Below are 56,500 nucleotides of genomic sequence, written 5' to 3'. Positions count from 1 at the left end.
AAATATTTCTCGATACCATAATCGCTTTCCAGCATTCCTTCGATGATCGACTGATAATGGGCGACGCCCCGCGTCACGAATTTCAGCAGATAGTCATAGCCACCGCTGACAAGGTGACATTCGACGATCTCGTCAAGCTTGCGGATGCGCGTTTCGAAGCGCGAGAAATCCCCCGCCCGATGCTCCGTCAAGGTGACTTCGGTAAAGACGGTCAGGAACTCGCCCAGCTTGTGCAGGTTGATATGCGCGCCATAGCCGGTGATGTAGCCCGCTTTTTCCAGTCGCTTGACGCGGGTAAGGCAGGGGCTGGGCGACAGGCCCACCGCGTCGGCCAGCTCAACATTGGTGATGCGGCCGGATTGCTGAAGCTGCGTCAGGATCTTGAGGTCGATCCGGTCCAGTCTTGGCCCCCCGAACATATGCTTGGCTCTCCCTTATTTGACCGCGGCGCGAATATCCGACTCTTCCAGCAGGTCGTCGAGTGTTTTCCGGACGCGGGTAAAGATCTCGTCCATCTCCTCGTCCGACGCGCAGAGAGCCGGCGCGAGCCCGATGATGGTATCGGGGAAGGACCGGAAGATGACGCCGTTTCGGTAGCCCTGGGCGAACAACCGGTCGGGGATGTTGAGGTGGGGATCGAAGCGATCCTTGGCCTTCTTGTCGGCGACCAGTTCGATCGCGCCGAGCAAGCCGCGCCCGCGCGTGTCGCCCACCAGCGGATGGTCGGCAAGGGCGTCGAGGCCCGCGGCAAAGCGCGAGCTAACGCTCTGCCCATTGGCGAGAATGCCGCCGTCGGTATAGAGCCGCAGCACTTCCAGGCCGACCGCCGCGCTCACCGGATGCCCCGAATAGGTCATGCCGTGGCCGATGGCGAGTTCCGGGGACGCGCCGGCGGCGATGCCCTGATAGATCTTGTCCGACATGAGCAGTGCGCCCATCGGGACATAGCCGGCAGTCAGTCCCTTCGCCAGGGTCATGAGGTCGGGCGAAACGCCTTCCGCCTCGCAGGCGAACAGCGGGCCGGTCCGGCCGAATCCGGTGATGACTTCGTCGGCCACGAACAGAATGTCCAGTTCGCTGCAGGCGTCGCGCAGTGCCTTTAGCCAGCCCCTTGGCGGTACGATGACGCCACCTGATCCCTGGATCGGCTCGCAGAAGAAGGCCGCGACATTGTCGGCGCCCAGTTCGGCCACCTTGTCCTTAAGCTGCTGGACGGACCGGGCGATGATCGCGGCGTCATCGGTCAGGTCGCTGCGATAAGGGTAGGGCGAGGGAATATGGTGCTGCCAGGCACGGGGCAGGTCGAACAGGCGGTGGAAATTCGATAGCGCGGTCAGGCCCGCGCCTGTGGTGCTGGAGCCGTGATAGCCGCGGTCCAGAGCGATGAACTGCTTCTTGGAGGGACGGCCGGTGGCGTTGAAATAATGCACGATATAGCGAATTGCCGAATCTACGGCGTCCGAACCGCCCAGGGCGAAGTAGACATGGTCGAGCCCTTGGGGGCTAAGGTCGACCAGCTTCTGCGCAAGGCGCACGGTCGGTTCGCAACCGAAATGAAAATAGCCGGTTGCGTACGGAAGCTCGCGCATCTGCGCCGCGGCGGCTTCGACGATGCTGTCCTGACCATAACCCACATTGACGCACCACAAGCCCGCGAAGGCATCGAGCAGCCGGTTCCCGTCCACATCCGTCAGCCACATGCCCTTGCCGCTTTGCAGCAGCGTCGCACCGCGCGCCTCGTGGCCGCGGAAGGAGGTGACAGGATGAATCAGATGGTCGCGGTCGATGTCGATCAGGGACCGGTTGGAAGTCAGCGTCATCAGAAAACTCGCGGTGTTGATTTCGCGACCGAGACTATCCCGCCGTCGCGGTCGGATGCGCCAATTTGACAGGGAGGATGAAGGGCTCACGGCGTTTTGAGTAAGGGGCACGGCATTTTCTGCCGCACCGGGCGGACCGTCACGAAAGCGCGTCGGCGATCGCCTTGCCGCACTGTTCCGTACTGGCCTTGCCCTTGAGGTCGCCAGTCCGCAGCGCCGGTTCGGCGAGAACGGCCTCAATCGCCCGCATGATGGCGGCGGCGGCCTTCGTCTCGCCCAGATGCTCCAGCATCATCGCGGCCGACCAGATCTGGCCGACCGGATTGGCGATACCCTGGCCGGCGATGTCCGGCGCGGAACCATGCACCGGCTCGAACAAGGACGGCGCGGTGCGGTCCGGGTTGATATTGCCCGACGGCGCGACGCCGATGGTGCCGGTGCAGGCCGGCCCAAGGTCGGACAGGATGTCGCCGAACAGGTTGGAAGCCACCACGACGTCGAAGCGATCGGGGTTCAGCACGAACTGAGCCGTCAAGATGTCGATATGATATTTGTCGTGGGTGACGGTCGGAAAATTCTTCGCCATCTCCTCCACCCGTTCGTCCCACCAGGGCATGGTGATGGCGATGCCGTTGGACTTGGTGGCGGAGGTGACATGCTTGCGTGTCCGCGTTGCGGCCAGTTCGAAGGCATAGCGCAGCACCCGGTCGGTGCCGTGGCGCGTCATCACCGTTTCCTGTATCACGACTTCGCGGGGCGTGCCGGCGAACATCTTGCCCCCGACCGAGCTATATTCGCCTTCGGTATTTTCGCGCACGACCCAGAAATCGATATCGCCCGGCTCTCGTCCCGCCAGCGGGCAGGGAACGCCAGGCATCAGCCGCACCGGCCGCAAGTTGACATATTGGTCATATTCACGCCGGAACTGGAGCAGCGATCCCCATAGCGAGACATGGTCGGGCACCGTATCGGGCCAGCCGACCGCGCCGAAGAAGATCGCGTCGGGGTTGCCGATCCGGTCCTTCCAATTGTCGGGCATCATCTGACCGTGTCGGGCATAATAGTCGCAGCAGGCGAAATCGTGCCACTTCTGATCGATGGTAAAGCCGTAGAGGCTCGCGGCGCGTTCCAGCACGCGGACGCCTTCGGGCATGACTTCCTGACCGATGCCGTCGCCGGGTATGACGGAGATGGAATAATTGCGTGCCATGGCGGCCCTCCCACTGGCCCCTTGGGGGCAGTATTCGTGAACGGATGCGCCCGTCGGATGGGCGCGTGATGGTCGGTTCGTCTGACCGCTAGAGCTTGAGCCCGCCGACGTGGAAAGCCTTGGTCTCCAGATATTCCTCGATCCCGGCATGCGCGCCTTCGCGGCCGAGACCCGACATCTTGACGCCGCCGAACGGTGCCATTTCCATCGAGATGCCGCCCGTATTGAGTGCGACCATGCCGCTTTCCAGCCGTTCCGCGACGCGGAAGGCGCGGTGGAGATTTTCGGTATAGAAATAGCTGGCCAGCCCGTAGCTGGTGTCGTTGGCGAGCGCGATGCCCTCTTCTTCATGGGTGAAGCGGAACAGCGGCGCGACGGGGCCGAAGGTTTCCTCGTCGGCAAGGCGCATGTCCCGCGTCGCGCCGGTCAGTATCACCGGCCTTGCGAAACGCGTGCCTGTCGCGCCTTCGGGCGCCTCCGCGAAGATTCGGGCGCCGTGAGACAGAGCGTCTTCTACATGCGCCTTCACCTTGTCGGCGGCGGCGTCATTGATGAGGGGGCCGATCGTGCTGCCGGCCTGATCGCCGGGCGCGACCCTGAGTGCGGAAACCGCCTTGGCGAGACGTTCGGCAAAGGCGTCGTAAACCCCGTCCTGCACCAGGATTCGGTTGGCGCAAACGCATGTTTGCCCGGCGTTTCGGAACTTGCTGGCCATGGTCGCGGCAACCGCGGCATCCAGGTCGGCATCGTCGAACACGATCAGCGGGGCATTGCCGCCCAGTTCCAGGCTGAGCCGCTTTATGGTGTCGGCCGACTGGCGCATCAGCAGCGCGCCCACCCGGGTCGAGCCGGTGAAGGACAGTTTCCGCACGATCGGGCTGCCGGTCATGACGCCGCCGATCGCGCTGGCATTGCCCGTCAGGATGTTGAAGACCCCCGCAGGGAAGCCCGCATCCTGCGCCAGCTTCGTGAGCGCGAGCGCGGTAAAGGGCGTCAGTTCCGATGGCTTGATGACGATGGGGCAGCCCGCGGCCAGTGCCGGCGCGCATTTGCGGGTGATCATCGCCGCCGGGAAGTTCCAGGGGGTGATGGCCGCCGAAACGCCCACCGGTTCCTTCATCACCAGGATGCGGCGGTTGGTTTCGGGAGCAGGGATGATGGCGCCATCGATGCGCGGCGCTTCCTCCGCGAACCATTTGATGAAGCTGGCCGCGTAGCGGATTTCTCCTTCCGCCTCGGCCAGCGGCTTGCCCTGCTCGGCGGTCATGATGCGCGCGAGGTCGGCGATATTCTCCAACACCAGGCCATGCCAGCGGTGCAGCAAGTCGGCGCGCTCCGCAGCGGTTTTCGCCCGCCATGCCGGGTAGGCCGCCTCAGCCGCCGCGACGGCGGCCTCGGTGTCTTCGGCACCGCAGTCCGGCACGACCCCGATGATGGCGCCCGTGGCGGGGTTATCGACCGGCAGGGTCGCGCCGGACGTGGCGCCGACCCATTCGCCGCCGATAAAGGCCTGCTGGATCAGCAGGGATGGATTGTTGAGGGAGAGTGTCATCCGAGCGCCTGTGTCGTGAGGGAGAAGGCCTTGACGGTGGGGTCGGTCTTGGGCGCCGGCCCGCGGGTCATGCGAAGGACCCGGCCGACGCAGGGCAGGCCCAGTTCGTCAAGCCAGGCGGAAAGACCGCTCTCCTCCGGGACATCAAGGCGGCAGAAGATACCACTGTTCGAACCCAGCCAGTGCGAGATCAGCGCCCTTGCGCCGCCTGTGTCCGGCGCGATCGTCGGCCCCACGACATAGCCGCGTCCGAAGCGGCGGAAGAGCGCGAAGCCGACCGGCTCGTTACTGCGCGTCAGCACCACGCCCTGCGCGCCGGGCACCAACGCCTCAAGCAGCCTGTCGCGGTCCATGCCGGTCGCACGCCGCGCCAGATCGCGCAGCACGTCCATGTCCTTGGCGCCGAGCGGCCGCACTCGTTCGTCGGGGATGAGTTCCGCCATGGGCACGGCGAAGGCAGCGCCCTGATGCTGGTAGATCGGTCCGCCCGGTTCGAACCCCATCCTGCGATAGAGCGGTACGCCTTCGTCTGTAGCGTTCAGCATCACCGTCCGGTCGCTCAGGTCGGCCAGCACCGCGTCCATCAGGCGGCGGCCGATGCCCATGCCCTGCGCCTTGGGCGAGACGATCACCATGCCCAGAGTCGCGAAATCATCGCCATAGGACCAGCTCATCGCCGTGCCGATGATTTCCCCTTTACTTTCCGCTACATAGCCGGATCCAAGGCCGAGCATCATTTCCCAATCCTCGATCCGATGCGGCCATTTCTGCTCTTGGGAAAGCTCGTGGGCGGCGGGCAAATCCTCGGCGGTCATGCGCCGCAGGTCCACCATTGCTTCTATGCCTGTCGCCATGCGTCTTGCTCCCTGGCGGTAATGGCCGCCTCTGGTCATGAATCAGTGACCCGGACATTAGGGGCTGCCTACAAGCATTGGCTGCCGCCTTCGCGTTATTTTTGGAAGAATATCGCGCCGGCTTTCCTGCGCAACTGCCACAAATGCCGCGGCGCTGACCTATTTTAGCGGGAAGGCGTGCAGCAGGAGATTATGCCGTGGACGGTTTCAACCCTGATCTCATCCCCCTGGCAGAGGCCAGCAATTTCATTGGCGGCCGGCGGGTACAGGGATGCGGGAACAGGATCATGGTGCGGCGTCCTTCGGACGGCCGGGTGCAAGCGGAACTGGACTGCGTCGACGCGGGACAGCTGGCCGAAGCGGTTGAAAATGCGCACGCCGCCTACAAGACGAGTGGCTGGGCGCAGACCGATCCGCGCGGGCGGATGAAGGTGCTGCGCCGCTGGGCGGACCTAATCGAGGCGGATGTCGACGGCCTCGCCCCGCTGGAAGCGCTGGGATCGACCCGTACAATCAACGAGATCACCGCCTGGGACCTCAGCTACACCGCCGAGACGATCCGCTTCTTCGCCGAATGGGCTGATAAGGTGGGCGGCGAAGTCGCGGCGACCACGCCCGACAAGCTGGGCCTCACCATCACCGAACCCTATGGCGTGGTGGCTGCCATTAGTCCCTGGAACCTGCCGCTGGTCATGGCGGGCTGGAAGATTGCGCCAGCGATTGCGGCGGGAAACAGTGTGGTTCTCAAGCCCTCTGAAATGACACCGTTCAGTATCGTGCGCCTCGCCGAGCTGGCCATCGAAGCAGGCTTGCCCGCCGGCGTGTTCAACATCGTCCAGGGCGATGGCCGGTCGGTGGGCGATCCGCTGGTGCGGCGACCGGAAGTCGCGAAGGTGACGTTCACCGGCTCCACCCGCACCGGCGCGGCGATCATGGCCGCCTGCGCCGAGATGGGCCCCAAGCCGGTGACGCTGGAACTGGGCGGCAAGAGCCCGCAGATCGTCTTTGCCGATGCCGCGCTGGACAAGGCGGCGGCGATCGTCGCACGGGCGATCACGCTCAACGCCGGGCAGGTCTGCGTCGCCGGGTCGCGGCTGCTGGTGCAGGACAAGGTGGCGGATCAGGTGATCGACCGGGTGCTGGCCGCCTTCGCGGCGCACCGGGCGGGGCCGACCTGGCGCACCGACACGACGCTGGGGCCGATCATTTCCGAAGGCCAACTCGATCGCATGGATGGCATCGTTCAGCGCGCCGTCGCGCAGGGGGCGGAGTTGCTGGCGGGCGGTGGGCGCGCCACTGCCCCGCAGGAGGGCAGCTATTTCGCGCCGACGCTTCTTGGCAATGTCGATCAGCAGAGCGAAGTGGTGCAGGGCGAGATTTTCGGGCCGGTGCTGACGGTCCAGACCTTCAGTGACGAGGTGGAGGCCTATGCCCTTGCCAACGACAGCGATTATGGCCTTGCCGCCGGCGTTCATACCGGCGACGTGGCGCGGGCGCTGAGGGCTACCCGCTCGCTCGAGGCGGGGACGGTCTGGGTCAATCGATATGGCCGCAGCAATGACTTCATCCTGCCGACCGGTGGCTACAAACAATCGGGTATCGGCAAGGATCTGGGGAAGGAGGCCTATATGGCGAACCTGAAAACCAAGACGGCGCTGATTGAGTTCTGATCCGCTTCCTCCGTTGCCGTCGAGCGAATTCGACAGGCGCTCGATAGGAACAGAGGCGTTAGGAAAGTCAGGCGGTCATGGCGAACCGCCTGATCTGGTATGGTGCCAGCGGAATGTCCGTGCCGCCCTTCGCTATGATTTCCGCCATCGTCTCGCCCACGCCGGGCCCGATCTGGAAGCCGGATCCGGAAAAACCGAAGGCATAATAGAGGCCGCTGGTGGTCGCGCTCGGCCCCATGACGGGCTGGCTGTCCGGCAGATAGCCCTCGATCCCCGACCAGACGCGGATGATGTTGAGCTTGCCCAGCGCTGGCGCGAGGCGGCGGATATGCTTCAGCTGGCTGAGCGTGTTCTGCGGCAAGACATAGGCGCGATAGTCTTCGGGATAGGATGGCCCGCGCGTGCTGCCGCCCAGCACGATATTGCCGCGCGCGACCTGGCGGAAATAGACGGTTTCCTCCTCGACCGGCGTCATGACGCCTACCGCAGGGAGGATCGCGTAGGGCACAGGCTCGGTCACGCTCATCGTCGGCCCGCGCGGCACGATCGGCACCGGCTCGCCGAATTGCGAGGACAGCGCGTTGCCCCAGGCCCCGGCCGTGATCAGCAGTACCGGCGCGCGGAAGGTGCGGCCGTCTTCCGCCGTGACGACGAAATCCTCGCCGACTTTTTGCGCGTCGATGATCTTCGTGTTCTCGTGGATCATCGCGCCCATCCGGTCCGCCGCCCGCGCAAAGGCCGGCGCCGCGAGGCGCGGATTGGCGTGGCCGTCCATCGCGGAATAGGAGCCTGCCAGCACATCGGCGCCGAAAAAGGGAAATTTCGCCCGCAGCGCGTTGCCGGTGAGCAGTTCCAGGTCGAGGCCCTCGTGCCGCGCCTGGCCGGCATAGTCTTCCATTGCGCCCAGCAGTTCGGGCCGTTCCCGATAACAGACGCGGATGTGGCCGGACTGGAGATATTCGACGTCGGCGCCCAGCAACGCGCGCGACCTGCGCCATATGGACAGCGCGCGATTGGCCAGCGGAAGCTGGTGGATCGGCCGGCCCTGACGCCGGACATTGCCGAAGTTGGTGCCGCTTGCCTGTCGGCCGATCAGGTCGGTTTCCAGCAGCGTGACTGACAGGCCATGACCGCGCAGGAACAGCGCGGCGGAAGAACCCATCAGACCGCCGCCCACAATGATGACGTCGCTTGCCGCGCTCATTCTTCCTCTCCGATGGCGATGGGCAGCGGCTTGACCGGCGCCTGCCCGCGCAGACGGCCGACCTGTTCGACGGGAATCCTTGCCTCCGCGGCGATCAGTTCCGCCGCCGCGAGGCCGCAATAGCGCCCTTGGCAGCGGCCCATGCCGACGCGGCTGAAGGCTTTCGCGCGATTGGCCTCGACGGCCCCGGTTTCGCGCATCACGACGCGCAGGTCCCCTGCGGTGACGGCTTCGCAGCGGCAGACGATCGCCTCGTCGGGCAGGGCGACAGCCTGTCGCGCCGGCCAGGGAAAGGCCGTCGCCAGGCCGCGCGCGAACCGTGCATAGGTGCCGATCTCGCGGCGCAGCCCCGCCATCTCGCCGCCGTCGACCGGCAGGCCATGGTCGGACAGCGCGGCCAGCGCCGCCAACCGGCCGCTTGCCTCCGCCGCCCGGGCGCCAAGGATCTTTGCCCCGTCGCCCGCCAGATAGACGCCCGCCACGCTCGCTCGCCCGTCCGGATCGCGCCGGGGGAGCCATTGATGCGTGGCAGGATCGAAGACAAGCTCGCAGCGCGCCAGGTCTGCCAGCTGCGTTTCGGGCCGCAGATGATAGCCCAGCGCGACGGCGTCGCATCGAAGCGTCTGTTCGGCGCCCGAGGGAGCCCGGAACCGCACGCCGGCGACGCCATTGTCGGCATCGCCGGTGATCTCGACAGGCGTGATGCCGTGATGGACCGGGACTGCTGCCCGTGCCAGGGCACGCGTCAGCTGAATGCCGTTCCATAGCACGCCGGGCAGGGCGAGCATGTCGGGCAGCGCCTTGATCCGGGCGGCCTTGGACGATGTATCCAGAATCGCGACGACTTTCGCCCCTGCCTCCACATATTGGGACGCGACCAGGTAGAGCAGCGGCCCTGTCCCCATGAGCACAACCTCGTGGCCGATGGAGACGGCCTGAGACTTGAGCGCCACCTGCGCCCCGCCCAGGCTGTAGGTGCCGGCCTGGTGCCAGCCCTTGACCGGCATCAGCCTATCCGTAGCGCCCGTGCACAGGATCAGCGCGTCATAGGGCAGCGTTTCCTGCACAGCACCGCGCGCCGTCCAGACCTGACCGTCCGTGATGTTCCAGGCCAGCGTCTCGGGGCGATAGTCGATCTGCCCCTTCAGCGCGTCGAAACTGTCATGCAGCGCCTTCGCGCGGCCGGCTTCCGTCCCGTAGAGCTTTTCGTAGGGGCGAGTGAAATTGTCGGGCTGGCGGCGATATATCTGCCCGCCCGCTCGCCGCCCTTCATCGATCACGGTCGGCCGCAGGCCAGCCTTCGCCACCGCTTCAGCCGCGCGCACACCGGCCGGCCCGGCGCCGACGATGATTATGCGGGGTTCGGCCATGACGCCTCCGGCTGGCTGGTGAGAATGCGCTGGCCCGCCTGTGCGAGCGTGGAGCAGGCGCGCAGACGGTCGCCCGCCTCGGTCCAGACCCAGCAATCCTGGCAGGCGCCCATCAGGCAGAAACCAGCGCGCTTGCCGTCGCCGAACTCCGACTGCCGCAAGGTCCCGCCCGCGCTCAGCAGTGCGACCATCAGCGTGTCGCCCGCCAGCGCCTCAACGGGCTTGCCATCGACGTGCAGCATGACGGGAGGGCGTTCGGTTTCGGCCAATCGAACAAAGCGCGCGCTCATGCGGCTACCCCCTGAACCTGGATCAAGCTTTCTTCTCCATGATGGCACAGGATGCTGTTGCCCTTGCTCAGCCTGTGGCGCGGCGGCGGGCTGACATTGCACAGCCCGTCGATCCGCGCCGGACAGCGCGCCAGGAACCGGCAGAGATCAGGCTCATCGGCCGCCGCGCCGACCAGCGGCAGCGGGCGACCGGCTCCGCCTTCCTCCAGCCAGCCGGCCCGCATTTCCGGCACCGACCCGATCAGCAGGTCGGTATAGGGATGGAAGGGCGCGGCGCGGAAGCCGTCGCGCTTGCCCGTTTCGACCATGGTGCCCGCATAGAGGACGAGGATGTCGTCACAGATCGCGCGCACCGTGGAAATGTCGTGGCTGATGAACATGTAGGCGACGCCCAGTTCCTTGCGCAGTTCCGCCATCAGATCGAGGATCGCCGCGCCGACCACGGTATCGAGCGCCGATGTCACCTCATCGCAGAGGATCAGTTCCGGGTCCGCCGCCAGCGCGCGGGCAAGATTGATGCGCTGCTTCTGCCCGCCTGACAGTTCGCAGCAGCGCCGGTCGACCACTGTGGCGGGCAGGCGGATGAGGTCCAGCAGTTCCAGCACGCGCAGCCGCGCCGCGTTGCCCTTCAGCCCGTGATAGAAGGCCAGCGGACGCGCAATTATGTTGCCGACGCTTTGCGCGGGGTTGAGCGCGGTGTCGGCATTCTGGAACACCAGCTGGATGCGCCGGAATTGGTCTCGACTCCGCCCCCTGAGGCCGGGGGGAAGCGCTTGGCCGCCCAGCAGGACTTCACCCTGAGCCGGGGGCAGCAACCCCGCGATCACTCGCGCGATGGTGGACTTGCCCGAACCGGATTCGCCGATCACGCCCAGCGTCGCCCCGCGCTCGATGCGCAGGTTGATGTCGCGCAGCACCGGCACGCGCGGGCGGCCATCCTTGCCGATCTTGCCATAACCCGCCGTCATGTTCCGGATTTCGAGCAATGGGGCGGCGGGCATGTCGGCCCCTGCTGGCGCGGGACGGATGGCGGGCCGGGCGGCGGCCATCAGCGTGCGGGTATAATCGTCGGCGGGGCGGTGGAGGATCTGATCGGCGCTGCCTTGCTCCCGGATGCGGCCCTGGTTCAGCACAATGATCTGGTCCGCCATCTGCGCGACGACGGCCAGGTCATGCGAGACATAGATGGCGGTCGCGCCACGCTCCAGCACCACTGCCTTGAACGCGCGCAGCACTTCGATCTGGGTGGTGACGTCGAGCGCGGTGGTGGGCTCGTCGAGGATCACCAGTTCGGGATCAGTGACGAGCGCCATCGCCGCCATCAGCCGCTGCAACTGCCCGCCCGAAAGCTGGTGCGGATAGCGCGACCCGATCGTGTCCGGAAAGGGCAGGGCAAGGGCGCGGAACAGTTCGACCGCCTTCTTCTCGGCGGCGGCGCGCGGCATGAGATTGTGGATGAGCGCCGGCTCGACAACCTGGTCCATGATCGTGCGCGACGGGTTGAAAGCCGATGCCGCCGACTGGGCGATATAAGCGATGCGGTTGCCGCGCAGTTGGGCCAGGTTCCTGGCATCGAGCGAGAGGATCTGCTTGTCGCCCACGCGGATGGCGCCGCCAGAGATGGTCGCGCCCGGCCGGGCATGACCCAGCAGAGTGAGGGCAATGGTCGTCTTGCCCGAACCGGACTCCCCGATCAGCGCCAGTACTTCGCCCCGCTCGAGCGCGAAGTCGATATCGCTGACGATCGGAAAGACCTCTCCCGCCGCATTGCGGGCGGTGACGCGCAGTCCCTTGACTTCGACATGCGCGGTCATGGACGCTTCCCCTTGAGGCCATCGATCAGAAGGTTGACGCCCACCGTCAGCGTCGCGATCGCAATGGCGGGCATCAGGATCGCCGGGGCGCCTTCGCCAAGGCCCGATATATTCTCACGCACCAGCGAACCCAGGTCCGCATCGGGCGGCTGGACGCCGAGGCCGAGGAAGCTGAGGCCAGAGAGCAGCAGCACGATGAACACGAAGCGCAAGCCGAAATCGGCCAGCAGCGGGTGGATCATGTTGGGCAATATCTCTCGCACGGCGAGGTGGATACGCCCTTCGCCCCGTGCGCGGGCAACCTGGACATAGTCCATCTGTGCAAGGTTCACCGCCAGCGCGCGGGCGATCCGGTAGTTGCCCGGGACATAGGTGACGGCCGCGATGATCAGCAGCAGCGTCAGCGAGGATCCGAAGGCGGCGACCAGCACCAGCGCGAAAATCTTGGACGGGATGGAGATCAAGGTGTCCATGAAGCGCGACAGCGGCTCGTCGACCTTCGGCCCGCCCACCGATGCCGTCAGCGCGAGCGCCGTGCCGGTCGCGCTGGCCAGCAGCGCGGCAGCGGCGGCGAGCCCGACCGTGTAGCGCGCGCCTGACAGCAGGCGGCTCAACACGTCGCGGCCGAGATAGTCGCTGCCCAGCCAATGCTGCGCCGACATGCCGTCGAACACGTCATAGGCGACGAAAGCGCCAACCGGATAGGGCGCCAGCATCGGCCCAATAACCGCGACGGCCAGCCAGAAGAGCACGAAGGCGAGGCCGACCTTGGCGGATAGCGGCAGGGTTCTGGCCCAGCGGAGGGAGGAAGCTGTCATTGCGCGCGCAGCCTGGGGTTGGCGAGAATGGCGGTGACATCGGCGATGAGCATGAGGATGAGATAGGCCACGCAGAAGATCATGGCGCAGGCCTGCAACAGCGGCATGTCGCGGCTGGTGACGGCGTTCACCATCAGGCTCGCGAGGCCGGGATAGTTGAAGATGGTTTCCACGATGATCGCGCCGCCCAGCAGGTAGGACAGGCTGAGCGCCATCGCGTTGACGATCGGCGCGACCGCATTGGGCATGATGTGCCGCAGCACCACTCGGACCGGGGGCACGCCCTTGAGCACAGCCATCTCCACATAGGGCCGGTCCATCTGGTCGATCACGGCGGCGCGGGTCATGCGGGCCATCTGGGCGATGACGACGATCGCCAGGCACAGGATGGGCATGGCCGCCCCACGCAGATAATCGCCCCAGCTCATGTCGTCGGACACCAGCGCGATGGAAGGCAGCCAGCGCAGCTTCACCGAGAATATCAGCACCGCCAGCGTCGCAACCAGAAATTCCGGCACCGCGACCATGGAAAGCGTAGAGATGTTGAGCGCCCGGTCCAGCTTGCCGCCCCGGTTCATCGCGGACCCGATGCCGATCGCCAGCGCGACGGGCACGGCCACCAGCGCGGTCAGCGCGGCCAACAGCAGGCTGTTGGGCAGGCGGCTGGAAATGACTTCCGACACCGGCATGTTGGCAACCAGTGACTGGCCGGGATCGCCGTTCACCATATCGCCGAGCCAGCGGGCATAGCGCTCGTGGGCCGGGCGATCGAGGCCCATCTCGTGCCGCAGCGCCGTCACCTGTTCGGCCGTGGCGCTCTGCCCCAGCGATTCCTGCGCGGCGTCGCCGGGCAGCAACTGGGCGATCGTGAAAACCACGACGGACACCATGAACAGCGTCAGCAGGGAGGAAGCGAAACGCCGCGCGATCAGGGTGAGTGCAGCCTTCGTTCCGGATGAGGTGGACTCGCCTGCCATCAGCCTTCCCACCACACATGTTCGGCGAACTGATAGCCCATAAGGCCGCCGGTGGGCATGGCTTCCAGTCCCTTCAGCCGGCGGTCATGGCCGTCGATCAGGCTGATGAAGACCGGAATGGCGACGCCACAGCGATCATGCACCAGTTCCTGCATCTCGCCATAAAGCTGCTTGCGCCGGGCCTGGTCGGCTTCGCCGCGCGCCTCTATCAGCAGCCGGTCAAAATGCGGGTTCTTCCATCCGGACTCGTTCCATTCCGCGTCGGACTTGTAGAACAGGCTGAAGACGAGGTCGGCTGTCGGGCGCGGGTTGGTGTTGCCGAAGGTCAGCGGATGGCGCATCCAGTGGGTGGACCAATATCCATCCCCCGGTACGCGGTTGACCGCCAGGTTGAGCCCGACGCGCGACCCATATTCCTGCAGGATGGACGCCATGTCGACCGATCCGTCCGCTGCCGGAGACGCATAGACCGGCAGCCGCACTCCGGTCAGCCCGGCGCGCTGCAAATGCCATTTCGCCTTATCGAGATCCAGCGACGTCTGCGGCAGATCGGGGCGATAATAAGGGTGGAAGGGCGGGATAGGATGGTCGTTGGCGATCGTCGCATAGTCGCGATAGAGCGCCCTTTTAATCAGTGGCCGGTCGAACAGATATTTCATCGCCGCGACGAAATGGGGATTGCCCGTCGGCATGCCCTTTTGCTGCATGATGAGGTTGCTGTAGAGGCCCGATTTCGTTTCCATCAGCGCGTGGCGGCTTGAGGCGCGCACCCGCTTGGCCGAGCGCGGATTGACCGCGATGATGAGCTGGACGTCGCCCGACAGAAGCGCGTTGACGCGGCTGACCTCGTCGGGAATGCCGATCAGTTCTATCTCTTCCAGATAGGGGCGCCCGTTGCGCCAGTAATCCGGATTGCGCCGCGCGAGCGTCCGCACGCCGGGCCGGAACTGGGCGCAGCGATAGGGACCGGTGCCGTTGGGCTTGCGGAAATCGGTCTGGCCGGCGCGCAGGATCAGGAAATGGGACTGGGCAAGGATGGTAGGAAGGTCTGCATTGGGCCCGATCAGGCGGATGGTCAGGTCCAGCGGCCCCGTCGCCTTCACTTCGGCGAACTGATGGGCAATGGTTGCCATCTTGGAGCCGACCGCCGGGTCCTTGTGCCGCAGCAACGACCAGACGACATCCTTCGATGTCAGGATCGCGCCGTCATGGAACGCGACGCCCCGCCGCAGCTGGACATGCCAGGTCTGCTGGTCCCGGCTTTCCATCCGCTCCGCCAGCGCTGGTCGCGGGGTGAGGGTGCGGTCGAGCTGGGTCAGCCCGCTGTAGAACATATAGTGGCGGACATAGTCGGTCGACAGCGCGCCCTTGGCCGGATCGAGCGTGTCGGCGGTCGAACTGGAGAGGCTCGCGACGCGGATGCGCCCGCCAACGCGCGGCGCGGCCGGCGCCGCCAGCGCGCCATGCGGCAGCAGCAGCCCGGCGCCGATGCCGCCGATCAGCGCGCGCCGCGAAAAAGGCGGGGAAAGGGGAGGCTCGTCCATCAATGGATGATGTCCTGCCATTTATACCACAGGCCGACGATCGGCAGGAACCAGGGCTTGCCGAAATGGCCGGGGACGCTTAGCCAGTCGAGGCCGGCCCACGGATTGGCGGCGGCGTCCCCTGCCATCACCCGCGCCATCATCTGCCCCATATAGGTCGCCATCTGCACGCCATGGCCGCTATAGCCCATGGAATAGAAAAGCCCATCCTGCTCGCCCGCGCGGGGCAGGCGGTCGGCGGTCAGGTCGACCATCCCGCCCCAGACATGGTCGATGCCCACGCCCTTTAGCGCGGGGAAAATCTCTGCCATCGTCTGCTCCAGGATGCGGCCGCTCTTGAGGTCGGAGCGCGGATCGCTGATCGCAAACCGCGCCCGCCCACCAAAGATCAGGCGATTGTCGGCGGTCAGGCGAAAATAATTGCCGATATTCTTGCTGGTCACATAGTTGCGCCGCCCTGGCAGCAGCCTGTCGATCAGCGCGCGGTCGAGCGGTGCGGTGGCGATGATGAAGCTTCCGACCGACACGATCCGGCGCCGGAAGAAGCCGAAGGGCGCGGCGGCAGGGGCGCCGCCGGTCGCGACCAGCACCTGATCGGCGATAAGCCGGCCCTTGGGCGTGGTCACGCTCCAGCCGCTCGCTGTCCGGTCCAGCCCGGTGACTTCCGCCTTTTCGTGGATTTTCGCGCCCGCGCGCGCCGCAGCTTCTGCGAGGCCCACGCCGTAGCGCCCCGGATGCAGCTGGGCGCTGGTCGTCTGGATCAGCGCGCCGTGAAAAGCGTCGGACGCCACTTCCTCCGCCATGCGCTCGGGCGGCACGAGCCGGACATTCTTGTCCACTTCCCGGACGAGCAGGTCGTGCGCGCGGACCAGCTTGTCATAATGTTTAGGCTTGGCCGCCAGCTTCACCCGTCCGCAGCGGTTGAAGGAACAGTCTATGCCTTCCTCGAGAACCAACTGCTCGACCATGTCCACCGCGTCGCAATGCGCGCGATAATAAGCCTTGGCGACATCCTTGCCGAAGCGCGCGGACAGCGCGCCATAGTCGTGGGCCGTGCCATTATTGCACTGACCCCCGTTGCGACCCGAAGCCTCTCCGACCACGCGCTCGCCTTCCAGCAGCACGACGCTCGCGCCGCGTTTTGCCAGCGCCAGCGCCGCCGAAAGCCCGGTGAGGCCGCCGCCGATGATGGCGACGTCAGCCTTGCCTTCCACGCCGCCCTGCGCCCCGCTGGTGAAGGCGGGGGCGCTTGCCAGCCAATAGGAGAGGGGAGACGCGGCCATCGCTTGGATCAGAGGCCCACGACTGCCGGCAGCGCGCCGATATGTGGGATTTCAACGTCGCGGTAGAAGGGATTGGACGGCTCATGCCCGCGCCCGACGAACACGCGGCAGCCGAAATGCAGGTCTGTCGCGGTGTTCTGGTCATAACGGAAGCTGGAGGAGACGTGCATCATCTCTTCGGGCTTCGCGCCGAGCTGATCGAACATATATTCGAACGCCTGCATCCGGGGCTTGTAGGCCTGCGCCATCTGCGCGGTATACACTGCGTGGAAGGGTGCGCCCAGCATGCCGACATTATGATGGATCTGGTCGTTCATGGCGTTGGACAGGATGACGAGCGGGATCTTGTCGCCGATTTTCGAAAGGCCTCCTGCCACATCCTCATGCGGACCCCATGTCGGCACGGCGTTGTACACGGCATCGGCGTCGGCTTCGCGATACTCCACGCCCCAGCGCTTGCAGGTTCGCCGCAGCGAGTTGCGGATCACCTCCTGATAGGGCTCCCACGGACCCAGCACCTGGTCGAGCCGATAGGCGCCCCAGTCCTTGCAGAAGGCGGGCAGGTCTTGCGCCGCGACGCGGTCCGCCATGAACGCGCTCGCCATTTCTGTCATGCGAAACCGGGTCAGGGTGCCGTAGCAATCAAAGCTGATATATTTGGGCCGGAAATTGGGCATGGGTCTGATCCCCCTGTTTGGCGACTGGTGGCCGGTGGGCCGTCTCTTGATGCAGCCATTACGACATGGGCTGTCCGGAACATGTTTCCGATTGGTTCGGGGCGAGGGGCAGATTAGCCGCTTTTTCCTGGCCGCTTTCGGCATAGTTTGCCGTGGGTCGGGAAGGAGGGCAATCGGTGGCATAAAAGCGGGCTTTCGACAGCGGGACGCGCAAGGACCCGGCAGAAAATATTGCGGCGGCGCTCTGCGTTTGACGGCAGATCAAGCCGTTCGTTGGTCGCCGCGCGGGCCACGTCGACCGCCTAATAGCCCCGGTCGCGGCTGACTTCCCCGTCTATCGGCTGCCCGGCCTCCAGCCTTCGGATGTTGGCGATCAGCGCGCGGGCGGCGCTGCCGGCTCGGGTCATGCTGGCGACATGCGGCGTGAGGATGATCCGGGGGTGATCCCAGAAGGGATGGCTTTCGGGCAGGGGCTCGGGCTCGGTGACGTCCAGGATAGCGGCGGAGATATGCCCCTCGTCGAGCAATCGCAGCAGATCCTGCTCCACCAGATGCCCACCCCGGCCGACATTGATGAGCGCGGCCCCTCGCGGCAGTTTGGTCAGCGTGTTCCGGCACAAAATGCCGCGCGTTTCGGTCGTCAGCGGCAGCAGGCAGATCAGGATGTCGCAGCGCATGAGGAACGCGGCCATCTCCGCTTCCCCCGCATGACAGGTTACGCCGTCGATCGCATGTCGGGACCGGCTCCATCCGGACAGGGCAAAGCCGAAAGGCCGGAGTGCGGCAAGAACCGACTGGCCCAGTTGGCCGAGGCCCATGACGCCGACCCGGCGCGTGGCGGCGGGCACCAGCGTGATCGGCGCCCAGCGATGCGCCCGCTGGGCGATTCCATAGTCGAGGAAATTGCGGTGCAGCGCCAGCACCGCGCCGCAGGCATATTCAACCATGCCTTCGGTAATGCCCGGTTCGATCATGCGGACCAGCCGGACGTGGGGCGAAAGCTTGGTCATGTCGAACTGGTCGATGCCCGCGCCCACGGAAAACAACGCGTGAAGTCCCGTCAGCCGCTCCAGCAGTTCGCTGGACGGGTCCCAGGCGGCAAGGTAGCGGATTGCCTTCGGGTCGTACGGCTCGTCGGTCGTCACGAAGGGAATGTCGGGCGCCTCCGCCGCGAAGATGGCGCGCCAGATGCGGCCGCGATCGGCATCGGATGTGTAGAGCAGGGTCATGCCATTTGCTTCCTCGGCGCTGAACGGCGGCGAACGGCGCGCGCCTGCCACCACATGAGCGGCCCGGTTATGGAAAGGGCGATCAGCATCATCGCCACGATCACCAGCGCCATCGGTCCTGCCGGGCCGAAGCTGTTGCCCGTATGCAACGGCAATATCGTCATCCACAGCGCGCCATTCTGTTCCGCGCGTATCGCGCTGACCATATGGGGCCGGTCGATCATCACCACGGCGCGATGCACGGCGCGGCGGTTGCGTTCGGGCGCCTGGAAGTTGACGATGAGCCGGTCGCCAGCGATGCGAAAATCCCGCGGCGGACTTGCGGGAAAGGCGCTCCGCGCCAGCGCCAGGCTCCGATCGATCGCCGCTGCGCTGCGGGTCGGCCGGGCAAGGGTCGGTAGGGACGGATCGATGAGGTCGGGCACCACGAGCAACAGGCCCGTGACAGCCATGAAACACAGCAGCAGCGACACAAGCACGCCCGTTGTCCGATGCACTTGCCGGAGCAACAGTCGGAAACTCAGCGACCAGCGGATGGACAGCTGTTTACCGAACGGGCCCTTTTTGGGCCACCAATAGGCCAGGCCGCTGCCGGCCATGGCGAGCAGCGCCAGGGCGTTGAGCAGCACAACGGCCATGCCCGGCCTGCCCGCCATCAGCCGATAGTGAATCTGCAGCGCGGCTTCGATCGGGAAGACCCATGTCGAACCGGCGCGCAACACGCCGCCACCCGCAGGGTCGACAGACGCATAGCGGGTCGCGCCCTGCGCGTCCGACATCTCGGCCATATAGGTTGCGCCTTCCGCATCGGGGGCAAAGAGGCGCGTCACCGCAAAGCCAGGCAGCGCCTGTTCCGCCTTGGCCACGGCCGTGCCCGACGAGATGAGCCGCGCGCTGCCGTGGCTCGTCATGCCGGCCGGGTCGATCCAGCGCGCCACCGGCCCGCGATAGAGCAGCAGCATGCCTGTTGCTGCCTGCACCAGCAGCAGCGCCGCCATCGCGAGGCCGATATATTTGTGCAGGTGGAGCCATCGCGCCCGGTTCATGATCATTCTCCCTGAACGCATGAAAGACCGCCGGCAACCCTCGAGGCTTTGGAGAGGTGGGGCGCCGGCGGCCGGTCGGAACTCAGGTGTTCCGATGTTCAGCGGATCAGAAGTCGAACGTCGCGCGAACCGTGAAGGCGCGCGGCGTGCCGGGCTGGACCCACAGCGCGGCGTAGGAACTGGCGTAATATTTCTTGTTGAAGAGGTTGTTCACATCCGCCGAAATCTTGATCTGGTCCGTGACGTTGAACGAGCCCAGCACCTTCACCAGCGTGTAGCTGGGCAGGAAGAAGGTGGTTGCGGTTTCGCCGAGACGACGACCCACATAATTGACCCCCGCGCCCAGCATCGCGTCATGCCCGCCAATCTCGAAATTGTTGAACAGCAGCACGTTGCCCTGATGCTTGGGGATGTTGATGAGCGGGTCGCCAATGCGGATGGGGGCGGCGAAGTTTGGATCAAGCGCGTTCGTGGCCCACCCCGCGTCGGTATAGGCATAAGTCACGAACAGTTCGAACCCGGCAGGCAGCTTGGCGTTCAGGTCGAACTCAACGCCCTTGCTCTTAGCCGATCCGACCGGCTTGGAAAAGCCTGCATTAACCGGGTCGGTCGTCAGCACGTTGCTCTTCTTCATCTTATAGAGCGACAATGTGCTGGTGATGCGGCCGTCCGGCGTAACGAACTTCGCGCCGACTTCATAGGATTTGCTCAATTCAGGCGCGAAGGGCACCCCGTCGAAGCCTACGCCGCTGTTGGGTCGGAAGCCTTTGCCGTAGCTCGCATAAAGCGAAAGGCTGCGGGTCGGTTCAAACACGAGACCGGCCATGGGGCTGAATTTCGTATAGGCCTTTTTCGGGTTCGTGTTGTTCAGCCGCAGATCGATGTCTTGCTTGAAGTCGTCGTAGCGACCGCCAAAGCGAACTTTAAGCTGATCGGTGATTTCGATCTGATCCTGGGCGTAGATGCCCCATGCCTTCTGGATCTCCGTCGCGTTCTGGACCTCTTGGTCCGGCGTCGGCAGCAGGCCGGTATAAACCGGATTGTAGATGTCGACGGAGTAGGGATTGGGGCGCGGACGATAGCGGATCTGGAAGGTGTCGATCTTGAAGCGATCCCAATCCGCGCCGATGCGGATATTGTGGACGATCGATCCGGTTTCGATCTTGCCGCTGATTTCGCCACGGAACACCATATGGCTGGTGCTGTAGTCGCGGTACCGCCGCTGGCGGGTCAGGGTGCGGCCGTCGGTATAGATCGCCTGACGGGCGGGCGCCAGCTCGGGATCGCTGGAGAAGCCCCGGAAGATCGTGTCCTTGTAACCGGCGCCTAGCATCAGCGTCCAGTCGTCGGTGAAATCATGCTGATATTGTAGCTGATGACCGAGAACTTTGACCTTGGTGGGGCCGTTCCGGGGGTCGTCGAGGAAGCGCGACTGCGGGATCAGGCCCAGCGCATAGGTGGTTGTGCCATTGGCCTGGCGGGTGGGCACGGCCACCACGCCGCGCTCGAACGGCACTTCCTGGTTCACATACTCCATTTCATAGGTGAACAGGTCGCGGTCGGAAAATTTCGCTAACAGCGAGGGCGTCAGCACATATTTGCGCGTATGCACCGTGTCGCGGAAGCTGTCGGCATCTTCGACCGCGCCATTGAGGCGCACGGCGAACATGTCGTTCAGGGGCAGGTTGTAGTCGCCCTCGACCCGGTAGCTGTTCCAGCTGCCGCCCGAGACAGAAAAGCTGCCGAAGGTCTTTTCGAGGATCGGCTTCTTGGTCACGATATTGATCGTGCCGCCCGGCTCGCCACGGCCGAACAGCGCTGAGTTCGGGCCTTTCAGCACTTCGATGCGCTCGACGTTCGACGCGTCGCGCGGACCGCCATAGCCACGGCCCCCATTGAAGCCGTTGACCAGGAACCCGCTCGGGAAATTCTCGTCGCCGGCAAAGCCGCGAATGGCGAAGCTGTCCCAAAGGCCGCCGAAATTATTCTGCTTCGACACGCCACTGGCCAGTTCCAGCGCGGTGTCGAGGCGTGTGATGTTGAGGTCGTCGAGCAGCTTGCCTTCCAGGAATTGCACCGCCTGCGGGATTTCCTTGACGGGCGTGTCGCCGAAATATTGGCGCTTGAGGCCGGTGACGACGATCTCTGAATTGTCCGCTGGCGCCGGCTCCTGGGCAAAGGCGCCCGGTGCGAAGGCGATGCAGGCGACGCTGGCGGTCAGGGCCAGACGAAAAGCCGAATGTGTGCGCATGATGCTACCCCTTTGAAAATCGCTGTTCCCACTTGTCCTGCGAACGGGGTGAGCCGGCCTTGTCTTGTCGTCTCTCCAAACGGACATTCTTTGCGTCCTTTCTATCCGGGGGCCGGTCCACTGGGTGATGTCCACCTCTTGTGAGATGCGAGGCTACGATCAGTTGCAGAAATATTACGTCAAACTTCGGGGGTGCAGCGGTGCAGAAACGCTAATCTTGGGCATCGGACGGGGGAATATGCCGCGCCCGCTTTTCAGCTTCGGATCCACAAAACCCCAAGAAAAGGGCCGCCTTCGGGAGGAAGGCGGCCGCAGTTGGGCAGGATTGTTACGTCAGAGATATTTCAGCCACCAAATATCCTTCCGCCGCTGCTTGAGCCGCGCGAACCAGCGGGTCGGGAAATAGAGGATGGGGATCAGGATGAAGACCCAGATCCATACCCAGCGTAGATGATCGACGCCGAACACCGTACCCTTGGTGGGGCCGTAGAGGGCGAGCGCGACATTGTAGATGACCTTGAGTGTATAGAGGTGCAGCACATAGTAGAACATCGGCGCGCCGCCCAGCATGGCGAGGTGGGGCATGACCTTGCTGTCCTGATAGCTTTCGAACAGGGCAAGAAGCAGGCAGCCCGCGCCGATCGTCGGCATGAGGAACAGCAGCGACGGGGGATATTTGGTGAGCGCCAGGAAGCTCATCACCGTCCGCAACGGCGTTTCCCCGTAGAACCAGGGCTTGTCGCCATAGATGTTGAGGTAGCGGATCAGGACAAAGCCGATGACAAGACCAAGGCCCAGCATGGTCAGCCGCCGGATCCGCCGTTCCGGATCGCTGCCCCGCGCGAACCACGGCCCGCACGCATAGCCCAGCAGGATCACCCCGATCCATGGGAGCACGGGATAGGTGGTCTTGAATGCCATGCCGGCGATCTCGAACTTGTCCCGCTGGTGCAGGATCGCCCAGGGAATGAAGAAGGGCGAATCCGAAGTCAGCCGGATCGGATCGAGCAGATTGTGCAGGCAGACAATGGCCAGGCCGAGCGCGAACTGTGCCGGGCGGGGAAGATGGATGAGGCCGGCGAGGCAGATCATGCTGAGGCCGATGGTCCAGATCACCTGCATCCAGAATGTCGCCGGGGGAAAGCTGTTCGCCTGGGTCGGCCACGCATAGCAGACGACGGTGAATTCCAGGATCAGCAGGAACAGTCCGCGCTTGAAGAGGAATTCCGACACTTGCGATTTGCTGTGCGACTGGCCGTAGAGCCATGCGGACAGGCCCGTCAGCGCAACGAAGGTCGGCGCGCAGAAGGTCGACAGCAGCCGGGTGAAGAACAGGCCGGGATCCGTCGTGGTCGCGTTGACGGGGTCGGTCACCTGCAAGTGCAGGAACCATGTCTCGCGGACATGGTCGACCAGCATGAAGAGCATGACGAGCCCGCGCAGCGCGTCGATGGCGATCAGGCGAGTGCGCGCTTTGGCGGCGTCCACCGGGAATGTTGGGGAGGCCCTAAGGCCGATGGAGGGCGCTTGGCCCGCAATGCTGCTCATGGCACCTGTCCTTTAACTCTCTTACTCAGGCTTGGGCTGGAAGAGATCTTTGTAGAAGCCGACGGTCTTCACCGAGACGGTCACGGGCGTGTCGCCCTTGTTACGGAAATACCAGCCGTGGATGCCGGCGAAGGGAGCGGTGAAGTCACCCTGGCCGCCGCTGGTCGCCAACTCCTTCCAATAGTCGGTGAAGGCGTCGTCGGCGGCGTTCAGTTCCTCGCCGTGCATTTCCGCCTTGATCGGGCCGGTCGAGCGCCAGCGGAAGACGAAGCTGTCGCCCTTTTCCATATGGGCCTTGACCTCCTGCCCGCTGTGCGGGGGCAGGGTGATGGCCAGCGCGTCCTGGCGCCAGGGCGTGGTCTTTGCGATCGTCGCCCTGCTGGGCGTGGCAAGCATCGCCGCGTCGAGGGCGGGGCTGGAAGCGGGAGCGGCCTGGCCGGTCTTGCCCGCCACCATGCCGGTCAGGCCCAGCGCCGTGCCGACGCCGGTCGGGTCGATGCCATATTCAGCCGGGAGCACGAACAGCGTCAGGATTGCCGCGGCGGCGGCGAAAGCGCCTGCGGTCGCCTTGGCGAGTGTCGAGGGCAAGGGTGAAATCCGCGTGGGATACGGCAGGTCGGAAATGGTCTGCGCGGTCATGTCAGGCCCCTTGAGTGAAATAGCCGGCCAGTTGGTAGCCGACCAGGACAAAGCCGGCGGTCATCAGCGCCGCGTTGGCGAGGATGGCGCTGCGACGAAAGCTCCCGCTCATGCGCCACAGGTTCATCACCAGCAGGATGACGGTGAGTGCCATGAACTGGCCCATTTCAACGCCGACGTTGAAGCTGACGAGGTTGGGGATCATCCCGTCCTTGGCGAGCGTCAGTTCCTGCAATTTGGTCGCAAGGCCGAAACCATGAAAGAAACCGAAAATCAGAACGGCGGCCTTCGGGTTGGGCGAAATACCGAACCATGTTCGAAAACCATCGAGATTGTCGATTGCCTTATAGACCACCGACAGGCCGATGATTGCGTCGATCAGGAACGGGTTGGCGCGAATGTCGAAGGCGACGCCCAGCAGCAGCGTGGTGCTGTGACCGATCGCGAACAGCGTCACATAGGCGCCGACATCCTTCAGCCGATAGAGGAAGAAGATGACCCCGGCGAGGAAGAGCAGGTGGTCATAGCCCGTGACCATGTGCTTGGCGCCCAGATACATATAAGGGATGATGTTGACGCCCGACGCACCTTCGATGAAGGCCTTGTCATTCTCGTTGACGCCATGCGCCCAAAGCGGTGCGCTCACGAGTGCGATCATCAGAGCCGGGAGCAGCAGCGCGACCCGCCGCATGCCGGGGGAGAGGGGCGGAGCGGGGGAGGCGCTGTACATGGCTGGCCTTACTTCGTCTGGAAGGTGGCGAAGGCCTTGGCGCCGCTCTTGTCCACCAGCGCGACGACAATCTTCGCGCCCTTGGCAGCCTTGAAGCCCGGGGCGGAGAGCTTGTTGCCGCCCATGGCCTTGAGCGTGGCGCCGCTCTTCTTGCCAGCGGCCGTCTGGGTCAGCTTGCCGGTAAAGCCGGCGGCAGGAATGGGCTCGTCCTCCTCGCTCACATAGACGTCGACGCCCTTGGGCGTCGTGACCAGTTCGACGAGCGTTTCACCCGACATCTGCACCAGCCCGCCATGTTGCGGCTTCATGCTGCCATGCGCCGCCGCGATGGAGGGCAGGGCAAGCAGGGCCAGGGCGGCGCCGGCGAGCGCAAGGCGGCCGCTGCGGAAAAGGTCAGTGTTCATGGAAATGCATCCTTGTCGATAAGGGAGGGGGGGGATCATTCCGGCGCGTGCGGCAGGACGAACGACAGCGAGGCGCGATATTCCTCATGGTCGACCTTCTTGTCCGTGGTCTGACCCACATAGATGGCCATCAGCACGTTGATGCCCTGGTTGCGCAGCTTGACGGTCGCGGTGCCGTCGGCGGCGGTCTTCACCGGACTGGCCTCGTCGGGATCATTGACATAATCCTGCATGACCGTCGCGCCGGCGACCGGCTTGCCCTTGTAATAGACGCGCACCTTCATCGGCTCGCCCATCTTCTGGGGAATGGGCAGGTCGGCGGGCACCAGTTGGAGCGTGTGCCCTTCCATCAGGGGCACGGGTTTTGTCGGCATCTGCGTCAGGTGGACGGCATATTTGAAATTGTGCTCGGCCAGCGTTGCCGTGGGCACGACATCACGCCCGGCATTGTGCCATTCGCCGTCCGGCGTCTTGCTCCAATAGCCATAATCCATCACGGCCGCGACGGCGGCGACGGGTTCGTCGCTGTCGACCACGGGAATCGCGCCGGCTGGACGCAGCGACACGGCGACAGGCGCCCAATCACAGTCATAGCCGGTCACGGCCTTGATCATCGGCAGGCGCTTGACGGCGTCGAGATCGTCGGCGCCCACGCCATAGATAAGGGCCAGTTGCCGGGCGCGCTGGGCGAACCAGATGCCGTGGGCGCTCAGTGGCGCGGCGGCGGCGAGCAGGGTTCCGGTGCAAAGGGCGGCGGTCATCAGGCGGGTCAATTTCACTGGCGCGCTCCTGTGGGACAAAATGTCCTCTTGAGCAGACAGGCTATGACGCCGACTGGTCGATTGATGCCGAATTGCGCCCGCGGCAAAGCAGATTGTGTCAAATAATCGTCATGAAAGAGAGCAGGTGGCTGCCCTGTCCCGGGGATTCCTTGGGCGCGGAGCAGCAGCGGTCGCCGGAACTGGGTCTGCGGTCATCCGTTTAGAGACTATCTCAAATATCTCAGAGGATTGCCTCATGATCCGACTTGCCATTATCTCGCTCGTCATCGCCGCCGTGCTCGCCATCCTGGGCTTTGGCGGGGCGGCCGGTACTTTCGTCGGCATTGCCAAGATCCTGTTCTTCCTCGCGATCGCGCTGTTCGCCGTCTTCCTGGTGCTCGGCCTGATTGCTGGCAAGGGGATCAAGAACGCGATAGATTGACGCTATGCATGACGAAATCGGCGCCGGAGTGGATGAAACCGGCCGGCTGATACGCGACGATGCCGGTTTTCTGCTCCAGCGCGATCTTGGCGGCACCTATCGACTGGTTATGCTGCGCGTGCCGGTCGACCATGTCGAAAAGCGCGTGCGCATCCAGGGCTATCACGCCGGCGGTGGCGTGGTGGAAGTCGAAGGTGTCGCCGCCGCCTGAGCAGGCCCCTGCGGCAGCGATAATGTCAGGCTATGGCCGGCCCGCCCTGCTCGAATGGCAGAGTCGGCGCGTGGGTGTGAACAAAGCGGGCGCAAGCGCCCACGCCACGGTTGTTTTCCAGTGGCAAGGCGGTTTCACAGTAGGCGCATTCGGCCATCAAACGACCGACGATCCACTGACTGCGACCGCAACTGGGGCAATGATTGGATTCCCCCATATGATAGTGGATTATATAACCCCTTAGAGCCGGGTCGAAAGACTTGCCGGCAGCGAGGCCTGAAACTGGGCGCATCGTCTCTTCCTCCTCAGACATATATTCTAGGCATCGGGCGTAAAACGGAAATTTCCGAACCGAATTGATGCAATGAACACACAGTCAGAGCGTGCGACCCGCTTCGATCTGATGGTAGCCCGCTCCTTCAACCAGAACGCGGCTTGGGAACAATGTATCCCCTGCCGATCAGCCACGTCTACAAGAAAGATTGTCGGACCGTCCCATTTCGCGCCTTCGCATTGACTCAAGGCGCGCAAGCGCTATGGCGGCGCGCATCAAGGGACATACCCGCTTCGGCCATGGGTTGGGGCGCATTCCCGCCACCTTGCCGTCCGGTCTCGTTCGCCGTCCGGCGAGCCTCTGGTGGAATACGTCATCCTCCTCCCCATGGTGGGGCCACTGCGAGGAGACGCACGACTCATGACCGCCATCGGACAGGACACACTCGGCACGCGCGACATCTTGAAGGTCGGGGGCAAGGACATTGCCTATTATTCGCTGAAGAAGGCCGCCGCGAAGCTGGGCGATGTGTCGCGCCTGCCCTTCTCGATGAAGGTGCTGCTGGAAAACCTGCTCCGTTTCGAGGATGGCGTCACCGTCACCACCGACGACATCAAGGCGATCGTCGACTGGCAGAATGACAAGGGCAAGGCAGAGCGGGAAATCCAGTATCGCCCCGCGCGCGTGCTGATGCAGGACTTCACCGGCGTACCCTGCGTCGTCGACCTTGCCGCCATGCGCGACGCGATGACCGCGCTGGGCGCGGACGCCAGCAAGATCAATCCGCAGGTCCCTGTCCACCTTGTCATCGACCATTCGGTCATGGTCGACGAGTTCGGTACGCCCAAGGCGTTCGAGCAGAATGTGGAAATCGAATATCAGCGCAATATGGAACGCTACGACTTCCTCAAGTGGGGTTCCAAGTCGCTCGCCAACTTCTACGCCGTGCCGCCGGGCACCGGCATCTGCCATCAGGTGAACCTGGAAAATATCGCGCAGGCGGTATGGTCCAGCGAAGGCCCCGACGGCGTGACCGTCGCCTATCCCGACACCTGCGTCGGCACGGACAGCCACACCACCATGATCAACGGCCTGGGCGTCCTTGGCTGGGGCGTGGGCGGCATCGAAGCTGAAGCCGCGATGCTGGGTCAGCCGGTTTCCATGCTCATCCCCGAGGTCGTGGGCTTCAAGCTGATCGGCGAACTGAAGGAAGGCGTTACGGCCACTGACCTGGTGCTGACCGCTACGCAGATGCTGCGCGCCAAGGGCGTGGTCGGCCGCTTCGTCGAATATTTCGGTCCCGGCCTTGCCAGCCTGTCGCTCGCCGACCGCGCGACGCTCGCCAACATGGCGCCGGAATATGGCGCGACCTGCGGTTTCTTCGGCATCGACGACAAGACGCTGGACTATATGCGCCTGACCGGCCGGACCGACGAAAATATCGCGCTGGTGGAAGCCTATGCCAAGGAGCAGGGCTTCTGGATCGACCCGAATGCCGATCTCGTCTTCACCGACACGCTGGAACTGGACCTCGCCACGGTCGTCCCCAGCCTTGCCGGCCCCAAGCGCCCGCAGGACCGCGTGTCGCTGCCGGAAGTCGACGACGTGTTCAACGCCGACATGGCGAACGTCTACAAGAAAGCGCAGCAGCGCGTTCCGGTCGAGGGCAAGGATTTCGACATTGGCGACGGCGATGTCACGATCGCCGCGATCACCAGCTGCACCAACACGTCGAATCCCGGCGTCCTGGTCGCCGCCGGCCTCGTCGCCAAGAAGGCGAATGAGCTGGGCCTGAAGCCCAAGCCCTGGGTCAAGACCTCGCTCGCGCCCGGCAGCCAGGTCGTCACCGACTATCTGGAAAAGGCCGGCCTGCAGTCGCATCTCGACGCCATCGGCTTCAACCTGGTCGGTTATGGCTGCACGACCTGCATCGGCAACTCGGGTCCGCTCGCCGAGCCGATCAGCAAGGCGATCAACGACAACGGCCTGGTCGCCGCCGCCGTGATCTCGGGCAACCGCAACTTCGAAGGCCGCGTGTCGCCTGACGTGCGCGCCAACTTCCTGGCCTCGCCGCCGCTGGTCGTCGCCTATGCGCTCAAGGGCACGGTGATCGAAGATTTCATCACCACGCCGATCGGCCAGGGCAAGGACGGCAATGACGTCTATCTCAAGGACATCTGGCCGACCAATGACGAAGTCGCCACCACCATGGCCGGCTGCATGGACCGCGCGATGTTCCAGGCACGCTACGCCAATGTCTACAAGGGCGACGCGCACTGGCAGGCGATCGACGTCACGGGTTCCGACACCTACGCCTGGCGCGCGGGCTCGACCTACGTCGCCAATCCGCCCTATTTCGAAGGGCTGACCATGACCCCCAAGCCGGTCACCGACATCATCGAGGCCAAGCCGCTCGCCATCTTCGGCGACTCGATCACCACCGACCACATCTCGCCGGCCGGGTCGATCAAGGCGACCTCGCCCGCCGGCAAGTGGCTGAGCGAGCATCAGGTCGCACAGGCCGACTATAACAGCTACGGCGCGCGTCGCGGTCATCATGAAGTCATGATGCGCGGCACCTTCGCCAATATCCGCATCAAGAACCTGATGCTGGACGGCGTCGAAGGTGGCATGACCCGTTATGAAGGCGACGTCATGCCGATCTATGACGCGGCGATGAAGCACAAGGCCGACGGCACGCCGCTGGTCGTCATCGGCGGCAAGGAATATGGCACCGGATCGTCGCGCGACTGGGCGGCCAAGGGCACCAACCTGCTGGGCGTTCGCGCCGTGATCGTCGAAAGCTTCGAGCGCATCCACCGCTCGAATCTGGTCGGCATGGGCGTGCTCCCGCTGCAGTTCAAGAATGGCGAGAGCAAGGACACGTTCGGCTTCACCGGCGATGAAAGCTTCACCATCCAGAATGTTGCCGGTCTGAAGCCCCGCCAGGACGTGGACGTGATCGTGACGCGCGCCGACGGCTCGACCTTCACCTTCACCGCGCTCTGCCGCATCGATACCGTCAACGAACTGGACTACTTCCTGAACGGCGGCATCCTGCAATATGTGCTGCGCAAGCTGGCTGCCTGACGGCGGCTTGAGCTGTTGAACAAGGGAAGGGGCTCTCTCTGTCAGGAGGGGGCCCTTTTTTCATGCAGTTGACGGTGACGTGACGAGGCATCGTTCGTCCGCCTCGGCCGAAACAGAGCCGAAGGCGAGAGCGGCTCGCCGAATCGGGAGCATATCAGTGGCAGGGGGTGGCGTGGTCCTGTTGATCGAAATCATTGGCTGGCTGGGCGCCATTCTGGTGCTCGGCGCCTATATCCTGGTGTCGAGCGGCCGGCTGTCCGGCGGTTCCGCGGTCTTCCAGTCGATGAATGTGCTGGGTTCGGGCCTTTTCGTGCTGAACACATGGTGGCACGGCGCCATTCCGTCGATGGTGCTGAATATCGTGTGGAGCGGCGTCGGCCTCGCGGCGCTGTGGCGCATTCGTCAGACCCGCAAGGGCCGGGCAGGATAGGCAGGATATCGCCCGTCCAAGAAACGCTGGGGTAGCGACAGCGACGATGATTGGCTACCGATGGTCGCAGCAATGAAGAAAGCGCTAATCGTCCGTCATGTGCCGCGGGAGGGAGCCGCGGGGTTCCTTCGGCCGATCGAGGCGGCTGGCTATGTGATCGAAAGGATCGACGTCGCCAGTCCGGATTTCGACCATGTTGACCTCTGCACGCCCGACCTGTTGATCATGATGGGCGGGCCGATGGGCGTATATGAACATGACGCCCATCCGTGGATCCCGGTTCAGATCGGTAAGCTCGCCGCCCGGCTGGAACAGGACCTTCCCACGCTGGGCGTCTGTCTGGGCAGCCAGATGATCGCGGCTGCGCTGGGCGCCCGGGTCTATCCCGGCCACGTGGTGGAACTGGGCTTCGCGCCGGTGACGCTGAATGGAGCGGGTGCGGATTCTCCGCTGCGCCATTTGCGCGACGTGCCGGTGCTACACTGGCACAGCGATACGTTCGACCTGCCTCGTGGCGTCGATCTGCTGGCGTCGAGTTCGGCTTATGACCATCAGGCATTCCGGCGCGGGCGCAATCTGCTGGCGCTCCAGTTTCATGCGGAAATGGGCGAGGACCCGCGCTTTGAAGACTGGCTGGCCCATTTCTGGGCGGATCTCGACCTCGCCCGGCAGTGCGGCATAGCCCTGCGCCGGGACCATGATGAACATGGCCCGCGTGCGGTGGCAGCCGGGCGGGCGATGATTGCCGAGTGGCTCGATAATCTGCGCGCCTGACGCGTCAGAATTCGATGTCCAGCTCCTCGACCTCGTCCGCTTCCTTGCGAGCCTCGTCAATCCACTCGCGCATCAGGTCCCAGCTGTTGATGGTCTCGCAATAGGCCGCTGCCGGGGGTGAGAGTTTCACCGCATAGGTCAGGAAGCGCTGGGCGACCGGTGCGAACATGGCGTCGGCGACAGTCGGATCCTCGCCGAACAGCCACGGCCCGCCATAATCCTGCAAACATTCCGTCCAGATCGCCTCGACTCGCTCGATGTCCGGCTTCGCGCCCGAAAATATCGGGAATTTCTCATGCCGTACCTTTAGGTTCATCGGCAGCGCGGATCGCAGGTTGGCGAAGCCGGAATGGATTTCACCCGATACCGATCGGCAATGTGCCCGGGCGATGCGGTCCTTGGGATACATGCCCGCATTGGGATAAAGTTCGTGCAGATATTCGGCGATGGCCAGCGTGTCCCATACGCTGGCGCCCTCATGCGTCAGCCGGGGCACCAGCACCGACGGCGTCAACAGCAGCAATTCCGCCCGATTTTCCAGATTTTCCAGCGCGATCATCTTTTCCACGATCCGCAGGCCAGCGAGGCGGCACAGCAGCCATCCCCGCAGCGACCAGGAAGAATAGGTTTTACTGGAGATAGTTAGCTCAGCGACCGCCATGGCATTCCTCCCTGAGGCTCTTAACTTCCATTAAATTTGATGCGGTGCAATAGGTAAAACCGGTATACGAATGTCCAACACCGAATCGCATGGCGGGAACATTTTGGGGCGCACTTCATAGTATGAATATGTTGTATAGCGGATATCAAGCCTTCGACGACATGCTGGCTCCTGCTCGACTTGGCGCTCAGATGGCTCTGAACATGCGGGATCGTATCGGTCCGGTGGCTGACTGGCCGATGTCCCGGCGGATGTTTGCCCTCATGGACGTGTTTCAGGGCGCCAAACTGACGCATAAGCGGCCGGATTATAACATAAATCAGGTGCGCTGCGGGAACGCGCTGGTTGCGGTGCGAGAGGAAGTGCTGCTGGATCTGCCGTTCGGCAACCTTCTGCACTTCGCCAAGGACGATGTCGAAACCGAACAGCCGCGCGTGTTGCTGGTGGCCCCGATGTCGGGCCATTTCTCGACCCTGCTGCGCAGCACGGTGCAGACGCTGCTGCGCGACCATGACGTCTATATCACCGACTGGAAGAATGCGCGCGATGTGCCGCTGGCCGATGGCCGGTTCGGCTTCGATGATTATATCGACTATGTGATCACCTTTCTGCAGGATATGGGGCCGGGTGCGCACATCCTGTCGGTCTGCCAGCCCTGCGTGCCGGCCTTCGCGGCGGTGGCGCTGATGGCGGAAGATGGAGATCCCGCAACCCCCCGATCGATGACGCTGATGGGCGGTCCCATCGATCCCAATGCCGCGCCGACGGTGGTCAACGACCTTTCCAGCGAGCGGCCCGTCGACTGGTTCGAACGCAATCTGATCACGGGGGTGCCAATGCGCTATCGCGGTGCTGGGCGCCGCGTCTATCCCGGCTTCCTGCAACTGTCCGCCTTCATGTCCATGAACCTTGAGCGTCATGGCGCCCAGCATCGTGAGCTGTATCAGCTGCTGGCGGACGGCAAGGACGACGAGGCGGAAAAGATCAAAAGCTTCTATAATGAATATTTCGCCGTCCTGGACATGACGGCGGAATTCTATCTTGAAACCGTGGATCGGGTATTCCAGCGCACCTTGCTGGCGAAGGGCGAATTGACCCATCGGGGCAGGCTGGTCAATCCCGGCGCGATCCGCAGCACCGCGCTGCTGACGGTCGAAGGGGAGCGGGACGATATCTGTGCGGTAGGTCAGACGGCTGCGGCCCATTCGCTCTGTACCGGCCTTCGCCCCCACCTCAAGCGTCATCACCTTCAGATCGGCGCGGGTCATTATGGCGTCTTTTCCGGTCGCAAATGGGAGAAGGAGGTTTTCCCCCAGGTCCGCAACATGATCCTGGCGATGAACTGACGCTTCGCCTGGCGGACTTGGGCCGGTCAGGGTCCTTCGTCTTCCGGCCGGGTCCAGATCCATGTGCCGCCGATCACCGCTGCCGCCAGCGCGATCAGCGACCAGGGCAGGCGCGACAGAAACATTGCCAGCAGCGCGCTGAACGCGAAGGCGGCGAGCGCCGCCTTCTTCCCACGGCGGCTGATCACGCCTTTCTGTCTCCAGCGCCGGATATGCGGGCCGAAATGGCGGTGATCGATCAGTCGGGCTGCCAACGCCGGGTTCGATCGAGCGAAGCAGAAGGCCGCCAGGATCACGAACGGCACGGTTGGTAGCAGTGGAAGGACGATGCCGAGCGCTCCAAGGCCGAGGGCGCCATAACCGCCGGCAAGATAAACCAGCCGCATCAAGCCGTAGGAAGGCGCAGTCGTACCAGCAGGCCGCCCAAATCCTCGCTTTCTTCCATTCCGACCGACCCGCCATAGATTTCGGCGACGTCGCGCACGATAGCCAGACCAAGTCCCGTTCCCGGCTTGCCCGAATCGAGCCGTACGCCCCGATCGAAAATGCGGGTGCGTTCCGCCTCGGGAATGCCCCGGCCGTCGTCTTCTACCCATATCTCGACTATGCGGCCGTTCTGCCTTACCGTCGCGAACACGCTGCCGCCGCCATATTTGGCTGCGTTTTCGATCAGGTTGCCGAGCATTTCGTCAAGGTCCTGTCGTTCGACGCGGACCGAGGCGCTCTTGTCGCCGTCCATGTCGATCCGCACGTCGGGATAAAGGCGTTGTACCGCGCGCTCCACCGCCTCCAGGCTCTGCCACACATCGGCCCGGCTTTGCGCCGCTCCGCGCCGCCCGACAGCGCGCGCCCGGGCGAGGTGGTGATCGACTTGTCGCCGCATCGTGGTCGCCTCGCGGATCACTGTGTCTCCCAGATCGGGCGCTTTCGCGGTCGCGGCATTCATGATGACGGTCAGCGGCGTCTTGAGCGCGTGAGCCAGGTTGCCCGCATGGGTGCGCGCCTCTTCGGCCTGTCGCTCATTATGGGCGAGCAGGGCGTTCAGTTCTTCCACCATCGCAATGACTTCCGAGGGCATGGGATCGGTCACGCGGTTCTTTTCCCCCGCGCGCATCCGCACGATTTCCTTGCGTACCCGCCGGAGCGGGCGCAGGCCGTAGAGCGTCTGGAGCGTCGTGAGGACAATCAAGCCCAGCGCCAGCAGCGCGAAGCTCTTGGTCAAAGTGGAGCGCAGCGTGGTGATCTGGGCATCAAGGCCAGAGCGCGCCGCAGCCACCATGAACATCCAGCGCGTGCTCGATCCGGGCAGGATGATCGTCCGTTCCATGATGCGCAGGTCCTCATCGGGGAACTGCTTGCTGTCATAGACGTGGAAACCGCGATCCTGATGGTCGGGCGCTACCTTGAGCGCCCGGTCCCACAGCGACCGCGAGCGCCAGTCCTCATGTCCCTTGGCGCTGATCTGGTAATAAAGCCCGCTATTGGGCTCGAGGAATCGCTGGTCCGCGAGCGGGCGATTGAACAGCACTTCGCCGTCCGGGCCGATCTCGGCAGAGGCGATCATCGCCGTCAGGACATAATTGAGCCCGTCGTCGAAATTGCGCGTTACCGCGTCCGACAGCACCCGGTCGAGCGCCAGACCACCGCCCAGCAGCAACAGGCTGATCCACAGCGCCGCGATGCCGATCATGCGGCGGCTCAATGATCCGGTGGACCGGACCGAGGGGAGGGATGGGGTGGCCATGCCGTTCTATCCCTCGCCGTTCAGTTCGACCTTGTCGAGAAGCCTTCTCGACATCGCTTCCCGGAAAGCTCGAATCGGCGTGAACCGCGGGGATGGGGAAAGGGTATCTTACCGCCCCGGCTCGTCCAGGCTGTACCCCAGGCCGCGAATGGTCGTGATGACATCAGCGCCCAGCTTCTTGCGGATGCGCGTCACGAACACTTCGATGGTGTTGGAGTCGCGATCGAAATCCTGATCGTAGATATGTTCGATCAACTCGGTGCGGCTGACCACCTTGCCCTTGTGGTGCAACAGATAGGACAGCAGCTTATATTCCTGCGCCGTCAGCTTCACCGGCTCGCCCTTCAGCGTCACCTTGCCCGACCGCGTGTCCAGTCGCACGTCGCCGGCGGTCAGTTCGCTGGACGCGTTGCCCGACGCGCGGCGAATGAGCGCGCGCAGGCGGGCGATCAGTTCCTCGCTCTGGAACGGTTTGGCCAGATAGTCGTCGGCGCCAGCATCAAGGCCCGCGACCTTGTCCGACCAGCTATCGCGCGCGGTAAGCACCAGCACCGGAAAGCCGCGCCCTTCCTTGCGCCAGCGGTCAAGCACGGTAAGGCCGTCGATTGTGGGCAGTCCCAGATCCAGCACCACCGCGTCATAGCTTTCGGTTGCACCCAGAAAATGCCCGTCCTCGCCATCGGTGGCAAGATCTACGGCATAGCCCGCGCCCTCCAGCGTGTTGCGCAGCTGTTGTCCGAGGCTCGGTTCATCTTCGACGATCAGTAGACGCATATGCCCCGTTTTTCCTGTTGTTTTCGTGGCGCGCGGATTACCGCGCCCAGCCGGTTATATCACCTGTGCGCCCGTCCGCATCAACCCAAACGACCTTGCCGTCCTTCACATATTTCAGGCGATAGCGGTTGGAGGCCGGGTTGAATTCGGCGCCAAGATAGGTGGCGCCCCCCATGGCGGTATCGACCCGGCGCTTGATCAGCGAGAAGGGCATTGTCTCCCCGTCCAGCATCGCCCGCCGGGCGGCATCCTGCTCGCCGCGCTGCCCCGCATGAGTGGCGACAGGCGCGGCCAGCATCGCCGCAATGGCGCCAAGGCCGGCAATCAGGCTTTTCTGCGTCATCTTCATGGAGCCATGCCATAGGCTCCAAGCATTGAACAGGTGGTGAATGGCGCGTCACCGTTCCAGCGCATATTGCACGGTCAGATTGACCGACGAACCCACCTGTCCCGGCTCCACGGGCGTTGCGGCCTGCGCCGAATCCTTGAACCGGGCGGTCAGCATCGGCATGGGCGGATTGCCGCCGCTGCTGCTTTCCGCGATCGAAACGAGGCGAGCGGAACGGTAGCCCGCTGCCTGGGCATAATAGTCGGCCTGCGCCTTGGCGCTCGTCAAGGCTGCCGCGCGGGCCTGGGCCAGCATCGGCGAGGGATCGCTGATCGAAAAGGTCGGGCCGTTGATGTTGGTCGCGCCCGCTTCGACCATCGTGTCGAGCAGCGTGCCGACCTTCCTGATGTCGCGCAGTTTGACGCTCAGCTGGTTGGACGCTTCATAACCGATGAAGCGGGGGCCCGCCGGCTGGCCCGGACGGTCGCTATAATCATATTGGGCGGACAGGTTGATGCCGCTCGTCTGGATGTCCTTCTTTGGAATGCCGGCCTTGGCGAGCGCCGCGATCAGCGCATCCATCTTCGTCGCATTGTCGCGCATCGCCTGGGTGGCGGTAGGGGCGCGGGTCTGGACCCCGGTGCTGACCTGCGCCTGGTCGGGCGTTGCCTCCACCGTCTGGGTGACATTCAGCGTCACGACAGGCGCCGTTTCCGCGATGGTCACACTGGTTTGCGCGATCGCGGCGGCCGGCAGTGCCGTGGCGGCGAGCGCCATCAGGGCGAGTGCGGACTTCATGAGGCTTGTCTCCTTGGAAATGCTGCGCGTGCCTGTTTGTAACGGCAGCGATGAATGGTTGCTGACATGCGTTGAAAGCCTTGTGACAGCTTGTGGTTCCCACGGCCCTTGCCCCGACGCGCCGGAACAACTAGCTGCACCGCCATGGCCGCACCCATCCTGTCCTTCGAAGATCTTGGCCTCAGCCAGGGCACCCATTGGCTTTTCCGTCATCTCGACATTTTCGTCGGCGAGCGGGATCGGCTGGCGCTGATCGGTCGCAACGGCGCGGGCAAGACGACGCTGCTGAAGCTCATCGCCGGACTGATCGAGCCGGACGAAGGCACGCGGTCGGTTCGCCCGGGGGCAAGGGTCATCATGCTGGAGCAGGACCCCGACGTCGCCGGCTTCGCCACGCTGCGCGATTTCGCGCTGGCGGGCGATTTCGCGCCCCCCGCCCATGAGGTAGAGGCGATCGCCAGCCAGCTTGGCACCGACCTTGGCCGCGATGCTGCCACAGCCTCGGGCGGCGAGCGGCGCCGCGCCGCCATCGCCCGTGCCCTGGCGAGCCAGCCCGACCTCTTGCTGCTCGACGAGCCGACTAACCATCTGGACATCGACGCGATCGACTGGCTGGAAGGATGGCTCGGCCGCTATGCCGGCGCCTTCATCGTCATCAGCCACGATCGCGCCTTCCTCACCCGCCTGACGCGCCAGACGCTGTGGCTGGACCGCGGCGGCATCCGTCGCAACGAGATCGGCTTCGGCGGCTTCGAAGAGTGGATGGAAGCGGTCTATGCCGAGGAGTCCCGCGCCGCCGAAAAGCTGGACGCCAAGCTCAAGATCGAGGCGCACTGGCTTGAACGTGGCGTCACCGCCCGGCGCAAGCGCAACCAGGGTAGGCTGTCCAAACTCTGGGAAATGCGGGCCCAGCGCGCCGCGATGGTCGGGCCGCAGGGGGTGGCGAAGATTGCCGTTGCCGCCGACGACAGCAAGACCAGGAGCGTCATCGCCGCCGAACAGGTGACAAAGCAGTTCGGTGACCGCGCGGTCATCAAGGACTTTTCCCTGCGCATCCAGCGCGGCGACCGAATCGGTATCGTCGGCGGCAATGGTGCGGGCAAGACGACGCTGCTGAAGCTGCTCACCGGCGAACTCGCGCCCGACAGCGGTCAGGTTCGGCAGGCCAAGTCGCTGGACATGATCTTCATCGACCAGCAGCGCAGCCTCATGCAGCCGGACAAGCGGGTGCGCGACGTGCTGGCCGAGGGCGGCGACTGGATCGACGTGCGGGGCACGCGCAAGCATGTCCATGGCTATCTGAAGGAATTCCTGTTCGATCCCTCGCTGGCCGAGGCGCGGGTCGGGACGCTGTCGGGCGGCGAGCGGTCGCGGCTGCTGTTCGCGCGCGAATTCGCACGCGAATCGAACCTGCTGGTGCTGGACGAGCCGACCAACGACCTTGACCTCGAAACGCTCGACCTGCTGCAGGAGGTGATCGCCGACTATGACGGCACCGTTCTGATCGTCAGCCACGACCGCGATTTTCTCGACCGCACGGTCACGGTGACGCTGGGTCTTGACGGGTCGGGCACGATCGACGTCATCGTGGGCGGCTATGCCGACTGGGTCGCCAAGCGCCAGCCCAGGAACGCGCCCAGGGTGGAAAAGAAGACCGCCGCCGCGCCGCCGCCCAGAAGCGCGTCGACCAAGCTCAGCTACAAGGATCAGCGCGATCTTGACCTGCTGCCAGGCCTGATCGAGGAGATCGAGGCGGCGATAGCCCGGGATGAAGCCGTGCTGTCCGACTCCGGCCTCTACAGCCGCGATCCCCAGAGGTTCGACGCTCTGACCAAGGCGATCGAAAAAGCGCGCGCCGAAAAGGACGCCGCCGAGGAACGCTGGCTGGAGCTTGCGGAAAAGGCCGAAGGTCTGGCAAGCTAGATTGCCAACAGGGGAAAAGGCGCATGGAACAGTCTGCCGCGATGGGGGACAGCGACATCATCGATGGCCATCATGCCGTCCATTACGTCAACCGGGTCGGCTGGCTGCGCGCGGCCGTGCTGGGCGCCAATGACGGCATCGTGTCGACCGCCAGCCTGCTGACCGGCATAGCCGCGTCGGGCGCCTCTCGCGACACCATCCTCCTGTCGGGCATAGCCGCGCTGTTCGCCGGCGCCATGTCCATGGCTGCCGGGGAATATGTGTCCGTCAGCGCCCAGTCGGATACAGAGCGGGCTGACCTTGCCAAGGAAAGGAAGGCGCTCCACCAGCAACCGGAGGTCGAATGGCAGGAACTGCGCGACATCTATGTCGATCGTGGCCTGTCGGTTGATCTTGCCGGGCAGGTGGCGAGGCAGCTGATGGATGCCGACGCGCTCGCCGCCCACGCCCGCGACGAATTGGGCATTTCCGAGGTCAGCACCGCGCGGCCGATACAGGCGGCGCTGACATCGGCCGCCACTTTTTCTGCCGGCGCCTTTGCGCCCGTCCTCGCGGCGGTGGCCAGTCCGGGATCGAGCGCTATTATCGCGGTCGTCCTGACCTCCCTGCTGTGTCTGGCGCTGCTCGGATATGCCGGAGCGAAGCTTGGAGGCGGCGGCACGGCCCGGTCAATCGGCCGCGTCCTTTTCTGGGGCGTTCTCGCGATGGTGATCACGGCGGGCGCGGGCAGGCTTTTCGGCGCGGCGATATGATGGCAAGGTCCGCGCCGACCATCCCCTTAAACAGGAACCGATCATGACCGATATTCAAAATATCCCGCTCAAGACCATCAAGGGTTCCGATTCCAGCCTCGCCGATTATGCCGGCAAGGTGGTGCTGGCGGTCAACGTGGCGTCGAAATGCGGCCTCACTCCGCAATATGAGGGGCTGGAAAAGCTTTACGGCGACTATAAGGACAAGGGGCTGGTAGTCGCCGGCTTCCCCGCCAATGATTTCGGCGCGCAGGAGCCGGGCAGCAATGACGAAATCGCGAATTTCTGCACCACCAATTTCGGTGTGGACTTCCCGATGTTTGAAAAGATCGTCGTGACCGGCCCCGAAAAGCATCCGCTTTACGCCGCGCTCACCAGCGCCCAGCCCAAAGCCCAGGGGGAGGGCGATGCCTTTCGGGAAAAGCTCAAGGGCTATGGTATGACCCCGACCGAGGCACCGGAAGTGCTCTGGAATTTTGAGAAGTTCGTGATCGCCAAGGACGGTACGGTCGCCGCCCGCTTCGCCCCCGACACCACCCCGGACGACCCGGCGCTGATCTCCGCGATCGAGGCCGAACTCGCCAGGTAACATGGCAATGACGGGCGCGCAGGGCCGGGGCGGCTGCTCGCGACCGCGTGGCCGCTGACTGGCTCGATCGCGCGCTGCCGCCAATGATGGGCAGGGAAAGGGCAGCGGCCGGACGAGGCCGTACAAATGCCGCGCCCGACTCTGCCTGGACGCACCCTGCCTAGGGAGGATCTTCTGCCCCCGGCTCCCTCCAGATCGGCGCTACCAGCATGCTTTCATCGCCCCACGCCTTTCCGGCCCAGATCGGCCCCGTGCTTGAAACGCTGGGCATCGTCGGGACATTCGTCTTTGCCGCGTCGGGGGCGTTGGCCGCGGCACGGCTGCGGCAGACGCTGGTCACCTTCGCCTTCTTCGCGCTGGTGACAGGGGTGGGGGGAGGCACGGTGCGCGACCTGCTGATCGGCGCGCCGGTGTTCTGGGTCCATGATCCGATGCCGGCCATGGCGTGCATGGTAGCCGCGCTGCTGGTCTGGTTCACGCCGCGCCGGCTCTGGAGTGACCGCGCGCTGGACTGGCTCGATGCGGTGGGGCTGGCTGCGTTCGCCGCTTTCGGCGCGGCCAAGGCGCTGAGCTACGATATCCCGCCTTTCACGGCAGCCCTCATGGGCGTCGTGACCGGCTGCGTCGGCGGCATCATGCGTGACCTGCTGGCACACGAGCCCTCCATCCTGTTGCGGCCCGAACTCTACGTAACCGCCGCCGCCCTCGCCTCCGGCCTGTTCGTCCTGCTGCGCTGGTGGGGGCTGGATGTGCCAACTGCCGGCGTGATCGCGGCGCTGCTGGGATTTGCGCTGCGCGCGGTGGCGATCTGGCGGGGATTGGGTTTGCCGGAATATGACGGAGCGGGACGTCCGCGACCCGATGATAGGTGAACGGGTTCAACCATGTCGCCCGTATCGGCTATTGGCGGAACCCGCCGCTCCTTTATCTGAGCAATCCCGCCAGCATCGCCATCAGGCCGTGCTCGTCCGCCCTGGTCGACGCGCGCGGCGCGCCATAGCCCCGGCATTCCAGGCAGTCGGCGCGCACGCCGGCGTTGCCCAACATCGCCCGGACGTCCGCCACCGCCTGTAGTGCCCAGCGGCGCTGAATCATGGCCTGCCGGCTCAGCATGTCGCGGGGCGCGTCGGCGTCGTCATCCTTTCGGTCGGCCAGCGACTGGATGAACTCGACGAACTTGTCCGGTTCCTTCTCGATCCTGTAGGCTCTGGCCTTCGCGGGATCGATCTTCGCCCGACGGGCCGATTCGGCGATCGCATCCTCCAATCCGCCGAAACGATCCACCAGCCCGATCTGGCGCGCCGTGCCGCCGTCCCATACCCGGCCCTGCGCGACGGCATCGACCTGCTGCGGCGTCTTGTGCCGCGCCTTGGCGACCAGGCCGATAAAGCGGCCATACATGTCCTCGACGCCCATCTGCATGATGCGGTCGAATTCGGGCGTGGTGCCGCCGAAGATGTCGGGCTGGCCGGAGAGGGGCGTGGTGCGCACGCCATCGGTGGTGATGCCCAGCTTGGCCAGCGTCCCTTCGAAGCTCGGCAGGATGCCGAACACGCCTATCGATCCGGTGATGGTGTCAGGCTCGGCGAAGATCATGTCGGCGGGCGTGGAGACCCAGTAGCCGCCGCTCGCCGCGACATTGCCCATCGACACGACCACCGGCAGACCTTCCGACTTGGCCTCCATGATCGCCTGGCGGATTTTTTCCGATGCCATCACCGATCCGCCCGGCGAATCGACACGCACGACCAGCGCCTTCAGGTCGCGTTCGGCCAGCGCCTTGTAGAGCAGCGAAGAAATCGTGTCGCCCGCGGCCTTGCCCGGCCCGCCTTCGCCATCGACGATTTCTCCGGCGATGGTGATGACGCCGATCTGCCCCCTGTTTGCCGGCTTGTGGGCTTTGACATAGGTGGCAAGGTCGATCGTCGCGAAGTCGCCGGCCCGGTCATCGGATGAATCGCCGGCCACCTTGGCCACCCGCTCGCCAAAGGCCGCCTCGTCCCCCAGATGGTCGACCAGGCCCGCGCTCATCGCCGCGCTGGCGAGATTGCCGCGGGTCGCGGTCGCCGCGCCTGCGGGGTCTTTCACATAGGCGGTCAGCCGCGCCTGCGGCCGGGCCTTGCCGACATCCTGCTGCCAGCGATCCCACAGGCTGTCCGCCAGCGCCTGGTTGGCCTGACGCGCCTCGGGCGACTGGTCGGACCGGATGAAGGGTTCGACGAAGCTCTTGTAGGTGCCGACCCGGTAGACATGGGTGTTGACGCCCAGCTTGTCGATCAGCCCCTTATAGTAGAGGCCCGAGCCGCCCCGGCCCAATATGGCGACGCCGCCCAGCGGGTCGAGCCAGGTTTCGCTGGCGTGCGCGGCGAGCTGGTAGCTGTCGTCGCTATAGATGGTGGCGAAGGCGAAGACCGGCTTTTTCGCTGCCCGCACCGCGTCCAGCGCCTTCCCGACGCGCGCAAGTGCCACTTGCCCGCCACCCAGGAAGCCGTCCAGGTTCAACACCACCGCCTTGACCTTGCCATCGTTCCGCGCTGCTTCGAGCGCGGCGACGATGTCCGACAGGCGATATTCCTTGGCCTCGGGACCCGAGCTGGTGAGCAGGCTCATCGGGTCGATCTCCGCGGGTTGTTCGACGATGGAGCCGTCCAGTTTCAGCAGCAGGGCGCCGCTGCTGACGGCGCGCGCGGGCCTGGGCGACCAGGACAGCGCCGCATAGAGCAGGCCGAAGAAGCCGATCAGGAACAGCAGGACCAGCCCGTCCTTGATCGTGACCAATATGCGCCACATCGCCTTTACAAATGCCAAGATGCCCGTTCCTTATCCGCTATGCTTTCGCGCTATCCGATCGCCGGACCGACTGCAATGTGGGGGGAAGGGCAGGGGACACAAGCTTGCGCCCGCGATTTCCCGCGTTATGGGAAGGCGCAAATCGTCCGCTCTTGCGCAGGAGACGCGTTTCATGCCCACCCTCGTTCTTATCCGTCACGGCCAGTCGGCCTGGAATCTGGAAAATCGCTTCACCGGCTGGTGGGATGTGGACGTGACCGAAAAGGGCGCGGAGGAAGCGCGCGAAGCAGGGCGGATGATGGCGCAAAAGGGTCTGGACTTCGACCAGTGCTTTACCTCCTTCCAGACCCGGGCGATCAAGACTCTGAACCTGGCGCTGGAGGAGATGGGCCGGCTATGGCTTCCGGTCGAAAAGGACTGGCGCCTGAATGAACGCCATTATGGTGGCCTCACCGGCCTCGACAAGGCGGAAACGGCGGCCAAGCATGGCGACGCGCAGGTCAAGATCTGGCGCCGCAGCTTCGACGTGCCGCCCCCGCCGCTGGAGGCGGGCAGCGAGTTCGATCTGTCAAAGGACCGCCGCTATGCCGGCATTGCCATTCCGTCGACCGAATCGCTCAAGGACACGATCGCGCGGGTATTGCCCTATTGGGAAAGCCGGATCGCGCCGGAGCTGAAGGCCGGCAAGCGGGTGCTCATCTCTGCCCACGGCAATTCGCTGCGCGCCCTGGTCAAGCATCTGTCGGGCATCCCCGACGACGAGATCACCGAGCTGGAAATTCCGACCGGCCAACCGATCGTCTATGAACTCGACGATGATCTGACGGCGAAGGACCGCTATTATCTTTCGGAGCGGTAAGCCTTTCCTTCCGAACGGTGTGGACCGTACGGAATGGATATTCGATCGTACATCCCGCATTGCCCCGCAGCGGTCCTGCCGCTAAGGGGCATTGCTTTCCGAGCGGCTTTTCAAGGCCGCGGGATCAGGGGAAGCAGGAAAAATGAGCGCCGCCAGTACAGCGCCCGCAGTCGGCATCATCATGGGGTCCCGGTCGGACTGGGATACGATGCGCAACGCCGCCGAAACCCTGGCTGCGCTGGGCGTACCGCATGAATGCAAGGTGGTGTCCGCCCATCGCACGCCGCAGCGTCTCTACGACTATGCGACAGGCGCGGTCGGGCGCGGGCTGAAAGTCATCATCGCCGGGGCGGGGGGCGCAGCGCATCTGCCGGGCATGGCCGCGTCGATGACCCGCCTGCCGGTGCTGGGCGTTCCGGTCGAATCCAAGGCGCTCAAGGGGATGGATTCGCTGCTGTCGATCGTCCAGATGCCCGGCGGGATTCCTGTGGGCACGCTTGCCATCGGCAAGCCGGGCGCGATCAACGCGGCGTTGCTCGCCGCCTCCATCCTCGCCACCAGCGACAGCGAACTGGCCGAGCGGCTCGACATGTGGCGCGAAAAGCAGACCAACGACGTAGCGGACACGCCCGAATAAGATGACGACCATTCCGCCCGGCTCCACCATCGGCATTCTCGGCGGCGGCCAGCTCGGCCGGATGATCGCCATCGCCGCCGCCCAGCTGGGCTACCGCACGCATATCTACGCCCCGGAAACGAGCGGCCCTGCCGCCGATGTGTCCCCGCGCTGGACGCAGGGCGCCTATGAGGATGGCGGGGCGCTCGCCGCTTTCGCCGACGGCGTCGATGTCGTCACCTACGAGTTCGAGAATATCGATCCCGCCGCCATCGAGGTGCTGGCCACCCACGGCCTTGTTCGCCCCGGCGCGCAGGCGCTGCGCGTGGCGCAGGACCGGATCGCGGAAAAGCGTTTCGTCTCTGATCTCGGCGGCCTCACCGCCCCTTTCGCGCCGGTCGAAAGCCTCGACGAGCTGGAAAGCGCGATTGAGCAGATCGGCAGTCGCGCCGTTCTCAAGACCAACCGCATGGGCTATGACGGCAAGGGGCAGGCGCGCCTGACCGAACCGGGCGATGCCGTGGGCGCCTGGAACGCCATCGGCCGGCAGAGCGCCATCCTGGAAGGCTTCGTGACCTTTGAGGAGGAGTTTTCCGTCATTCTGGTACGCGGGGTGGGCGGCGAGATCCGCTTCTGGGATTCGCCTGCCAATGTCCATGTCGACGGCATATTGTCGACCTCGACCGTGCCGGCCGGCGCCCTTATCCAGCGACAGGTGGACGCCGCGCGCACACTCGCGGCGCAGGTGGCGGCGGCGCTCGACTATGTCGGCGTGCTGACGCTGGAATTTTTCGCCAGCGCGGACGGGCCGGTTTTCAACGAAATGGCGCCGCGCGTTCACAATAGCGGGCACTGGACGATCGAAGGCGCCGTCACCAGCCAGTTCGAAAATCATGTCCGCGCCGTCTGCGGACTGCCGCTGGGCGAAACCTGTCTCGCGGCGGCGGGGGCGCGGATGCGCAACCTCATCGGCGCGCAGGCGAACGACTGGCAGGCGATCCTGTCGGACCCGGTCGAACATCTGCACCTTTATGGCAAGCATGAAGCGCGTCCGGGCCGCAAGATGGGTCATGTCACCCGCCTGACGCTGTGACCGCCGCGCCGGAGATTGTTCTGGTCCTCGCCCGCGCCGACAATGGCGTCATCGGCCGGGACGGGGGCCTGCCCTGGCGCCTGCCCGCGGACCTCAAACATTTCAAGGCGCTGACACTTGGCCATCCCATGGTGATGGGGCGCAAGACGTTCGACAGCCTGCCCGGCCTGCTCCCCCGCCGGCGCCATATCGTGCTGACCCGTGATCGCGAATGGCACGCATCGGGCGCGCAGGTCGCGCATGACGTAGAGGACGCCATCCGCATCGCCGACGCGCCGGCCGTCATGGTGATCGGCGGCGCGCAGATCTACGATCTTTTCCTGCCCCGCGCCGACCGCATCGAACTGACAGAAGTCCATATGGACGCTCAGGGCGATGCCGCGATCGCCTATCCCGACCCCGCCCGCTGGCGGGAAGTCGACCGGCAGGATCATGGCGCCGAGGACGGCTATCCCCCCTACAGCTTCGTCACCTTCCGTCCCCTATCCGCCCGGTGAAGCTGCATTGCCAGCGCCGGGGTAGCTGCCTATAGGCTGCGCCATGGAGCGGCTGGAAAGCGGTGCCCCGATCCCCGCGCATCTGCGCGGCAGCATCATGGCGCTGGGCAATTTCGATGGATTTCACCTCGGCCACCAGGCGGTCGTGGGCAGGGCGATCGCCCGCGCCCGCGCAGAAGGGCGGCCGGTCATTGTCGCCACTTTTGATCCGCATCCGATGCGGCTGTTCCGGCCCGAAACTCCCTTTTTCCGCCTGACGACGCTCGACCAGCGCCAGAAGCTGTTCGCGCGCGCTGGTGCCGACGCGATGCTCGTCTTCGCCTTCACGCGCCAGCTCGCTTCGCTCGACCCGGAGCATTTTGTCGAACTGCTGGTGCGCGGCATGGGTGTCGCGGGCGTCGTCACCGGGCAGGATTTCACCTTCGGCCAGGGGCGTAGCGGGACGATCCAGACCCTGGCCGATCTTGGCTCCGACTGGGGCATGGGCGTCGAAGCGGTGCCCGCCGTCACGGACGGTCAAGGCATTGCCGTCTCGTCCAGCCGCGTGCGGGAAGCGTTGCGGGCGGGGGACTGCTCGACCGCGACCAGGCTCCTTACGCGACCCTTCGCAATCCAGGGCATTGTACAGCATGGGGACAAGCTGGGGCGCACGATCGGCTTTCCGACGGCCAATATCGATCTCGACCATTATCTCCGCCCGGCTTACGGCATCTATGCCGTGCGCGGGATCCTGCCCGACGGCCGCGTGCTGGACGGTGCCGCGAACCTTGGCATCCGCCCCAGCTTCGATCCGCCCAAGGAACTGCTGGAGCCACATTTCTTCGATTTCGCCGAAAGCCTCTACGGCCAGTGCATTGACGTGCAACTGATCGACTATCTGCGGCCGGAAGCGAAATATGAAGGGCTGGAGGCGCTCACCGCCCAGATCGCCAGGGACTGCGACGCCGCGCGGCAAATCCTTGCGGCAACGCCCTACCTCGCGTAGGGCACGGCGCTAATCAGCTCAACCTCCGTTCGGTTCGAGCAGCTTCGAGCAAAGTCGAGAAGCGCCGTCGAGAACCATTTTCGACAGGCTCGAACCGAACGGGTCCAGATGTAAGCGCCCCGATGACCGACCAGCCTGACTATAAGAGCACCGTTTTCCTTCCTGTCACCGACTTCCCGATGAAGGCGGGCCTCGCGCAGAAGGAACCGGCGATCCTCGCCCGCTGGGAGGGAATGGACCTCTATGGGCGTCTGCGTGAGCGCCGGAAGGGCCGGACACGCTTCATCCTTCACGATGGCCCGCCCTACGCCAATGGCGACATCCATATGGGCCACGCGATGAACAAGGTGCTGAAGGACATCATTGTCCGCAGCCAGTCATTGCTGGGTAAAGACGCGCCCTATGTGCCCGGCTGGGACTGCCACGGTCTTCCGATCGAATGGAAGATCGAGGAGGATTATCGCAAGAAGAAGCTGAACAAGGACGAGGTTCCTGCGGCCGAGTTCCGCGCCGAATGCCGCGCCTATGCGGACAAATGGGTCGGCGTGCAGAAGGACCAGTTCAAGCGTCTGGGCATCATGGGCGACTGGGATGATCCCTATCTCACCATGAAGTTCGATGCTGAAGCTACCATCGTGTCTGAACTGCTGAAGTTCGCCGAAAGCGGCCAGCTTTATCGCGGTGCCAAGCCCGTCATGTGGTCCCCGGTCGAAAAGACCGCGCTGGCCGAGGCGGAGGTCGAATATGAGGACATCGTCTCGACGCAGATCGACGTGGCGTTCGAGATTGTCGAAGCGCCCAACGCGCCGGAACTGGTCGGCGCCTATGCGGTGATCTGGACGACGACGCCGTGGACGATCCCGGTCAATCAGGCTTTGGCTTATGGTCCGGAGGTTGAGTATGTGCTGCTGGAAGGCGATGGGCGGAAGTTCATCGTCGCTGAAGCGCTGATCGGCCCGTTCAAGGAGCGTTCGGGCCTCATCCATGTCCAGCCGCACAAGCATTTCAAAGGCTCCCAGCTCGCCGGAGCCGTCGCCCGCCACCCGATACACCACCTCGGCGGCTTCTTCGCCAGGCCGCGCCCGTTCCTCGCGGGCGATTTCGTCACCACCGATGCGGGCACCGGCCTAGTCCACATGGCGCCCGACCATGGCGAGGACGACTTCGCGCTCTGCAAGGCGAACGGCATCAACCCGGTCTTCGCCGTTGAAAATGACGGCAAATATCGCGAGGACTGGCTCTGGCTCGGCGGGCAGGGGTCGGTCATCAATCCGAAGTTCGTCAGCAAGGACGGCCCGATCTGCACCGACCTGCGCGAAGCGGGCGGCCTCCTCGCCGCATCCGATGATTTCAAGCACAGCTATCCCCACAGCTGGCGCTCGAAGGCGAAGATCATCTTCCGCTGCACGCCCCAATGGTTCATCCCGATGGACCGCCCGATCGGTGACGGGATCATCCCACGCTGCGCCGAGGAAGAGGCCATCCTTGCGGCCCAACGCAACGGCGCGACCCTGCGCGGTATGGCGCTCGACGCGATCGAGAACACGCGTTGGGTGCCCGAACGCTCGATCAACCGCATCCGCTCGATGGTGGAAGGCCGCCCTGACTGGGTGATCAGCCGCCAGCGCGCTTGGGGTGTTCCCATCGCCCTCTATGTTCATCGCAAGACTGGTGAGTATCTCGTTGATAAAGCGGTAAATGCTCGCATTATCGAAGCGTTTAAGGGCGCAGGCGCCGACGCATGGTTTGGTGCCGATCATCAGGCGCTGCTTGGTCCGGACTACGACCTCAATGACTATGAGGTCGTGAACGACATTCTCGACGTCTGGTTCGACAGCGGCTCGACGCACAGCTTCGTCGTAGAAGGGCGTTACGGGGAAGGGGTCCGCGCGGACCTCTATCTCGAAGGCTCCGATCAGCATCGCGGCTGGTTCCAGTCCTCGCTGCTCGAAGCCAGCGGCACCCGTGGCCGCGCGCCCTATGATGCCGTCCTGACCCACGGCTTTGCGCTCGACGGGCAAGGCCGGAAAATGTCGAAAAGCCTCGGCAATGTGGTGGACCCGCTCAAGGTCATCGCCGAAAGTGGCTCGGACATTCTGCGCGTCTGGGTCGCCAGCACCGACTATTTCGACGATGTGCGCATCGGCAAGGAAGTGTTGGCCGGATCATCCGACGCCTACCGAAAACTTCGCAATACTTTCCGTTACTTGCTTGGTGCTCTTTCCGATTTTTCGGAAGAAGAGAAGGTGCCTGCCAGCGACATGCCGGAACTGGAGCGCTACATGCTCCACCTGCTCGCGAAGCTCGATTCAGAACTCAGGAGCGTGGTCGACAAGAGCGCTGACAGTGAAAACTGGCTCGAATTCAGCCGCTACACCCGCGCACTGATGGACTTCGCCAATAGCGACCTGTCGGCCTTCTTCTTCGACATTCGCAAGGACTGCCTCTATTGCGACGCGAAGAGCGATCCCAAGCGCCGCGCCTATCGCACGGTCCTCGACACGCTGTTCCACGCGCTGGTCCGCTACGCCGCGCCTATCATCCCCTTCACCGCTGAGGAAGTCTGGCAAAGTCGCTTCTCAAACCCCGAAGAAAGCGTGCATTTCCTGGAATGGCCGGATGTCGATACGGCCTGGCTCGACCAGGGCCTTGACGACAAATGGACCCAAATCCGCAACCAGCGCGATCAGGTCAACGAAGCCATCGAACCGCTCCGCCGCGAAAAGATCATCCGTTCCAGCCTGGAAGCCGATGTCACCATGGGTGAACAGGTTCCCAGTGACGGTGTGAACTTCGCCGAAATCGCCATCGTCGCCCGCATCGAAACCGGCGCCGGCGAAGGCATTTCAGTCAAGCCCAGCGACTGGCACAAATGCGGCCGCTGCTGGCGCCTGCTGCCGGAGGTCGAGGAGGACGGCACACTCTGCAACCGCTGCGAGCAGGTGCTGGGCGTTTGACCGTTCATCGCCGCGCTCCACGGGCCAGCGGCCGGATGGAGTGAAAACTTCCCTGTCCTACCGGCATCTGCATCGGCTATAGGCTGCGTTCAGTCGCCTGAAGACAGGTGAAACAGAATAATGATGGCGCTTTTCCGGGATTTTTTTGTGTCACCTTCCTCATTCCATTGCGTGAGCTGCTGATGGCGTCCGTTAACCACCGCCCGTTGGGCCTTGTCGTTGCGATCGTCGCGCTCGCGCTTGATCAACTGGTGAAATATACGGTCACCTATCCCCTCGCGCTCAAGAGCAGGATGGACGACGGCATCGAAATATTGCCCATCTTTCGCCTGCGCTGGCTTGAAAATCGTGGCGTGTCGATGGGCTTCTTCCATGCCGACACCAACATGATGCGCTGGGTGCTGGTGGGCATGACGATGCTGATAGCAACGTTCGTGGGCGTGTGGATGTGGCGCGAAAAGTCGCGGCAGGATGTCGCCGCGCTCGGTCTGGTTTTGGGCGGCGCGATCGGCAATATCGTCGATCGGGTGCGCCTCGGCTATGTCGTTGATTATGCCGACCTCCATTTCGGCGAGTGGCGTCCTTTCCTGATTTTCAATCTGGCCGATGCGGCCATCACTTTCGGCGTACTGATCCTGCTTGCGCGCGCGCTTCTGCTGCGCGAGAAGGGCGCAAAGACGGAGTCATTGAACTGATGCGTAAACTGATCCTCGCCGCCGGCCTTGTTTCCACCCTGTCCGCCTGCGGTTCTTCGGGCCTTTTCAATCGTGAGCGGCCCGATGAGTTCGCTGTTTCGCGTCAGGCGCCGCTGGTGATTCCGCCGGATTATGCGCTTGTGCCCCCCGCGCCGGGTACGCCATCGGCCTCTGCCATCGATTCCGGCCGCGCCGCGATGGACGCCATGTTCGGCGGGCCGGCGCCGCGCAGCGCTACGGAAGCCGCCGCGTTGAGCGCTGCCGGCCAGGCCAATGCCGCTGCGGGCATCCGCTCCTCGGCGGGCGATCCGGGCACCAATGTGGTGGATAAGGGTACGACCACGCGCGACATCATCGCTGCGCCCGAAGGGGACGGCCAGGACGCGCGCGCCACGGTTCCGCAGCAATAGAGCGCGAGCAAGTCACCGATCGATTGGGTGACTTGCGGCAGATCCGGTTCAGCGAGAACAGCGCCCGCCACCCTGGCCAGTCGATCGACGTGGCGAGGGGGGAGGAGCGGTCGCTTTTTTGCGTCAGCCCTTTGCCATGACAGGCAGGGATGCGCGAATTACACGCACGGCGGACGTCAAAAACAATGCCGCGATAGTCGCACCGACGACGATATCGGGCCAAGGTGATTGCGTCAGCGCTACGGTCGCTGCTCCAGTTCGACGGCTTTGGATGCGCAGCAACTGTCCGCCATCTGGCCTCCGTTCAGGCTCGGGCTTCGGTTCCCAGGCCGGCGCTGTTGTGGCGCAACGCCGTCAGCACGGTGTCGATGATCGCGGGTGCGTCCAGCCGCGCGTCGGCATATTGCTTTTCCGGCTTGTCCTGATCCTGGAAGATGTCCGGCAGGCGCATCGTCCGCAGCTTCAGGCCATTGTCGATAAGCCCCAGGTCGCTCGCGAGCGTCAGGACATGCGCGCCAAGCCCGCCGATCGCGCCTTCCTCTATCGTGACGGCGACCTCATGCGTGGTCAGCAGGCGACGGATCATCGTTTCGTCCAGCGGCTTGGCAAAGCGGAGGTCCGCGACGGTGGTGGACAAGCCCCGGGCCTCCAGTGCGTCGGCAGCCTTGAGCGCTTCTCCCAGTCGTGTCCCGAGTGACAGGATTGCGACCTGCCGCCCCTCACGGACGATCCGGCCCTTGCCGATCTCCAGTCGCTCCGGCGTTTCCGGCAAGGCAACGCCAACGCCATTGCCACGGGGATAGCGCACGGCGCTGGGCCCGCTGTCATGCAGGGCGCAGGTGTGGACCATGTGAACCAGTTCCGCCTCGTCCGCCGCGGCCATGACGACCATGTTGGGCAGGGTCGCAAGATAGGTGACATCGAAGCTGCCCGCATGGGTAGAGCCGTCGGCGCCGACCAGGCCGGCCCGGTCGATGGCAAAGCGCACCGGCAGGTTCTGAATCGCCACATCATGCACAACCTGATCATAGGCGCGCTGCAGGAAGGTAGAATAGATGGCGCAGAAGGGCCGCATCCCCTGGGCCGCAAGCCCGGCGGCGAAGGTAACAGCGTGCTGCTCTGCGATGCCGACGTCAAACGATCGGTCGGGGAAAGCCTCGGCGAACTTGTCGAGGCCCGTGCCCGATGGCATGGCGGCGGTTATGGCGCAGATCGTCGTGTCGCGCGTCGCCTCGGCGACAAGCGCCTTGGCGAACACCGACGTGTAGCTGGGTGGGCCGGGAGGCGCTTTGGCTTGGGTTCCGGTTATCACGTCGAACTTCTGCACGCCGTGATATTTGTCCGCCGCCGCTTCGGCCGGACCATAGCCCTTGCCCTTCTGTGTCACGACATGGACGAGGCACGGTCCCTCCGCTGCATCGCGGACATTTTCGAGGACCGGCACAAGTTGGTCGAGATTGTGGCCGTCGATAGGGCCGACATAATAGAAGCCCAATTCCTCGAACAACGTGCCGCCCATCGCCATGCCGCGCGCGAATTCATCGGTTTTGCGTGCAGCATTGTGCAGTGGCCGGGGCAACTTGCGCGCCAGCCGCTTGGCGAGATGGCGCAGGCCGAGGAATTCGCGGCTGGACACCAGACGGGCGAGATAGGCGGACAAGCCTCCCACCGGCGGAGCGATCGACATGTCATTGTCGTTGAGAATCACGATCAGCCGATTGCCCGCCTCATGTGCGTTGTTCATCGCTTCATAGGCCATGCCGGCCGACATCGCGCCGTCGCCGATCACAGCGATGCCCTTGCCCGGCTTGTTGGTCAGCCTGTTGGCCACGGCAAAGCCCACCGCCGCGCTGATCGAGGTTGAACTATGCGCCGCGCCGAAGGGATCGAACTCGCTTTCGGCACGCTTCGTGAAGCCCGACAGGCCGCCGCCCTGTCGCAAGGTTCGGATGCGGTCGCGCCGCCCGGTCAATATCTTGTGCGGGTAGCATTGATGGCCGACGTCCCAGACCAGCTTGTCGTTGGGTGTGTCGAACACATAGTGAATGGCGGTGGTCAACTCCACGACACCCAAGCCCGATCCCAGATGGCCACCAGTGACGCCAACAGCGGAAATCACTTCCTGCCGCAGTTCATCGGCGAACTGACGCAATTGTTCGGGTCTTAGCGCGCGCAGGTCGGCCGGCCAAACGACCTGGTCGAGCAGCGGAGTGGAGGGGCGATCATTCATGAAGGACATAAACTCCCTGCGCGCTAGGCCTTTCCTCGGCAAAGCGCAACGCTTGCCTCACGCGGCGCACCTCGCGCAGGTTCCCAAGATCTCGATCACGGGCCGCTCGGGCAGGAAACCTTCCTGCTCCGCCAAGGCGCGCACTTCATTGGTGACGACATCATCGTCGACATGCGTAGCCTGCCTGCAGTTGCGGCAGACCAGAAAGATACAGTCGTGATGACAGCCCGGATGCGCGTTCGCGATATAGGCGTTCGCGCTTTCCACCCGCATCGCGATATTGTTCGCCACGAACAGGTCCAGAATGCGGTAGACGCTGTTCGGCGCTACCCGCTTGCCCCGCGCTTTCGACACGTTGTCGGCAATGTCATAGGCCGACGCGGGCCGATCCTCGGCCGCCAGCGCATCGAAGATCGCCGCACGCATAGGCGTCCATTGTTCGTTCTGCGCCTCCAGCGTTGCGCGCGCCGCATCCGCCAGCTTGGTTCCGGTCGGTTCCAGGTGGTGGTGATGATGATCGGCCATAAGTCTCAATCTATGCTTGGGGAGGGTCTGGGGCAAGGGCAGCCTGTCAATGGCGCCAGAGTGACCATGCGACCCATAGCCACCCTGCGATCATGAGCGACCCTCCGATCGGCGTGACCGCTCCCAACCAGCGCGGACCGCCCAGCGCCATGGCGTAGAGGGTGGCCGCGAAGATAGCGGCGCCCACCAGAAGCAGTGCAGCCGGTCCGCGCGCCATTCCCATGATGCTGATCGCTGCCACGGCGTGGATCAACTGATACATTCCGCCGGTCCGCAGCCATTCCGCGGCCTGTGGATTGGAAGCGCCATGTGCGCCGAAAGCGCCCGCCGCAATTGCAATCGCCGCCGACAGGGCAGCCCATATTCCAATCATGCGCCGCCATCCTCTTCTCCACGTGCACTCAGCCGCATGCGCCGACCCGGCCGGAATATCAGGTCCTTGGCCGCCATCAAGGTGCCCTGTTCGCTCTGGGCCGTCAGCCTTTGCTCATCATTCTCGCGATATTGCCGCTCCACCTCCTCGATCTCGCGCGGGGGCACGCCCAGGACCTCCATTGCCTGAACGCCCATGCAGATGGCCGATTCGAACAGTTCGCGGAAGACGCCAGCCAGGTCCATGTCGCGCAGGGCCAGCAACTGGCGCCGATCAAAGGCGCGCACGAGCAGGGCTGCCTGGGGGAAGGCCTCGGCGACAGGATTCAGGATCCGCTGGTCGAGTGTAGGATCATCTATGCAGAAGGCGATCAGCCTCGCTTCGTCCGCCCCCGCTCGCCGCAGCAGGTCGATCCGTGTGCCGTCGCCATAATGTACTTTCATGTCCAGACGGCTCGAAGCCTCAATCTGCGCTGGCTTCTTGTCGATCAAGACCACCTCGAAGCCATGGCCCATCAACATCTGCGCTACCGTCTGCCCGAAGCGGCCATAGCCCACGATGATCGCCGTGCCGCGTGTTGTATCGTCCGGCACAGGTAGTCCCGCGGCGGACTTGGGCTTTGCGAATTCCAGCCTGCGCGCGAACAGCATGAGGAAGGGCGTGGTCGCCATGGAAAAAGTGACGATGGCGCTGAAGAGGCTTGCCCCTTCCGGTGCGATCAGCAGCGCGTTCTGGGCCTGAGCGAAGAGCACGAAGCCGAATTCACCGCCCTGGCTGAGGAGCAGCCCGGAGCTGACCGCTTGCGGCCATTCCATGCCGAACAACCGGGCCAAGCCCGTTATCAACAACGTCTTGGTAGCCACCAGTGCCGCTGCCATGCCGATGACGAACAGCGGATTTTGGGCCACGGCATGAAGATCAAGCACCATGCCGACAGCCAAGAAGAAGAGGCCGAGCAGGATGGAACGAAACGGCTCCACATCCGCCTCTATCTCGTGCCGATAGGGAGAATCGGCCAGCATCACGCCCGCGACGAAGGCGCCCAGCGCCGTCGACAGGTGAAGCATGTGCATCAGAGCAGCGGCGGCGAGCACAGTGAACAGGCCGACGGCCACGAACAACTCGCGTTCACCCAGTCGTCCCACCAGTTGTAGCAGTGGACGCAGGATGAAGCGGCCCGCCAGAACCAGGCCGGCGATGGCCGCGACCGTGTAGGCAGCCAGTTGCCATCCTGGCGGGCCGCCGACATCAGCCGGATTGCGCGAAAGGGCGGCGACTATGGTGATCAGCGGCACGATCGAAAGATCCTGGAACAGCAGGATCGAAAAGACCTTCTCGCCAAAAGGTGAGTTGATGCGCCCACTGTTTTTCAGGCTGGGCAGCACCTGCGCCGTGGAGGAGAGGGCGAGCGGCAGGCCTAGCGCTATTGCTGCGCCCCAAGTGAAGCCTGTCGTCAGGAATATGACGGCAGTCAGCGCCAAGCCGCACAGCACCACCTGCGCGAATCCGAGCGCGAAAATGTCGCGCTTCAGACGCCATAGGCGGGCGGGGTGGAGCTCCAGCCCGACCAGGAAGAGCAGCAGTACAATGCCGATTTCCGCTATGGCGAGCTTTGATTGGCCGCCTCCGACCAGCGCCAGCCCTTGAGGTCCCACCAGCGCGCCCGCCACGAGATAGCCCAGCACGGCGCCGAGGCCGAAACGCCGGAAAAGCATGACGAACAGCACAGCTGCGCCTAGCAGGATGACGCCTTCGGTCAGCAGTATGTCGGTGGCCGAACCCGATACGTTAGCGGCCGCAGCAGCGGATCCCTGCATCAGGCTTCCGCCATTCGCGCGGCTTCTGCAATCGCCTCAAATCCCAGACGGATCGAGGCATGGCGCGCTGGATAATCGCGCGCCGGAGCCAGCACGGGAAGGCCAGGCCAGAAACCCAGATCGTCAGCCGTACCCGCCAGATAGGCCGCGAGATGGTCGCGCGCTTCTGCTAATTCGCCGACACTTCGGCCGATCGCATGCGCCGCCATCAGCGAGGCCGAAGCCTGACCCAGCGCGCAGGCCTTAACGTCGAGGCCGAGCGCAACCACCTTGCCGTCCCGCAGACGCACGTCTGCCGTCACCCGCGATCCGCACGTGGGCGAGCGTTTCTCGACGCTGGCATCAGGGTCCGGCAAACGCTGATAGTGGGGGATGCTGGCAGCGAGTCTGAGGATGTCTTTGTTGTAGAGGGGGGCACTCATCACGCCTCTTTAGGACAGGTTCCCGCTGTGCGGAAGGGTGAGCCGGGCGATGGGCCGAATTCACCGCCCTGACAGGCGAGGCGAGGGAGATGGCCTTTCAATCCGCCGAAGCGCCTATTTTCCGTAGATGATCCGCAGTTTCCCCGCAGCCTCGCCCGCGATCCGTCGGGCGGCGTCCGTGTCAGCGGCCAGCGCCAGCGCTATACCCATGCGACGATAAGGTCGGGTGGTGGGCTTGGAAAAGATTCGCACATCCACCTCGCCACCGGGCGTCGCGAGCGCGTCGGCGAGTCCTTCGACCCGGAAGTCGGACGCATCGCGATCCGCAAGCAGGACCGCAGACGCCGATGGGCCCTTAAGACGGACGTCTGGCACGGGGAGGCCCAATATGGCCCGCGCGTGCA

Annotated in this window: 54 protein-coding genes (2 of these 54 cut by a window edge); 19 read left to right on the top strand and 35 right to left on the bottom strand. The window is 64.3% G+C overall.

From position 1 onward, the window contains the following. From AAC640_RS05460 to AAC640_RS05440, 5 genes are all read right to left on the bottom strand, one after another. Nucleotides 1-419: the 5' portion of an Lrp/AsnC family transcriptional regulator gene (locus tag AAC640_RS05460; protein ID WP_340265092.1), read on the bottom strand. It extends 76 nt beyond the left edge of the window; only the first 419 of its 495 coding nucleotides appear in the window; its start codon is at nt 417-419; its stop codon lies off the left edge, out of view. A gap of 15 nt (nt 420-434) precedes the next feature. Continuing rightward, nucleotides 435-1,820 (bottom strand): aspartate aminotransferase family protein, encoded by a 1,386-nt coding sequence (locus AAC640_RS05455; protein WP_340265091.1) that lies wholly within the window; start codon nt 1,818-1,820, stop codon nt 435-437. A 139-nt stretch (nt 1,821-1,959) separates the two neighbouring features. Further along, nucleotides 1,960-3,030, bottom strand: coding sequence for a tartrate dehydrogenase (locus AAC640_RS05450; RefSeq protein ID WP_340265090.1), 1,071 nt, complete (start codon nt 3,028-3,030; stop codon nt 1,960-1,962). An 88-nt stretch (nt 3,031-3,118) separates the two neighbouring features. Further along, nucleotides 3,119-4,582, bottom strand: coding sequence for an NAD-dependent succinate-semialdehyde dehydrogenase (locus AAC640_RS05445; protein ID WP_340265089.1), 1,464 nt, complete (start codon nt 4,580-4,582; stop codon nt 3,119-3,121). Continuing rightward, nucleotides 4,579-5,436 carry a GNAT family N-acetyltransferase gene (locus AAC640_RS05440; protein WP_340265088.1) on the bottom strand — a complete coding sequence of 286 codons (858 nt, stop codon included), beginning with the start codon at nt 5,434-5,436 and terminating at the stop codon, nt 4,579-4,581. The genes AAC640_RS05445 and AAC640_RS05440 overlap by 4 nt, the downstream gene beginning before the upstream one ends. 197 nt (nt 5,437-5,633) lie before the next feature. Here AAC640_RS05440 and AAC640_RS05435 point away from each other — a divergent pair, with 197 nt between their 5' ends. Further along, nucleotides 5,634-7,106: an aldehyde dehydrogenase family protein gene (locus AAC640_RS05435; RefSeq protein ID WP_340265087.1), complete on the top strand. Its 1,473-nt coding sequence runs from the start codon at nt 5,634-5,636 to the stop codon at nt 7,104-7,106. Between the two features lie 67 nt (nt 7,107-7,173). On the opposite strand, the gene AAC640_RS05430 is transcribed toward AAC640_RS05435, so the two are convergent. The 17 genes from AAC640_RS05430 to AAC640_RS05350 form a co-directional block, all read right to left on the bottom strand. After that, nucleotides 7,174-8,310, bottom strand: a complete 1,137-nt coding sequence (locus AAC640_RS05430) for an NAD(P)/FAD-dependent oxidoreductase (RefSeq protein WP_340265086.1) — start codon at nt 8,308-8,310, stop codon at nt 7,174-7,176. Next, complete coding sequence (locus AAC640_RS05425) at nt 8,307-9,680, bottom strand: FAD/NAD(P)-dependent oxidoreductase (protein ID WP_340265085.1); 1,374 nt, start codon at nt 9,678-9,680, stop codon at nt 8,307-8,309. The genes AAC640_RS05430 and AAC640_RS05425 overlap by 4 nt, the downstream gene beginning before the upstream one ends. Beyond that, complete coding sequence (locus AAC640_RS05420; RefSeq protein ID WP_340265084.1) at nt 9,662-9,970, bottom strand: (2Fe-2S)-binding protein; 309 nt, start codon at nt 9,968-9,970, stop codon at nt 9,662-9,664. Before AAC640_RS05420 ends, AAC640_RS05425 begins: the two co-directional genes overlap by 19 nt. Further along, complete coding sequence (locus AAC640_RS05415) at nt 9,967-11,784, bottom strand: ABC transporter ATP-binding protein (protein ID WP_340265083.1); 1,818 nt, start codon at nt 11,782-11,784, stop codon at nt 9,967-9,969. Before AAC640_RS05415 ends, AAC640_RS05420 begins: the two co-directional genes overlap by 4 nt. Beyond that, on the bottom strand, nt 11,781-12,602 hold the full coding sequence (locus tag AAC640_RS05410; protein WP_340265082.1) for an ABC transporter permease: 822 nt from the start codon (nt 12,600-12,602) through the stop codon (nt 11,781-11,783). Before AAC640_RS05410 ends, AAC640_RS05415 begins: the two co-directional genes overlap by 4 nt. Continuing rightward, nucleotides 12,599-13,579, bottom strand: coding sequence for an ABC transporter permease (locus AAC640_RS05405; protein WP_340265081.1), 981 nt, complete (start codon nt 13,577-13,579; stop codon nt 12,599-12,601). The genes AAC640_RS05410 and AAC640_RS05405 overlap by 4 nt, the downstream gene beginning before the upstream one ends. Next, nucleotides 13,579-15,123: an ABC transporter substrate-binding protein gene (locus AAC640_RS05400; protein ID WP_340265080.1), complete on the bottom strand. Its 1,545-nt coding sequence runs from the start codon at nt 15,121-15,123 to the stop codon at nt 13,579-13,581. Before AAC640_RS05400 ends, AAC640_RS05405 begins: the two co-directional genes overlap by 1 nt. After that, nucleotides 15,123-16,406, bottom strand: a complete 1,284-nt coding sequence (locus AAC640_RS05395; protein WP_340265079.1) for an NAD(P)/FAD-dependent oxidoreductase — start codon at nt 16,404-16,406, stop codon at nt 15,123-15,125. The genes AAC640_RS05400 and AAC640_RS05395 overlap by 1 nt, the downstream gene beginning before the upstream one ends. Before the next feature lie 8 nt (nt 16,407-16,414). Next, entirely contained in the window at nt 16,415-17,083 is a 669-nt protein-coding gene (locus tag AAC640_RS05390) for a haloacid dehalogenase type II (protein WP_340265078.1), read from the bottom strand. 302 nt (nt 17,084-17,385) lie between these two features. Continuing rightward, nucleotides 17,386-18,312, bottom strand: coding sequence for a 2-hydroxyacid dehydrogenase (locus tag AAC640_RS05385; RefSeq protein WP_340265077.1), 927 nt, complete (start codon nt 18,310-18,312; stop codon nt 17,386-17,388). Further along, entirely contained in the window at nt 18,309-19,358 is a 1,050-nt protein-coding gene (locus AAC640_RS05380) for a PepSY-associated TM helix domain-containing protein (protein WP_340265076.1), read from the bottom strand. The genes AAC640_RS05385 and AAC640_RS05380 overlap by 4 nt, the downstream gene beginning before the upstream one ends. A gap of 106 nt (nt 19,359-19,464) precedes the next feature. After that, a complete protein-coding gene (locus tag AAC640_RS05375; RefSeq protein ID WP_340265075.1) occupies nt 19,465-21,609 on the bottom strand; it encodes a TonB-dependent siderophore receptor in 2,145 nt (714 codons plus the stop codon). 333 nt (nt 21,610-21,942) lie between these two features. Beyond that, complete coding sequence (locus tag AAC640_RS05370; RefSeq protein ID WP_340265074.1) at nt 21,943-23,157, bottom strand: DUF1624 domain-containing protein; 1,215 nt, start codon at nt 23,155-23,157, stop codon at nt 21,943-21,945. A gap of 21 nt (nt 23,158-23,178) precedes the next feature. Beyond that, nucleotides 23,179-23,796 carry a hypothetical protein gene (locus AAC640_RS05365; protein ID WP_340265073.1) on the bottom strand — a complete coding sequence of 206 codons (618 nt, stop codon included), beginning with the start codon at nt 23,794-23,796 and terminating at the stop codon, nt 23,179-23,181. Between the two features lies 1 nt (nt 23,797). Further along, a complete protein-coding gene (locus tag AAC640_RS05360; protein ID WP_459113008.1) occupies nt 23,798-24,526 on the bottom strand; it encodes a HupE/UreJ family protein in 729 nt (242 codons plus the stop codon). A gap of 8 nt (nt 24,527-24,534) precedes the next feature. Then, nucleotides 24,535-24,930, bottom strand: coding sequence for a hypothetical protein (locus tag AAC640_RS05355; RefSeq protein ID WP_340265072.1), 396 nt, complete (start codon nt 24,928-24,930; stop codon nt 24,535-24,537). Between the two features lie 35 nt (nt 24,931-24,965). Continuing rightward, nucleotides 24,966-25,709 carry a DUF4198 domain-containing protein gene (locus AAC640_RS05350; RefSeq protein WP_340265071.1) on the bottom strand — a complete coding sequence of 248 codons (744 nt, stop codon included), beginning with the start codon at nt 25,707-25,709 and terminating at the stop codon, nt 24,966-24,968. A gap of 238 nt (nt 25,710-25,947) precedes the next feature. On the opposite strand from AAC640_RS05350, the gene AAC640_RS05345 reads away from it, so the two are divergent. The 5 genes from AAC640_RS05345 to AAC640_RS05325 all read left to right on the top strand — a co-directional run bounded on the left by AAC640_RS05345 (nt 25,948) and on the right by AAC640_RS05325 (nt 30,912). Then, nucleotides 25,948-26,133 (top strand): DUF1328 domain-containing protein, encoded by a 186-nt coding sequence (locus AAC640_RS05345; protein WP_340265070.1) that lies wholly within the window; start codon nt 25,948-25,950, stop codon nt 26,131-26,133. A 4-nt stretch (nt 26,134-26,137) separates the two neighbouring features. Beyond that, nucleotides 26,138-26,344 carry a DUF5818 domain-containing protein gene (locus AAC640_RS05340; RefSeq protein ID WP_340265069.1) on the top strand — a complete coding sequence of 69 codons (207 nt, stop codon included), beginning with the start codon at nt 26,138-26,140 and terminating at the stop codon, nt 26,342-26,344. A gap of 694 nt (nt 26,345-27,038) precedes the next feature. Continuing rightward, entirely contained in the window at nt 27,039-29,708 is a 2,670-nt protein-coding gene (acnA, locus tag AAC640_RS05335; protein ID WP_340265068.1) for an aconitate hydratase AcnA, read from the top strand. Between the two features lie 157 nt (nt 29,709-29,865). Continuing rightward, a complete protein-coding gene (locus AAC640_RS05330) occupies nt 29,866-30,138 on the top strand; it encodes a CBU_0592 family membrane protein (protein WP_422794957.1) in 273 nt (90 codons plus the stop codon). A 72-nt stretch (nt 30,139-30,210) separates the two neighbouring features. Next, nucleotides 30,211-30,912, top strand: a complete 702-nt coding sequence (locus AAC640_RS05325) for a glutamine amidotransferase (RefSeq protein ID WP_340265067.1) — start codon at nt 30,211-30,213, stop codon at nt 30,910-30,912. Between the two features lie 4 nt (nt 30,913-30,916). On the opposite strand, the gene AAC640_RS05320 is transcribed toward AAC640_RS05325, so the two are convergent. Continuing rightward, nucleotides 30,917-31,573, bottom strand: a complete 657-nt coding sequence (locus AAC640_RS05320) for a glutathione S-transferase (RefSeq protein ID WP_340265066.1) — start codon at nt 31,571-31,573, stop codon at nt 30,917-30,919. A gap of 122 nt (nt 31,574-31,695) precedes the next feature. Between AAC640_RS05320 and AAC640_RS05315 the strand changes: the two genes are divergently transcribed. Then, nucleotides 31,696-32,919: a polyhydroxyalkanoate depolymerase gene (locus AAC640_RS05315; protein WP_340265065.1), complete on the top strand. Its 1,224-nt coding sequence runs from the start codon at nt 31,696-31,698 to the stop codon at nt 32,917-32,919. Nucleotides 32,920-32,945: 26 nt separating this feature from the next. Here AAC640_RS05315 and AAC640_RS05310 read toward each other — a convergent pair whose 3' ends face one another. The 5 genes from AAC640_RS05310 to AAC640_RS05290 form a co-directional block, all read right to left on the bottom strand. Then, nucleotides 32,946-33,308 carry a YbaN family protein gene (locus tag AAC640_RS05310; RefSeq protein WP_340265064.1) on the bottom strand — a complete coding sequence of 121 codons (363 nt, stop codon included), beginning with the start codon at nt 33,306-33,308 and terminating at the stop codon, nt 32,946-32,948. Then, the gene (locus AAC640_RS05305; protein WP_340265349.1) at nt 33,305-34,609 is read right to left on the bottom strand and encodes a sensor histidine kinase; all 1,305 of its coding nucleotides are present in this window, start codon (nt 34,607-34,609) and stop codon (nt 33,305-33,307) included. The genes AAC640_RS05310 and AAC640_RS05305 overlap by 4 nt, the downstream gene beginning before the upstream one ends. Nucleotides 34,610-34,771: 162 nt before the next feature. Then, a complete protein-coding gene (locus AAC640_RS05300) occupies nt 34,772-35,437 on the bottom strand; it encodes a response regulator transcription factor (protein WP_340265063.1) in 666 nt (221 codons plus the stop codon). 37 nt (nt 35,438-35,474) lie between these two features. Next, nucleotides 35,475-35,786: a hypothetical protein gene (locus AAC640_RS05295; RefSeq protein ID WP_422794956.1), complete on the bottom strand. Its 312-nt coding sequence runs from the start codon at nt 35,784-35,786 to the stop codon at nt 35,475-35,477. Between the two features lie 48 nt (nt 35,787-35,834). Further along, nucleotides 35,835-36,563, bottom strand: coding sequence for an SIMPL domain-containing protein (locus tag AAC640_RS05290; RefSeq protein ID WP_340265062.1), 729 nt, complete (start codon nt 36,561-36,563; stop codon nt 35,835-35,837). A 144-nt stretch (nt 36,564-36,707) separates the two neighbouring features. On the opposite strand from AAC640_RS05290, the gene AAC640_RS05285 reads away from it, so the two are divergent. The 4 genes from AAC640_RS05285 to AAC640_RS05270 all read left to right on the top strand — a co-directional run bounded on the left by AAC640_RS05285 (nt 36,708) and on the right by AAC640_RS05270 (nt 40,699). After that, a complete protein-coding gene (locus AAC640_RS05285) occupies nt 36,708-38,486 on the top strand; it encodes an ABC-F family ATP-binding cassette domain-containing protein (protein WP_340265061.1) in 1,779 nt (592 codons plus the stop codon). A gap of 23 nt (nt 38,487-38,509) precedes the next feature. Next, nucleotides 38,510-39,238, top strand: coding sequence for a VIT1/CCC1 transporter family protein (locus AAC640_RS05280; protein WP_340265060.1), 729 nt, complete (start codon nt 38,510-38,512; stop codon nt 39,236-39,238). A 43-nt stretch (nt 39,239-39,281) separates the two neighbouring features. Further along, entirely contained in the window at nt 39,282-39,827 is a 546-nt protein-coding gene (locus AAC640_RS05275; protein ID WP_340265059.1) for a glutathione peroxidase, read from the top strand. A 209-nt stretch (nt 39,828-40,036) separates the two neighbouring features. Then, complete coding sequence (locus tag AAC640_RS05270; RefSeq protein ID WP_340265058.1) at nt 40,037-40,699, top strand: trimeric intracellular cation channel family protein; 663 nt, start codon at nt 40,037-40,039, stop codon at nt 40,697-40,699. A 52-nt stretch (nt 40,700-40,751) separates the two neighbouring features. Here AAC640_RS05270 and sppA read toward each other — a convergent pair whose 3' ends face one another. Next, nucleotides 40,752-42,635 carry a signal peptide peptidase SppA gene (sppA, locus tag AAC640_RS05265; protein ID WP_340265057.1) on the bottom strand — a complete coding sequence of 628 codons (1,884 nt, stop codon included), beginning with the start codon at nt 42,633-42,635 and terminating at the stop codon, nt 40,752-40,754. A 154-nt stretch (nt 42,636-42,789) separates the two neighbouring features. On the opposite strand from sppA, the gene gpmA reads away from it, so the two are divergent. From gpmA to AAC640_RS05225, 8 genes are all read left to right on the top strand, one after another. After that, nucleotides 42,790-43,476: a 2,3-diphosphoglycerate-dependent phosphoglycerate mutase gene (gpmA, locus tag AAC640_RS05260; RefSeq protein ID WP_340265056.1), complete on the top strand. Its 687-nt coding sequence runs from the start codon at nt 42,790-42,792 to the stop codon at nt 43,474-43,476. Between the two features lie 142 nt (nt 43,477-43,618). Beyond that, nucleotides 43,619-44,113 (top strand): 5-(carboxyamino)imidazole ribonucleotide mutase, encoded by a 495-nt coding sequence (gene purE, locus AAC640_RS05255; RefSeq protein WP_340265055.1) that lies wholly within the window; start codon nt 43,619-43,621, stop codon nt 44,111-44,113. Between the two features lies 1 nt (nt 44,114). Beyond that, a complete protein-coding gene (locus AAC640_RS05250; protein WP_340265054.1) occupies nt 44,115-45,185 on the top strand; it encodes a 5-(carboxyamino)imidazole ribonucleotide synthase in 1,071 nt (356 codons plus the stop codon). Next, entirely contained in the window at nt 45,182-45,682 is a 501-nt protein-coding gene (locus AAC640_RS05245) for a dihydrofolate reductase (protein ID WP_340265053.1), read from the top strand. The genes AAC640_RS05250 and AAC640_RS05245 overlap by 4 nt, the downstream gene beginning before the upstream one ends. Nucleotides 45,683-45,725: 43 nt before the next feature. Next, nucleotides 45,726-46,667 carry a bifunctional riboflavin kinase/FAD synthetase gene (locus AAC640_RS05240; protein ID WP_340265052.1) on the top strand — a complete coding sequence of 314 codons (942 nt, stop codon included), beginning with the start codon at nt 45,726-45,728 and terminating at the stop codon, nt 46,665-46,667. Between the two features lie 122 nt (nt 46,668-46,789). Next, the gene (gene ileS, locus AAC640_RS05235; protein ID WP_340265051.1) at nt 46,790-49,624 is read left to right on the top strand and encodes an isoleucine--tRNA ligase; all 2,835 of its coding nucleotides are present in this window, start codon (nt 46,790-46,792) and stop codon (nt 49,622-49,624) included. A gap of 182 nt (nt 49,625-49,806) precedes the next feature. Further along, entirely contained in the window at nt 49,807-50,319 is a 513-nt protein-coding gene (lspA, locus tag AAC640_RS05230) for a signal peptidase II (protein ID WP_340265050.1), read from the top strand. Next, entirely contained in the window at nt 50,319-50,729 is a 411-nt protein-coding gene (locus AAC640_RS05225; protein WP_340265049.1) for a DUF3035 domain-containing protein, read from the top strand. Before lspA ends, AAC640_RS05225 begins: the two co-directional genes overlap by 1 nt. A gap of 304 nt (nt 50,730-51,033) precedes the next feature. Here AAC640_RS05225 and dxs read toward each other — a convergent pair whose 3' ends face one another. The 6 genes from dxs to purT all read right to left on the bottom strand — a co-directional run. Next, complete coding sequence (gene dxs / locus AAC640_RS05220; protein WP_340265048.1) at nt 51,034-52,968, bottom strand: 1-deoxy-D-xylulose-5-phosphate synthase; 1,935 nt, start codon at nt 52,966-52,968, stop codon at nt 51,034-51,036. Nucleotides 52,969-53,016: 48 nt separating this feature from the next. Continuing rightward, a complete protein-coding gene (locus AAC640_RS05215; protein ID WP_340265047.1) occupies nt 53,017-53,484 on the bottom strand; it encodes a Fur family transcriptional regulator in 468 nt (155 codons plus the stop codon). A 46-nt stretch (nt 53,485-53,530) separates the two neighbouring features. After that, on the bottom strand, nt 53,531-53,857 hold the full coding sequence (locus AAC640_RS05210) for a DUF423 domain-containing protein (protein ID WP_340265046.1): 327 nt from the start codon (nt 53,855-53,857) through the stop codon (nt 53,531-53,533). Then, entirely contained in the window at nt 53,854-55,674 is a 1,821-nt protein-coding gene (locus AAC640_RS05205; protein ID WP_340265045.1) for a cation:proton antiporter domain-containing protein, read from the bottom strand. Before AAC640_RS05205 ends, AAC640_RS05210 begins: the two co-directional genes overlap by 4 nt. Next, nucleotides 55,674-56,096 carry an iron-sulfur cluster assembly scaffold protein gene (locus tag AAC640_RS05200; protein ID WP_340265044.1) on the bottom strand — a complete coding sequence of 141 codons (423 nt, stop codon included), beginning with the start codon at nt 56,094-56,096 and terminating at the stop codon, nt 55,674-55,676. The genes AAC640_RS05205 and AAC640_RS05200 overlap by 1 nt, the downstream gene beginning before the upstream one ends. A gap of 114 nt (nt 56,097-56,210) precedes the next feature. After that, nucleotides 56,211-56,500 carry the 3' end of a formate-dependent phosphoribosylglycinamide formyltransferase gene (gene purT / locus AAC640_RS05195; protein ID WP_340265043.1) on the bottom strand. The gene runs 880 nt beyond the window's last position, so the window shows 290 of its 1,170 coding nt (coding positions 881-1,170); the start codon falls outside the window, past its right edge; its stop codon occupies nt 56,211-56,213.

It is taken from the genome of Sphingobium mellinum (assembly GCF_037860795.1).
Taxonomy (GTDB): Bacteria; Pseudomonadota; Alphaproteobacteria; order Sphingomonadales; family Sphingomonadaceae; genus Sphingobium; species Sphingobium mellinum.
The sequence above is the reverse complement of the archived record's forward strand: the minus strand, read 5'-3'. Positions and strand labels throughout refer to the sequence as shown.

Bases quoted from the DNA above. Each gene is read 5' to 3' on its own strand.
- AAC640_RS05390 (WP_340265078.1), bottom strand. From the start codon at position 17,083: ATGCCCAATTTCCGGCCCAAATATATCAGCTTTGATTGCTACGGCACC.
- AAC640_RS05410 (WP_340265082.1), bottom strand. From the start codon at position 12,602: ATGACAGCTTCCTCCCTCCGCTGGGCCAGAACCCTGCCGCTATCCGCC.
- AAC640_RS05370 (WP_340265074.1), bottom strand. From the start codon at position 23,157: ATGAGCAGCATTGCGGGCCAAGCGCCCTCCATCGGCCTTAGGGCCTCC.
- AAC640_RS05285 (WP_340265061.1), top strand. From the start codon at position 36,708: ATGGCCGCACCCATCCTGTCCTTCGAAGATCTTGGCCTCAGCCAGGGC.
- AAC640_RS05280 (WP_340265060.1), top strand. From the start codon at position 38,510: ATGGAACAGTCTGCCGCGATGGGGGACAGCGACATCATCGATGGCCAT.
- AAC640_RS05270 (WP_340265058.1), top strand. From the start codon at position 40,037: ATGCTTTCATCGCCCCACGCCTTTCCGGCCCAGATCGGCCCCGTGCTT.
- gpmA (WP_340265056.1), top strand. From the start codon at position 42,790: ATGCCCACCCTCGTTCTTATCCGTCACGGCCAGTCGGCCTGGAATCTG.
- AAC640_RS05355 (WP_340265072.1), bottom strand. From the start codon at position 24,930: ATGAACACTGACCTTTTCCGCAGCGGCCGCCTTGCGCTCGCCGGCGCC.
- AAC640_RS05425 (WP_340265085.1), bottom strand. From the start codon at position 9,680: ATGGCCGAACCCCGCATAATCATCGTCGGCGCCGGGCCGGCCGGTGTG.
- AAC640_RS05455 (WP_340265091.1), bottom strand. From the start codon at position 1,820: ATGACGCTGACTTCCAACCGGTCCCTGATCGACATCGACCGCGACCAT.
- AAC640_RS05360 (WP_459113008.1), bottom strand. From the start codon at position 24,526: ATGTACAGCGCCTCCCCCGCTCCGCCCCTCTCCCCCGGCATGCGGCGG.
- AAC640_RS05445 (WP_340265089.1), bottom strand. From the start codon at position 4,582: ATGACACTCTCCCTCAACAATCCATCCCTGCTGATCCAGCAGGCCTTT.
- AAC640_RS05385 (WP_340265077.1), bottom strand. From the start codon at position 18,312: ATGACCCTGCTCTACACATCCGATGCCGATCGCGGCCGCATCTGGCGC.
- AAC640_RS05225 (WP_340265049.1), top strand. From the start codon at position 50,319: ATGCGTAAACTGATCCTCGCCGCCGGCCTTGTTTCCACCCTGTCCGCC.
- AAC640_RS05300 (WP_340265063.1), bottom strand. From the start codon at position 35,437: ATGCGTCTACTGATCGTCGAAGATGAACCGAGCCTCGGACAACAGCTG.
- AAC640_RS05375 (WP_340265075.1), bottom strand. From the start codon at position 21,609: ATGCGCACACATTCGGCTTTTCGTCTGGCCCTGACCGCCAGCGTCGCC.
- AAC640_RS05240 (WP_340265052.1), top strand. From the start codon at position 45,726: ATGGAGCGGCTGGAAAGCGGTGCCCCGATCCCCGCGCATCTGCGCGGC.
- AAC640_RS05365 (WP_340265073.1), bottom strand. From the start codon at position 23,796: ATGACCGCGCAGACCATTTCCGACCTGCCGTATCCCACGCGGATTTCA.
- acnA (WP_340265068.1), top strand. From the start codon at position 27,039: ATGACCGCCATCGGACAGGACACACTCGGCACGCGCGACATCTTGAAG.
- AAC640_RS05210 (WP_340265046.1), bottom strand. From the start codon at position 53,857: ATGATTGGAATATGGGCTGCCCTGTCGGCGGCGATTGCAATTGCGGCG.
- ileS (WP_340265051.1), top strand. From the start codon at position 46,790: ATGACCGACCAGCCTGACTATAAGAGCACCGTTTTCCTTCCTGTCACC.
- AAC640_RS05400 (WP_340265080.1), bottom strand. From the start codon at position 15,123: ATGGACGAGCCTCCCCTTTCCCCGCCTTTTTCGCGGCGCGCGCTGATC.
- AAC640_RS05420 (WP_340265084.1), bottom strand. From the start codon at position 9,970: ATGAGCGCGCGCTTTGTTCGATTGGCCGAAACCGAACGCCCTCCCGTC.
- AAC640_RS05305 (WP_340265349.1), bottom strand. From the start codon at position 34,609: ATGATCGGCATCGCGGCGCTGTGGATCAGCCTGTTGCTGCTGGGCGGT.
- AAC640_RS05325 (WP_340265067.1), top strand. From the start codon at position 30,211: ATGAAGAAAGCGCTAATCGTCCGTCATGTGCCGCGGGAGGGAGCCGCG.
- lspA (WP_340265050.1), top strand. From the start codon at position 49,807: ATGGCGTCCGTTAACCACCGCCCGTTGGGCCTTGTCGTTGCGATCGTC.
- AAC640_RS05290 (WP_340265062.1), bottom strand. From the start codon at position 36,563: ATGAAGTCCGCACTCGCCCTGATGGCGCTCGCCGCCACGGCACTGCCG.
- AAC640_RS05380 (WP_340265076.1), bottom strand. From the start codon at position 19,358: ATGAACCGGGCGCGATGGCTCCACCTGCACAAATATATCGGCCTCGCG.
- AAC640_RS05345 (WP_340265070.1), top strand. From the start codon at position 25,948: ATGATCCGACTTGCCATTATCTCGCTCGTCATCGCCGCCGTGCTCGCC.
- AAC640_RS05200 (WP_340265044.1), bottom strand. From the start codon at position 56,096: ATGAGTGCCCCCCTCTACAACAAAGACATCCTCAGACTCGCTGCCAGC.
- AAC640_RS05295 (WP_422794956.1), bottom strand. From the start codon at position 35,786: ATGAAGATGACGCAGAAAAGCCTGATTGCCGGCCTTGGCGCCATTGCG.
- AAC640_RS05320 (WP_340265066.1), bottom strand. From the start codon at position 31,573: ATGGCGGTCGCTGAGCTAACTATCTCCAGTAAAACCTATTCTTCCTGG.
- AAC640_RS05205 (WP_340265045.1), bottom strand. From the start codon at position 55,674: ATGCAGGGATCCGCTGCTGCGGCCGCTAACGTATCGGGTTCGGCCACC.
- dxs (WP_340265048.1), bottom strand. From the start codon at position 52,968: ATGTCCTTCATGAATGATCGCCCCTCCACTCCGCTGCTCGACCAGGTC.
- AAC640_RS05215 (WP_340265047.1), bottom strand. From the start codon at position 53,484: ATGGCCGATCATCATCACCACCACCTGGAACCGACCGGAACCAAGCTG.
- AAC640_RS05450 (WP_340265090.1), bottom strand. From the start codon at position 3,030: ATGGCACGCAATTATTCCATCTCCGTCATACCCGGCGACGGCATCGGT.
- AAC640_RS05440 (WP_340265088.1), bottom strand. From the start codon at position 5,436: ATGGCGACAGGCATAGAAGCAATGGTGGACCTGCGGCGCATGACCGCC.
- purE (WP_340265055.1), top strand. From the start codon at position 43,619: ATGAGCGCCGCCAGTACAGCGCCCGCAGTCGGCATCATCATGGGGTCC.
- AAC640_RS05315 (WP_340265065.1), top strand. From the start codon at position 31,696: ATGAATATGTTGTATAGCGGATATCAAGCCTTCGACGACATGCTGGCT.
- AAC640_RS05405 (WP_340265081.1), bottom strand. From the start codon at position 13,579: ATGGCAGGCGAGTCCACCTCATCCGGAACGAAGGCTGCACTCACCCTG.
- AAC640_RS05250 (WP_340265054.1), top strand. From the start codon at position 44,115: ATGACGACCATTCCGCCCGGCTCCACCATCGGCATTCTCGGCGGCGGC.
- AAC640_RS05430 (WP_340265086.1), bottom strand. From the start codon at position 8,310: ATGAGCGCGGCAAGCGACGTCATCATTGTGGGCGGCGGTCTGATGGGT.
- AAC640_RS05395 (WP_340265079.1), bottom strand. From the start codon at position 16,406: ATGGCCGCGTCTCCCCTCTCCTATTGGCTGGCAAGCGCCCCCGCCTTC.
- AAC640_RS05415 (WP_340265083.1), bottom strand. From the start codon at position 11,784: ATGACCGCGCATGTCGAAGTCAAGGGACTGCGCGTCACCGCCCGCAAT.
- AAC640_RS05340 (WP_340265069.1), top strand. From the start codon at position 26,138: ATGCATGACGAAATCGGCGCCGGAGTGGATGAAACCGGCCGGCTGATA.
- AAC640_RS05275 (WP_340265059.1), top strand. From the start codon at position 39,282: ATGACCGATATTCAAAATATCCCGCTCAAGACCATCAAGGGTTCCGAT.